Raw genomic sequence first — 55,176 nt, 5'->3', positions numbered from 1 at the left:
CCTTGCCCAGCGTCGCGCGGTTGCGGCGCGTCGCCGGATGCGACCACATTCTCGGGTTCATCGCCGGTGCCATCAGCACCGGCTTGTCGGTGGCGAGAAGCACGGTCGAAGCCAGATCATTGGCATGGCCGTTGGCAAGCTTCGCCATCAGGTCGGCGGTGGCCGGCGCAACGACCAGAAGGTCGGCCTCCCGCGACAGCCTTATATGGCCGACATCGTGCTCGTCATTGCGGTCGAACAGATCGGTGAAGACATGGTCGGCAGAAAGCGCGCCGACCGACAGCGTGGTGACGAACTCCTGCGCGGCTGATGTCATCACCACACGCACCGATGCCCCGCGTTCGCGCAGCCGGCGGATCAGGTCGAGCGCCTTGTAGGCGGCGATACCGCCGCCGATGATGAGCAGGATGCGCTTGCCGGAGAGGGTCATAGAGAACTGCGTGGACCTTCGAGCGGGGCCACGTTCTGGCAGCTCAATATCGAAACCACCGTGTGGCTCGACCGAACGGCGGATTGCTGCGTAGAGAGACTCGCCTTGGGGGCTTTGGCCAGCACTGCCGATCACGCCTCTAGCCAGGAGGATCCTGGCCTCCTCTTCCATCGACACGCCCTTCGCGGCGGCGCGCTCGCGCAACGCTTGCTTCACGCCGTCATCAAGACTGCGGATGGTGAGGATTCCCATGGCGTTGCTCCTTGGCCCTCAACATAAGACAAGACAGGCATGCATGCAACGACAGCGATATCAATGCATTCATTGCAGTCAGAACGGCTTCCACGCAATATAGAGCAACGTCAGCGCGATCACCCACAGCGCCAGCCGGCCGGAACGGGTATAGCGCGCCTCGGCCTTGCCAATGGCGCGCGCTGTCGTTTCGTCGAAGCGCAGGCCGTGCTCGGCCATCAGGTCGATCTCGCGCGACAGCCGCTCGGTGCGGACGGCAAGGTCCGGCGCCTGCCGGGCCAGCGCCAGCATCGCTCTGGCGCCGTCGCGCGCATCGACCAGCAGGCCGCGCGGGCCGAGATTGCCGGCTATCCAGTCGCCGACCACCGGCTCGGCCGTCTTCCACATGTTGAAGGCCGGGTCGAGCGTGCGGGCGACGCCTTCGACCACCACCATGGTCTTCTGCAACAGGATCAGTTCCGGCCGCGTCGCCATGTCGAAGAGTTCAGTCACTTCGAACAAAAGCGTCAGCAGCTTGGCCATAGAGATGGTTTCGGCCGGCTGGCCATGGATCGGCTCGCCGATGGCACGGATCGCTTGCGCGAAGGCCGCGACATTGTGCTGGCGCGGCACATAGCCGGCCTCGAAATGCACTTCGGCCACGCGCAGATAGTCGCGGGTGATGAAGCCGTAGAGGATTTCGGCCAGGAATCGGCGCTCCTTCTTGCCGAGCCGGCCGGCAATGCCGAGATCGACGGCGACGATGGTGCCGTCGGCCTCGACGAACAGGTTTCCCGGATGCATGTCGGCATGGAAGAAGCCGTCGCGCAGCGTATGGCGCAGGAACGACTGGATCAGGTTGGCGGCAATCGCCTTGAGATTGTGACCCGCCTCGGCGAGACCGGCAATGTCGTTCATCTTGACGCCGTCGACCCATTCCATGGTCAGCACGTCGCGGCCGGTGCGCTCCCAGTCGACCGACGGCACGCGGAAGCCCGGATCATCCTTGGTGTTCTCACCGAGCTCCGAAAGCGCTGCCGCTTCGAGCCTCAGATCCATCTCGATCTTGGTGGTCTGCGCCAGCGTCTCGGTCACTTCGACCGGCCGCAGCCGGCGCGACGATGGGATGTACTTTTCCTGCAGCCGGGCGGCGAGGAAATAGCTCTCGAGGTCGTGGAAGAAGCGACGGCGCACGCCCGGCCGGATCACCTTCACCGCCACCGTGGACGAAACGCCCTCATGGATGGTCTCGGCGCTGTGCACCTGGGCGATCGATGCGGCGGCGACGGCACCGTCGAAGCTGGCGTAGAGCTCGCCGATCTTGCGTCCCAGCGAGGCCTCGATGGCGGCGATCGCCTCGGCCTGCGGGAACGTATGCATCTTGTCCTGCAACAGAGCGAGGTCGAGCGCCATGTCGTTGCCGACGACATCGGGCCGCGTCGCCAGGAACTGGCCGAGCTTGACGTAGGACGGCCCCAGCCGCACCACCGCCTTGGCCAGCCGGTCGCCGCGCTTGTAGGCAAGCGCGCGGCGGCGGGTGAACAGCCTGGCCATGCGCCAGCCGAATTTCGGCAGGCCGGAAAGCTCCTCGCCCGGCAAGGCGGCAATGACGCCCTCGCGGACCAGCACCCAACCGGCCCGTGCGAGCCGAAAGGCGGCGCCGACTGTGCTCATCGCTGCACTCGCCTCAAAGCTTCCAGCCCGAATGCAGCGCGGCAATGCCGCCGGAATAGTTGCGGAACGAGACGCGATCGAAGCCCGCGCGGGTGATCATGGAAGCAAAATTCACCTGGTTGGGGAATTTGCGGATCGACTCGACCAGATAGGAATAGGGCTCGCCGTCGCCGGTGACCGCCTGGCCGATCTTCGGGATGGCATTGAACGACCAGGCCTCATAGACCTTGTCGAGCAGCGGCATCTCGACCTCGGAAAATTCCAGGCAAAGCAAGCGCCCGCCGGGCTTCAGCACGCGAAAAGCCTCGGTGAGCGCCACATCGATGCGCGGCACGTTGCGGATGCCGAAGGCGATCGTATAGGCATCGAATGTGGCATCGGGGAACGGCAGTTCCTCGGCATTGGCCTCGACGAAATCAGTATTGTCCGACAGGCCTTTTTTCTCGGCCCGCTCGCGGCCGACGGTGAGCATCGAGCCGTTGATGTCGAGCACCGTGGCGTGCGCGTTGCCGTGACTCGCCTCGACGATGCGGAAGGCGACGTCGCCGGTGCCACCGGCAACATCGAGCACCTTCCAGCCAGGCCGTTTCGGCGGATTGAGCCATGTCACCATGGCGTCCTTCCACAGCCGGTGCAGCCCGGCCGACATCAGGTCGTTCATCAGGTCGTAGCGGTTCGCCACCTTGTGGAAAACGTCGTTGACCAGCGACTGCTTGTCGTCTGCCCCTACGCGCTTGAAACCATAGGAGGTTTCCATGCCGCCCGCGGCCGTGGTTCGCTCAACTGACATTATTTTGATCCGTCATAAAACCGGCGGGACCATAGCCGATCGATTGTGCGGGCGCTATTGTTTAAGGCGCGGTGTTCGGCCGCGCTTCCAGGTGGTGGGCTTATAAGGCCTGGACCGACGTGACGGGATGATTGAATGCCTTTGAAAGCGGAACTGCACTGCCACATAGAAGGGGCAGCGGCGCCCGAACTCGTCATCAGCCAGGCCCGCAAATACGGCAAGGACACGTCGCCCTATATCCAGAACGGCTCCTTCGTCTGGAACGATTTCACCGCTTTCCTGGCCGCCTACGATTTTTCGTCCGACCTGTTCCGCACCGAAGAAGACTATGCGCGGCTGGCCGACCACTATCTGACCAGCCTTGCCCGCGACGGCGCCATCTATTCCGAGGTCTTCACTTCACCCGACCACGCTAAAAAGGCCGGCCTGTCGGCCAAGGCCTACACGGACGCGCTCGGCGAAGGCATGGCCCGCGCCAAGGCCAAGACCGGCATCGAAGGCCGCATGATCGTCACCGGCGTGCGCCATGTCGGCGTCGAATCAATCGAGCAGGCAGCGCGCTTCGCCGCGCGTTGCGGACACCCGCTGGTGACCGGCTTCGGCGTCGCCGGCGACGAGCGCATGGGCGATTTCGAGGACTATGTCCGCGCCTTCGAGATCGCCCGCGAGGCAGGGCTCGGCATCACCATCCATGCCGGCGAGCTGATGGGCTGGGAGAGCGTCAAGGCAGCACTCGACCATATCCGCCCGTCGCGTATCGGCCACGGCGTGCGCGCCATCGAAAATCCCGACCTTGTCCGCCGCATCGCCGACGAGGGCGTGGTGCTCGAATGCTGCCCGGGCTCGAACATTGCGCTCAAGGTGTTCGACAGCTTTGCCGACCATCCGTTTCCGGCGCTCAAGGCGGCGGGCTGCAAGGTGACGCTCAACTCCGACGACCCGCCCTATTTCTGGACCTCGCTGAAGCGCGAATACGATATCGCCGCCGAGCATTTCGCCATGAACGACAAGGCGCTCACGGCTGTCACCAGGACGGCGATCGAGGCGGCCTTCGTCGACAGGAAGACGAAGACGGCGCTTCTCGCCCGCCTCAACGGCGCCGCGCGCTGATCTCTTCACCGGCAAATTTCCGGCAAAAACTGTGGTCGGTGGCGGCCAAGCGGTTCCTTGCCCGCCGCATTGCCGCTAGGGTCTTTCGAATTGCCGGAATTCCAGGAGAGCACCATGCAGGGCGTCACCGTCGTCGACCACCCGCTTGTCCAGCACAAGCTGACCATCATGCGCAAGAAGGAGACCTCGACAGCCGGCTTCCGGCGGCTGTTGCGCGAGATCTCGCTGCTTCTGGGCTACGAGGTCACGCGCAATCTCGAATTGACGACGACCGAGATCGAAACGCCGATCGAGACCATGGAAGCACCGACGCTCGAGGGCAAGAAGCTGGTCTTCGCCTCGGTGCTGCGTGCCGGCAACGGCCTTCTCGAAGGCCTGCTCGATCTGGTGCCGGCGGCGCGTGTCGCTCATATCGGCCTCTACCGCGATCATGAAACGCTGGAGGCGGTGGAGTATTTCTTCAAGGCGCCGAGCGATCTCGCCGACCGGCTGGTGATCGTCGTCGACCCGATGCTGGCAACCGCCAATTCGGCCATCGCGGCAATCGACAAGCTGAAGGGCCGTGGTGCCACCAACATCCGCTTCCTGTGCCTGCTTGCAGCACCCGAAGGCATCGAGCGCTTCACCAAGGCGCATCCGGATGTCCCAGTCTTCACCGCCTCGATCGACCGCCAGCTCAACGACAAGGGCTACATCATGCCCGGTCTCGGCGACGCCGGCGACCGCATGTACGGAACGAAGTGACCGCATCGACGATTGTTTACCAATCGTTTACGCAAAGGGGCGGTTTCAACGCGCGTTAAAGCTGAAAACACCATGTCGGCATAGGCTTGGGTCTTCACGAAGGTCCATCCATGCTGCGCAAGCTTCTCTTCCTTGGCGTCTTTGCCGGAGCCTCGGCCTCGATCCCGATCCTCTATCAATCGAACCCTGAGATGCTGGACGGCCTGCTGAAGCCGGCGGTCGCCTCCAAGCCGGCGGAAGAGGCGCAGCCGGAAGTGAACCTGGCGTCGGTGCCGGACAAGCCGGTCGCACCCCTGCCGCTCGGTCGCAAGGTGGTGGTCAACGCCGACGCGCGCGGCCACTTCACCTCGGCCTTCAAGCTCAACGGCCGTCAGGTCGACGGCCTGATCGACACCGGCGCCACATTGGTCGCCATCAACACCTCCACGGCGCGCCGAATCGGCATCTCGCTCAATCCGTCGGATTTCATCCATCAGGTCAACACCGCCAATGGCGCCATCAAGGCGGCGGTGGTCACCCTTGACCGTCTGCAGATCGGCAAGATCTCGGTCGACAACATCCAGGCCGTCGTGCTCGACGACAAGGCACTGCGCACCAATCTGATCGGCATGAGCTTTCTGCAGAAGCTGCAGAAATATGAGGTCGAGAACGGCGCGTTGCTGCTTGTCCAGTAGGGCAACGACACCCTATCCTCGCGGCAGGATCCGCCGCATGACGGTCTTTTCCGCCGCCGGCTTCGAAGCGCCGATCGTATAGGCCGCAAGCACGGCGGCCGCTGCCGCTTCCGCGTCCGACTCTGAACGGGCATGAACCACCGCCAGCGCCTCGCCGGCCGGCACCTCAGCCCCAACCGGCAACAGCCTTGTGATGCCGACCGCATGATCGATCCTGTCGTCGGGCCGGGTACGCCCGCCACCGAGGCCGACGACGGCAAGCCCGATGTCGCGCGTCGCAATGCCGGTGACAAAACCGTCTTCTGGCGCCCTCACGGCCAGTTCCACCGGTGCCTTGGGCAAGTATTTTTCCGGCCTGTCGACGAAATCGACGGGACCGCCGAGCGCGGCCACCATGCGCTGGAAGACGGCCGCCGCGCGGCCGCCGGCGAGCGTCTCGGCCGCGCGCCTGATGCCGTCCTGGTTGGATGCAGCCAGCCCGGCCGACTGCAGCATCTCGGCGGCCAGCGCCAGCGTCACATTCTCCAGCCGCTTGTCGCGCACTCGCCCTGTGAGGAAATCGACGGCGTTGCGCACCTCGACCGCGTTGCCGGCGGCGGACGCAAGCGGCTCGTTCATGCCCGTGACCAAAGCCGAGGCCCTGAGCCCGGCGCCACTGGCCACCTCGACCAGGCTGTTAGCCAGCGCGGTCGCGTCGCGCGACTTCTCCATGAAGGCACCATTGCCGACCTTGACGTCGAGCACCAGCGAGCCCAGCCCGGCGGCGAGCTTCTTCGACAGGATCGAGGCGGTGATCAGCGGTACTGATTCCACCGTCCCGGTCACGTCGCGGATCGCATAGAGCCGGCGGTCGGCGGGCGCCAGATCGGCGGTCTGGCCGATAATGGCGCAGCCGGTTTCAAGCACGGTCTTGCGGAAGAGCGCCAGATCCGGCTGGCTTATGTAGCCGGGGATGGCATCCATCTTGTCCAGCGTGCCGCCGGTGTGGCCAAGGCCACGGCCGGAGATCATCGGCACATAGGCGCCGCAGGCGGCGACGATCGGCGCCAGCATCAGCGAGACATTGTCGCCGACGCCACCGGTCGAATGCTTGTCGGTGACCGGCCCCGGCAGGTCCGACCAGTCGAGCACGTCGCCGGAATCGCGCATGGCAATCGTCAGCGCCACCGCCTCCTCGCGGCTCATGCCGTTGAAGAACACCGCCATGGCGAAGGCGCCGACCTGCCCTTCAGTGACGCTGCCGATGGTCAGGCCGTCGACGAAGTTGGCGATCTCGGGCGCGGACAGTCTATGGCCGTCGCGCTTGCGGCGAATGATTTCCTGGGGAAGCATCCGGCCTAGACCTTATTCTCCGGCAGCCCGTCCTGGAACACGCGCTTGAGGATCGTCGCCAGCCGGGCGCCGCCCAGCGGCGCCATGTCCTTGGTTTCCTGGTGCGAAAGCTCAGCCCCGGTCATCCCGGCGGCCAGGTTGGTGATGACCGAGCAGGCGGCGACGCGCAAGCCAAGGAAGCGGGCGAGAATGACTTCCGGCACCGTCGACATGCCGACGGCATTGGCGCCCATGATGCGCGCCATGCGGATTTCGGCCGGCGTTTCGAAACATGGGCCGGAAAACCACATATAGACGCCCTTGTGCAGGTCTGTGCCGGTCGCCTTGGCCGCCTTCTCGATCGCCTTGCGCAGGCCCGCATCATAGGCCTCGGTGAGGCCGACGAAGCGGCGGTCGCTGGGTTCGCCGATCAGCGGGTTGGAACCGGAGAAATTGATGTGGTCGGTGAGCAGCATCACCGAGCCCGGCCCCATCTCCGGATCGACCGAGCCGGCGGCGTTGGTGAGGATCAATTGCGTGATGCCGATGCCGGCCAGCACCTCCAGCGCCGGACGCATCGCAGCCGCATTGCCGTGCTCGTAATAATGGGCGCGACCGGACAGCATCAGCACCGGCGTGCCGGCAAAATGCCCGGCCACCACCTCGCCGGCATGGCCGCTGACGCCGCTTCTCGGAAAGCCCGGCAACTCGGCATAGGAGATGCGCCGGGCGTCCTCGACCTGGTCGACGAGGCCACCAAGGCCGGAACCCAGCACCAGCGCGACTGTCGGCGCCATCCCGTCCAGCCTTTCGACGAGATGATCCAGAGCTTTTTCAATCATATCAGCCAGCTCTTCATTTCAGAATATCGCCCTTGAAGCCGTAGGGCAGCATCTCGCCCATGGTCACGGTCTCGACCACACCGCCATTGTCGCAAAGATAGAGTTTCGTCTCGGGCCGGCAGAATTCCGCCAGCCTCTGCCGGCAGCCGCCGCAGGGCGAGCATTTCGCCATCCGCTCGGCGATGACCGCGATTTCGGTAATCTTGCCGCCGCCGCCCATGATGTAGTGGCCGAGCGCCGTGGTCTCGGCACACCAGCCCTCGGGATAGGACGCCACCTCGATGTTGGCGCCGGCAAAGACGCGGCCGTCCTCGGTGCGCAGCGCCGCGCCAACCGGAAACTTCGAATAGGGTGCATAGGCCTTGGCCATCGCCGCTTTGGCCGCCTCGAACAGATCATGCGACATTCAGTTGTTCTCTCCCACGATCTTGTTCAAAAGCCGGTATTCGTTGGCGGATGCCGATTTCCGCTTGCGATCGCTCAGCGTTCCTTGACATAGGGCACGCCGCCGGCGCGCGGCGGGATCGCCTTGCCGATGAAGCCGGCAAGCAGGATCACGGTCAGCACATAGGGCAGCGCCTGCATGAACTGCACCGGCACCTTGCCGATCAAAGGCAGCGGCGTGCCTTGCAGCCGGATCGACAGCGCGTCGAGGAAGCCGAACAAAAGGCAGGCGAACATGGCGTTGACCGGCTTCCATTTGGCGAAGATCAGCGCCGCCAGCGCGATATAGCCCTTGCCGGCGGTCATGTCCTTCACGAAGCCGCCATTTTGCACCATCGACAGATAGGCGCCGGCGACGCCGGTCAGAATGCCGGTGCAGATCAGCGCCCGGTAGCGCAGCCAGGCGACCGAGATGCCGGCCGTGTCGACCGCCGCCGGGTTCTCGCCGACGGCGCGCAGCCTGAGCCCAAAGCGGGTGCGGAACAGCACCCACCAGGTGAACGGCACCATCAGAAAGGCGATGTAGACGAGTATGGAGTGGCCAGAGATCAGCTCCGAATAGATCGGCCCGATGATCGGCACGTCCCGCACCGCGTCGACGCCAGGCCAGGTGATCGCCTCGAAGCGTTCGCCCGGCGCCAGCGCTGGCGTGCGCCCGCCCTGCTGGAACCAATGCTGGCCGAGCATGATGGTCGAACCGGCGGCGATGAAATTGATCGCCACGCCGGAAACGATCTGGTTGCCGCGGTGGGTGATCGAGGCGAAGCCGTGGATCAGGGCGAAAACGACCGAGATCAGGATGGCCATGCCGAGGCCGAGAAAGGCGGAATGGAAGACCGAGGCGGCCGCGGCGCCGGCGAAGGCGCCGACCAGCATCTTGCCCTCGAGCCCGATATCGAAGACGCCAGCGCGCTCCGAATAGAGGCCGGCAAGGCAGGCGAGCAGCAGCGGCACCGACAGGCGGATGGTCGAGTCGAGGATCTGCACGATGGCGGTGAAGATATCCATCTCAGGCGCCCTTCCCCTTGACCGCTTCGATGCCGACCGCTTTCGGGCTGATCGAAGCGAACAGCGCCTGGATGTAGGGCCGGAACATGTGTTCGAGCGCGCCGGCAAACAGGATGACCAGGCCCTGGATGATAACGATCATGTCGCGGGAAATCGCCGGCATCTCGAAGGCGAGTTCGGCGCCGCCCTGGTAGAGCATGCCGAACAGGATCGCCGCCAGCACGATGCCGACCGGGTGCAGGCGTCCCATCAGCGCCACCGCGATGCCGACGAAACCGGCACCGGAGACGAAATCGAGCGCGACATTGTGCTGGTCGCCCATCGTCGGGTTGAGCGCCATCATGCCGGCCAGCGCACCCGAGATCATCATGGCGATGATGACGATACGGATCTCCGAAATGCCGGCATAGCGCGCCGCCTTCGAGCTGTGGCCGTAGGTGCGCATCTCGTAGCCGAGCCTGGTGCGCCAGATCAGCAGCCAGACCAGATAGGCCATCACCAGCGCCAGCAGGAAGCTGATGTTGAGCGGCGCCGAGCGTATCTTGGCGCCGAACAGTTCGATGACCCAGTTGAGCTTCGGCAGTTGCGCGCCGTCGAGGAAGGTGCGCGTCTGCGGTGCCATCGAACTGGCCGGCTTCAGGAAGCCGACCAGGGCATAGACCATGACGCTGGCGGCGATGAAGTTGAACATGATAGTGGTGATGACGATGTGGGAGCCGCGCTTGGCCTGCAGATAAGCAGGGATCAGCGCCCACAGCGCCCCCATCGCCGCAGATGCAATGATCGCCAGCGGGAAGGTCAGCCACCACGGCAGCACGCTGTCGAAGGCCAGGCACACGACACCAATGCCGAGCCCTGCAATGTAGCCTTGGCCCTCGCCACCGATGTTGAACAGGCCGCAATGCGCTGCTACCGCCACCGAAAGCCCGCTGAAGATGAAGGTGGTGGCGTAGAAAAGCGTGAACGCAATGCCCGTGCCCCTGCCGAAGGCGCCTTCGACCAGGATGACCGCGGCGCGGAACGGATTTTCTCCGACCAGAAGCACCACGAAGCCGGCGACGACGAAGGCGACGAACAGATTGATCACCGGGATCAGGCCGTAATCGGCCCAGGCCGGCAGCTTGGCGTAGGGCGTGCTCATTCCGCGGCCTCCCGCTGCTCGACACCGGCCATCAGCAGGCCGAGTTCGCCCTCGGTCGCCTCCGGACCGCGCTCGCCGACGATGCGGCCGGCAAACATCACCAGGATGCGGTCGGAGAGCGAGCGGATCTCGTCCAGCTCGACCGACACCACCAGCACCGCCTTGCCCTGATCGCGCATGGCGATCAGCCGCTTGTGGATGAACTCGATGGCGCCGACGTCGACGCCGCGCGTCGGCTGGCCGACGATCAGCACGCCCGGATCCTGCTCCATCTCGCGTGCCAGCACGATCTTCTGCTGGTTGCCGCCGGAGAAATTGGCGGTCTTGAGCCGGCAGTCCGCCGGGCGGATGTCGTATTTGGTGATCTTGTCCTTGGCGTCGTTGCGGATCGCTTCGATGTTGAGCAGCGGCCCCTTCAGGTAGCGAGGGTCGTCGTGGTAGCCGAGGATCGAGTTCTCGTTCTCCTCGAAGGCCAGTACTAGGCCGACATGATGGCGGTCCTCCGGCACATGGGCGAGGCCGCGGTCGCGCAGCTCACCCGGGTCTGCCTTGCCGGTAAGGTCGATCGGCCTGCCGTCGAGCATGACCGAGCCTGAGACGGCGTGCCTGATGCCGGATATCGCCTCCAATAGTTCGGACTGGCCGTTGCCGGCGACACCCGCGATGCCGACGATCTCGCCGGCGCGCAGGTCGAAGGAAACGTCGTCGACCATGGTGACGCCGCGCGAATCCTTCACCGTCAGGTTCTTGACCGCGAGCTTGACGCCGCCGGCCTCGGCCTCGCCCTTCTCGACCCTCAGCAGCACCCGCCGCCCGACCATCAGCTCGGCCAGTTCCTCGACCGTCGTCTTCTTGGTTTCCCTGGTTGCCACCATCGTGCCCTGGCGCATCACCGAAACGGTGTCGGTGATGGCCATGATCTCGCGCAATTTGTGGGTGATCAGCACCACCGTTTTTCCCTGCTCCTTCAATTGCTTGAGGATGCGGAACAGGTGGTCGGCCTCGGCCGGCGTCAAAACGCCCGTCGGCTCGTCGAGGATCAGGATCTCGGCGCCGCGATACAGCGCCTTGAGGATCTCGACGCGCTGTTGCAGGCCGACCGGCAATTCCTCGATGATCGCATCGGGATCGACCTCGAGCCCGTATTCGCGCTCGAGCCGCTCCAGCTCGGACCGCGCCTTGGCGATGCTCTTCTTCAATAGCGCGTCGCTTTCGGCGCCGAGAATGACATTTTCCAGCACCGAGAAATTGTCGACCAGCATGAAGTGCTGGTGCACCATGCCGATGCCCAGCGCGATCGCGTCATTGGGCGTCTTGATCGATGCCGGCTGGCCGCCGACGCGGATTTCGCCGCTGTCGGCCTGATAGAAGCCGTAGAGGATCGACATCAGCGTCGACTTGCCGGCACCATTCTCGCCGACGATGCCGTGGATGGTGCCACGGACGATTTCCAGATTGATGTCGCGATTGGCGCGCACGGCGCCAAAACTCTTGTTGATGCCGATCAGCTCGATTGCGGCTTGCGCCATGTCCCACTCTTATTTTTATCGCTTGGTCAAAACGCCTAGCATGACACCCCGCCCGTGCCAATTGGCCGGAGTGCTGTCCACTCTCGACAAATCCCCGCGCGCTTGTCAATTTCGAACGTGCCGGGGACCTTCACATTCGCTAATGTGAAGAACTTGCAGGGCGCATCGTCTTGGAGCTGCGCAACATACCGGGGTTTTGAATGACCATGCCTGCCGACCGGCTGACGACGCTGGAAATCCGCGCCGCCGAGCAGGAAAAGACGATCGAGGAACTGTCCGGCCAGATCGCCGAGCAGTGGAAGGTGATCGAGCGCATGCAGCGCAAGCTCGACGCGCTGACCGACCGGTTCCTGGCGCTGGAGGAACAGTCCGCGCCCGACGTGCCGGTGACCAAGCCGCCGCACTGGTGAGGGAGGGAGAAGTGTCATGGCCAGTGAAAGCGACCGCGTCGCCCGTGCCGGCGACTATGTGCTTGGCCTGATGAACGACAGGGACCGCCAGCGCGCCGAGCGCGACCTGGAGATCGACCCTGCTTTCCGTGACACGGTGCTGCGGCTTGCCGAACGCATGCGCGTCTTCGACGACGCCGCACCAGTGGAGGGAGCGTCCGACAATCGCTGGAAACTGGTCTCGCAGCGCATCGCCGACCTGCCGCAGATGCGGCTGGCCGGCCTTGGCGAGGCAGAAGCCAAGCCGCCCGTCGTGATCCACAGGCTGGAGCGCCCACCCTATGGCGTCGGACTGCATTCCTCCGGCGGGCGGCGCGGAACCGTCATCGCCATTGCCTTGGCCACAGCCTTCGCGCTCGGCTATCTGGCCGGACAGCTATAGGCGGAGCTTGCGCGACATCAACAGCATCGGCCCGCTGTCCTGTTCGAACGTCTCGACCCTGGTCCAGCCAAGCCTGGCGTAGAAATCGCGCGCTTCCCAGGTGTAGAGATAGAGCACGTCAACGCCGAGCAACATTGCACGCGCTTCGACCGCTCTGACCAGCGCCGTGCCGATCCCCCGGCCACGATACCCGGCATCGACGACAAGCCCGGCCAGCCAGGGCGTCAATTCATGCGCCGGTTCCAGTTCGTTGCGGACCAGCAGGCAGGTTCCGATCGCGGCATCACCGTCACGAGCCACGAAAGCGGCTTCGAAGCTGTCGCCTGCCGAAAGCCTGTTGAGGTCGGCGATGTCTTCCTCGAGTGTCCTTCCCGTTCCGTCGAAGAAGGCGGCAAGGCGCATCCGTGCAAGGGCCTCGACATCGCGAGCTTCCATGAGTTCGATTGTCGGCGGCATCGTTTCTCCCGTGGCTGACGCTGCCCAGTCGACCAGTTCCAGTCAAAACAAAACCGCCGGGACGATGCCCGGCGGTTTGCAAGTGATTTCGGTCGATCAATACGGGCAGGCATTGTCCGACATGTAGTCGTGCACCTTGACGGTGCCGGCGATGATGTCGGCCTTGGCCTTTTCGACGGCCGTCTTCATGGCGTCGTCGACAAGCGCCTTGTTGTTGTCGTCCATGGCGTAGTCGACGCCGCCTTCCTTGAGGCCAAGGTCGTTGATGCCGCCGGTGAACTTGTCGTTCTTGGCGTCCATGAAGGTGTTGTAGACGGCAACGTCGACGCGCTTGACCATAGAGGTCAGCACCTTGCCGGGCTGCAGGCCGTTCTGGTTGGAATCGACGCCGATGCCGAGCTTGCCGGAATCGGCGGCTGCCTGCAGCACGCCGACGCCGGTGCCGCCGGCCGCCGCGTAGATCACGTCCGCGCCCTGATCGATCTGCGTCTTGGCGATTTCGCCGCCCTTGGCCGGGTCGTTCCAGGCGGCGGGCGTGTCGCCCGTCATGTTCTGGATGACGTCGGTCGCCCCTGCCGACTTGGCGCCGCCGACATAGCCGCAGCCGAACTTGCGGATCAGCGGAATGTCCATGCCGCCGATGAAGCCGACCTTCTTGGACTTCGACGCCATCGCCGCCATCACGCCGACCAGGTAGGAGCCTTCCTGCTCCTTGTAGACGACGGAGCGGACATTGGGCTTGTCGACGACCATGTCGATAATGGCGAACTTGGTATCGGGGAACTCCGCGGCGATCTTGTCCAAAGCATCCGCCCAGGAGAAGCCAGCCATGACGATCGGATTGCGGCCGTCCTCGGCGAAGCGGCGCAGCGCCTGCTCACGCTGGGTGGCGTTGGAGACTTCGAATTCGACATAGGCAATGCCGGTCTCGGTCTTGAATTTTTCAGCGCCGTTGTAGGACGCTTCGTTGAAGGATTTGTCGAACTTGCCGCCAAGATCATAGAGAATGGCTGGCTGGATATCGGCGGCGAAGGCCGGAAGAACCATTGCGGTTGCGGCCAGGAGGCCGAGAACGATACGTTTCATGTGATCCACACCCTGTCGGTTATTTTTCCGTTGTACACCGCGTCCTGCCCGGTTCTCCGGCAGGCACGCGACGTCAGGCAGGAGTGTACTCCCCTCCCGCTCCGGGCCAATCTGGCACGGCCCGAAACAAAATTCACGCGGAATTTTGACCTTTTGGAAAAGCATGGCGCGGGTGGGCTGCGCGGCGCATCATTCCGTTCGCCAAGGCGCTGAAAGGTTCTTCGTTCTGGTAGTCCGCAAACGTCAGGTCGCGGCGAATTCATTGCGCCGCTGCCGCCGGTAGCCGACGGCGTAGAGCAGGAAGGCCAGCACCGCGAACACCGCAAAGCCAGGCTGGCCGAGCACAAAGGCGATGACGCCGTCCCACAGCAGCGGGCTGGCCTTTTCGCGCACGTAGCTTTCGAAGGCCGCGCGGGTGTCGGGGGAGACCGCCAACCAGCTTGCGTTGAGCGGCGTCATGACCAGCGCCGAGGCCGCCACCGATCGCGTCGCGTCGACCACCGCCATGATGACGGAAATCGAAAGCGCGACCATCGCCGCGAGACGAAAGATGAAACGGAACATGCAGACTTCCTCCCCAGGATTTCCCTGGCCCCTCCGTCGGACCCGGGTATCGTCCCTTCCCAACCGAGAGATAGAACGCGCCTGCCCTGACGGCAATCGTGACACGCGAATTTGAAAGTCGCGACGCGCTTCAAGTCGCCGGCTTGCGCCTTCGCCGGTTCACGCGCCAGACGGCGAACAGCCCGCCGGCGATGGCGCCGACAACCAGCCCGGCCAGGCCGATGAACACGGCGAAGTAGCCGCAGGCACCCTCGAAGCAGCTCATGTCGGTAATTTCGGCGATCAGCGAGCCGACGGCAAACCCGGCGCATGCACCGAGTGCGGCGCCGAGGATGATGCCGAGCAGTGCGGCGATGACCGATACCAGAACCGGCGGGCTCTCGGTTTCCGGACTGGCATAGACCGCTTCGGCGCCCGAGCCGCGCCGCAGAAGATAGATGCAGAGTACGCCGATGGCGATTTCGCCCAGGCTGAAGGCAAGCCCTTGCGCTGAAAAGCCGAAATCCGGCGCGAGCAACACATAGGCCAGCCTCGCCGCCAGCCAAACGATGGTGACGACCTGCCAGATGATGAAGTGGCGCGGAAAGCGCGCCGAGCGGTTGAAGGCAAGGCCGAGCAGGTAAAGGCCCCATAGAATGGTGACGATACCGCCGGCAAGACCGCTGTAGACGAAGTAGGCGACGCTGTCCGGCAGACCGTAGCCGCCGATCACCCGCCATGACGAGATCAGGCCATAGACCGAAAGCGCCATGGTGATGCAAAGCCACGCCACCGGCACGTAGGAGAGGCCGCTGTCCGGCCGCCTGGCCGGCTCCTGGTTGATCGATGTCATCTGCCGACAATGCCCCCGCAAAGCCTCGCATCCACTCGACAGGGGACCGCTGGCGAAGTCAAGCAACGACAGGCTGTGCCGCACGCCTGTGCACATCATTCGCCCGCAGCCATGCCGAAAAGCACCGCGCCGGCGACATCGCCGACAATCCGTGCGCGGCAAAGCCGACGAAGCGCCATTATGGCTTGGCATTCGCCGCGGGATCGACTAGATGAGCCCCGCGCCTGTTTGCTTCGACGGCTTCAGGTGCGGGGAAGGGCTACCCGCTGGTTGACGGCGCCCAGAAGCGGAGGTTCCGCCCCCAAGGGATTGCATGTCCCCAACCCGCGCGGCAAGACCGGCCGGCGCGCCATGCAAGGACGGAGAGGTGGCCGAGTGGTTGAAGGCGCACGCCTGGAAAGTGTGTTTACGGGAGACCGTAACGCGGGTTCGAATCCCGCTCTCTCCGCCAACTGACTTCCCTAAAAGTCATTTGTTTTCAAAAACTTCGTTGCAGCCCTTGACCGCCGCAGCTCGAAACATATCTCATTCTGTGTAACAAACTGTGTAACATTAGAGCTGACTAATGCGAAGATCCGCGCCCGCAAGGCCGCATAAGCGCGACGGCATCTGGTATCTCGTGCGCAGGGTGCCGAAGGAGTTTGCGGCGTTTGACCGCCGGGGCCTCGTGCGAATTTCCACTGGGGTCGCCGTTGCTGATGATCCGCGCGGTGTACGGGCCCGCGACGCAGTGCGGAGCCTCGGCGCCGGGCTCGAGGCATATTGGCGCAAACTTGGCGACGGCCAGTCCGCTGAGGCGGCGCTACGCTTCGAGGCTGCCCGGAAGCGAGCGCGATCGTTCGGGCTAGCCTATCGCACCAATGATGAACTGGCGGCGGGGCCTCTCGACGAGCTCATGGCCCGTATCAAGTTGCTCCTCGACAGAAGTGCGGTCGAGGACGCAAAGGACGTCTCCGCGGTGATGGGCGGTGAGCAACGGCCAGCGCTTCGGCTGAGCGGTCTCCTAAAGGAGTTCGAGGCGATCGAGCAGCAGAATCTGCTCGCCATGTCGCCCAACCAGGTCAAGAAATGGCGTAACCCCAAGAAGCGCGCAATCGCCAATTTGATTGGCGTCATCGGTGATAAGGAGATCGCCCGCCTGATGCGGGAAGATGCGGTTACCTTCCGCGGGTGGTGGCAGAAGCGGATCGTCGGGGGCGGCCTCGATATCGGGACGGCCAACAAGGACATCGGCCACATCTCCAAGATGCTGCGTGTCGTCGACCTCACTCACCAGCTCAAGCTGGAGCCGGTTTTCCACAATCTGCGCCTTTCCGGTGCTGTCGCAGCGCAACGCGCTGCGTTCACGGCGGAATTCGTGCAGGGAGAGGTTCTCGCCGAAGGCGCGCTCGACGGGCTCAACGAGGAAGCGCGCCATCTTGTCTATTTGATCGCCGACACGGGACTCCGGCTCTCTGAAGCGGCGAATCTCATTCCAGAAACGATCCACCTCGATCACGAAATCCCACATGTGCAGGTGCGCCCTCATGGCCGTCGCCTGAAGACCGATCATTCAGCCCGTGACATTCCCCTGGTTGGCTGCGCACTTGAGGCGATGAAGCTCCATCCGGACGGCTTCCCGCGCTATCGCGACAAGGCAGCCTCGCTTTCGGCGCTCGTCAATAAGGTGCTCACCAACAAGAAACTTCTGCCGACGTCGGAACACAGCCTCTATAGCCTGCGGCACACCTTCGAGGACCGGCTAACGGCTGTCGAGGCGCCGGAGAAGGTGATCGCCTCCCTAATGGGCCATAAATGGATCCGGCCAAAATACGGCGCCGGACCGTCCTTGGCGCAGAAGCGCGAGTGGCTTCAAAGGATCGCTTTTATCCCACCCGCAAATATATGACCGATGTGAACTTAAGGTTCGTCATCTTCCTGTTCGTCATCTTCCTGCTTGCTCCGAGGACCATTTTACCCGTTCCGCCAGGAATTGAGCGAAGAGCTTCACATCCATACCAACGCTGGCCTGTTCAAGCCCAGCGAGATATGCCTTCCGGTCCTCCACTCTCAACACCGTCCACGGATAGCCGCCTGATGCCAACATGGCATTCATGAGAAAGCGGGCCATGCGTCCGTTTCCGTCGGGATAAGGGTCACATAACCAAGAAGCCAATGTCCCAGCACGGCGCGAACCGCCGGGTCTGCTTCGGCTTCTAGTAGATCAAACAACGCATCCATGCCATCGAGTACCGCCTCCACACGTGGCGGCACGTGAGATGAGCCCTTTAGGTACACAGGATGGTTTCGATAACCCGCGAGCGAGCTCGCCTTCAATATGCCCGCACTCACTGAAGGCGCGAACAGCTCCCTGTACCAGTCCCGATGCGTATCCGTTGTCAGTTTGCCAGCGGATCGCGGTAGCCTCTGCGTGGAGGAGCAACGATTGCTCGGGGGTACCGCTCCTTCCCCGAAACGCTCATTGCAATTCATCGCGCAAAACTCCCAGAAGCTGGCATACCAAGGCGTGGTGCCTGCTCCTGCGCTTGCGGTCCGGTGGACATCAACCACCTTTGATCACCTCACGCAGAAAGCCGTTTTGGAGTAGGCGCTCACGAGGACCCGGGTGATCTCTTCAGACTTGAAAATGCGGCGCCCTCCCGTCTGCAGGTCTTTAAGGACAGCGAGGGATTCCGCGAGTTTTTCGTGGGGCTTAGCCATGGCCGTGCCTTGGCAAGTTTTTACCGCTGTGCGGATACAAGTACATCATGCCGCGCCATTTCAAGTTAATTGTGTCGTGCATATACAAGTTTTCTATGCTGCTCCATTACAAGTTTTTAATGCATCGATGCCGGGAAGGCCTTATATTATATATCAGTTTGATATAAGCGACTTGAACGTTATGCATTGTTCGCTTGAGAGCTAGGTAACGGTATCTGCGCCGGACCATCCCGGGCTGTGACGGCTGCCCGAGTAGCGTCTTGTCCCCATGGCAAATTCCAACTTTCGCGCACCTGAAGTACGGAAAAGTTAGAATGCCCCTTCATATCATTGGCAAACGATTGAAAAAGCGAGCAGCCTACCGGGTTGACGCAAACAGCGCACCCGGCTCCGTTCGAAAGTCAGCGACGCGCCCTATTCTGCGAGTTCGTTTCCACGGCCTTAAGCGGTCCTCTGCTCAAGCCAAACCAAGTCCGCGCTTTTCCGTAGACCCGTTGCGACAACCGACACCCGGAACTTTCCTGCCAGCGCCTGGTCGAAGATGGCCCCGACGATAATGTCGGCATCGGCGTCGACCTCCTCGCGTATGCGAGTGGCGGCCTCATCGACCTCGAACAGCGTCATGTCGTTGCCGCCCGATATCGAGACGAGGACACCCTTAGCACCAATCATGGAAGCTTCGTCGAGAAGCGGATTGGCGATTGCAGCCTCGGCTGCCGTCCTTGCACGGCCCTCTCCGGAGGCCTCGCCGGTTCCCATCATCGCTCGGCCCATGTCCCGCATCACCGACTTCACGTCGGCGAAGTCGAGATTGATCAAGCCTTCCTTGACGATCAGGTCCGTGATGCATCCGACACCCGCGTAGAGAACACGGTCCGCCATGGCAAAGGCGTCGGCAAACGTTGTCCTGGCGTCGGCGACCCTGAAGAGGTTCTGGTTCGGGATGACGATGACCGTATCAGCGCTCTCGCGAAGGCGTTCTATGCCTTCCTCAGCGGCCTGCGTCCTGCGCTTGCCTTCGAATACGAACGGTTTGGTAACGACGGCCACCGTCAAAATGCCGGCATCGCGTGCGGCATGCGCAATCACGGACGCGGCGCCAGTCCCCGTGCCACCCCCCATGCCTGCGGTGATGAAACACATATGCGTTCCCGCGAGATGGCCCATGATCTCTTCGATGGATTCCTCTGCAGCCGCGCGGCCGATGGCGGGCAAAGAACCCGCGCCTAGGCCCTCGGTCACATGCGCACCCAGCTGGATCAGTTGCGACGACTTCGACATGGTGAGCGCCTGGGCGTCAGTGTTGGCGACGACGAACTCGACGCCCTGCAAGCCTTCGGCGATCATGTTGTTGACGGCGTTTCCGCCAGCGCCTCCAACCCCGACAACAGTGATCTTAGCCCGCATTTCCAGGATTTCCGGCTTGGCGGTCATTGTAATCTCTCCAAGGAAAGCACCCGCTACACCCTCACGCAACCATGCGAAAGCGGAGCAACGAACACACGAATCAGGCGATCGCCACCAAGATTAGGGAATCAGAGCCGACGCCTCGCTGCAAGATCAGGCTGAGAACTGTCATGGGCCTCTGCCCCTACGTGGCCGACGCCATTCTGCATCAGTGCAGCAAGCACTCGCCGAGCCCGTTCGCGGTTTCCGAGCCGCCGCCGTATTTGCTCGACCTCTTGCTCTAGCCGCTCGAAGGTCGGCGTATAGGCTTCTCCATGACGAACAACCAGGTAAGCCGCGATGGCCAGACATCGTTCGAGCTCCGCGAGCGATGGATCGGTCAGTCGAGAACCAGGCAATCGGTCGGCGCACGTCATGGTCAGGCTTGACGAACTCTCTGCCTCGGCTACTCGGAACCTGAACCGGGCAGGCGCCGCGACTTCTCCGACGTGCCCCCGGCCGGCAACCCTTCCTTTCTGGCCTTGGCAAACGCTCGGTCGCCGTCCAGAAACCCGGTCAGCATGAATGGGATGAGCTCAGCCACGGTTTCAGACTCGCCATAGGTCTGACGGTAAAGTGCCGCATAGTCCTTGAGCGCTTGGCTCAGGTCGGCGCTAACGGTGATGGTGATCTTCGAAGGCGTCCGGTCCGGAAGCTTTCCCAGTCTCAGGTTCGACATGATTACTCCTGTTCAACTCGGGTACGGCCGCAACACGAGATCTTTGTGAACGACGATACGCAGTGGCCAACCGGGGCGGACCGTCATGGTGGGCTGGATGTCCAGGTTCTTTTCGGTGATGCGCTGGCCGGCTCGGCTGACGTTCTGCTGGGCGGATTCTCGAATTGCCTTGACCAGATCGCTATCGGTGTCTCCGAGGCTCAACTCGGTGCCGACGCCCAGCAACGTGGCGAGCGCTACGCCCTTGATCAGCTGCCAAGTGTGGAAATCCACCTTGTCCTCAAGCCCCGCATAGCCGGCAGTGTCTGTGGCGGGCAGATTGTCGATTTCAATCGACGAGCCGTCAGGCAGCAGAATGCGTCGCCAGACCAGCAGAGCGCGTCTCTGCCCAAAAGCCACGACGCTGTCGTAGGTGCCGATCAGGCGAGAGCCCTGAGGTATCAGCAAGATGCTGCCGGTGACCGTGTCGTGCACATTCTCGGTGACCTGCGCGACGACGAGGCCGGGCAAGTCGGAATTGATGCCGGTGATGAGGCTTGCGGCGATCACGCTGCCGGCCATCAGCTGATATGGCGAAGCCGGCGTCTGCAGCGCATGCGGATTGTAAATCCCACTTGTGTTGCGCTGGCTGATAAAGTCGAGCTTGCGTTGTTGGTTGCTCTGGTCACCCTCGGCCGGTGCAACGGAAGCTCGCGCGCCTCCCGTATCGGGCTGCGCAAACGGCACATCAAACGACGGCTGCGCTCCGTGCGTACTGTCGGCGACATTCGTCTCCCCAGCCCGATTTTCGATGCGGAACAAGACTTGCGACTCGCGCGCCTCGATCGCCTGCTGGGCAAGCCGCTGCTCCTCGGCGGAAGCCTCCTGCCCCGGTGCGATGCCAAGCTGGCGCTGGCGTTCGAGGATGGGACGACCGAGATCCCCAGGCAGCGGCGGTCCGAGCACTGGGGCAGGAGGCTTCATTCCGGAATAATCCTTAGGCAGCGCCTGGAGTCCCTCGGCGGTTGGCTTGCGGTCGGTGTTGTAAAGCTCTTCGGCCCGCTGCTTCAGACGCAGTGCTGGCCCCTGCAGCGCCATCATGGTGACGCCGAGGATGGCACCGGAACCAACAGCCGCAATCGCGACGATTATGCCGCGCTTAAAGCGCACAGCGCGTCGGGGTGAGGCCCGCAGCTGCAGCCGTTCGGGATCGAGTTTCGGCGGAGGATCGGAGCGGGAAGTATCGGTCATGAGTGCTCCCCTCACCTGCCAAGACGCGGAAAGAGTGCCATCCGCTGCGGCGGTTGCCGGCCGTCGGACCTCGTGATGCGCACCACCTGCTGCTGCTTGGCGCCGAGGCGCAGTTCGGCCGCGGCAAAGAGGCGATCGACGATGTAATAGTTGCCGCGCATGCGATAATTGACGAGCTGGTTGTTGCCGTCAGCACCGACGATGAAGAGTGGCGGTGCCTCGCCTTGGTCGATGCGGCGAGGAAATTCGATATAAACCTTGCTGCCATCGTCGAAGGCGCGTGTGGGCCGCCAGGCCGGAGTGTCGCCAGAAATGGAATAGCGGAAGCGAATGTTCTCCAGTGCCACATTCGACGCAACCGGCGTGGTAGCCTCGGCTTGAGCGTTGCTTCGGCGCAGCGCGATGATCTGGTCCTCGCTGTAGGTCCAGGAGATTGCCGCCATTGCGGTCTTCTCGGTGCTTTGAAGTTGCAGATGGTAGGTCCGCCGGTCCGTTGTGATGACCAGATTGGTGCTGAGCCCCGGCGCGAAGGGTTTTACCAACACATGGGTGCGCTGGTTGTTACCGGTGCCGCTGACGGTATCGCCGATGACCCAACGCACCGTGTCGCCGGCCGACACGGATGTCAGTTTCTCGCCTGACTGCAGGGCGATGTCGACGACTCGCTCCGGCGCGGCATAGAGCTGATAAAGCGCGCCATCCGCAAAGGGATAGACTTGCACCGCGTTAACATAGCCATACCTGGTGGGTTGCTGCGTCGCCGCCTTGTTGGCATCTGCGACGCGTTCTTCCGGAGAGCGCTTGTCTTCGGCGACCTTGCCCGGTTCGGGCTGCAACTGGCCAGGTAGCGGCAAGGGTTTTGGCACCTCGACTATCTTGACCGGCTTCTCCGGCGCCTTCTCAATTGCTGCTGGCTTGAAGTCGGCAGCGTCGTAGGAAATCTGGGGCGGCGGCACCGGTTTCGATGCACAGGCTGATAGGACTGCTGTTGAGACCGACAGGATCAGCACAGCACGGAACGATGGGGCTCTATTTGTCATCGGAGGGCTCCTTCGGGGAAACGGATGTCGGCGCCGCACTGTCGAGCTCACGCGACCAGTCGATGGCGTTGATGAAGACACCGAGCGGGTTGCTGCGTAGCTGGTCCGTGTTGCTTGGCGGTCGGATCATGATCGTAAGGATCGCGGTCCAGCGCGTCGTGCTGGCAAGGCTGCCGCGCTCAAACACCTGCTCGGTCCATTTGACCTGGAAAGAGCTTTCGGAGGCCCTGACCACACTGGTCACCTGCACCGACACGCTGCGCGTTCCGATCTGACCGAAGGGGTCGTTTGCCTTGGCGTACTCATTGAGGAAGAGAGCGGCGCGGTCGGTGGCAAAGTCGTAAGCCGCCAGCCAATTCTGCCGCACCAGCACAGGATCGGTTGAGACGGAGCGAACATTCTGGATGAAGCGGCCGAGGTGCCAGGCGATCTGGGCATCGTCGGGCTGGTAGTTTTGGATTGCCGGCGCGCCGGCGCGCGCCTCACCAAAACGGTCAACCTCGACGACGTACGGCACGACGCGGCTTTGCATCGACTGCCATACAAGTCCGCAGGAAAGTCCAGTCGCCAAGACCAGACAGCCCAGGGCCATGAGCCGCCAATTGCGGGCCTGCACCCGAGATGAGCCGATACGCTCGTCCCAGAGCTGGGCGGCTTTCTGATACGGCGTGACCGGTTCGGGTGTCTTGCCGTAACGTTGAACGGGTCGCTTGAAGAGCATCTAGTCGTCCTTGTCGTTGAGAGAGGGATTGGCGCTGCCGCCCGGCCTGTCGCCATCACGGACCGCCTGCACTGCGGCGTGTCGATGGGCACGGGCGGTCTGTTCGGAACGCAATTGCCTTGCCCAATTGGGAGCGGCATCAGTGGCTGTACCGGCTGGGCTTCCGGCCATTGACGCGGTCGGCGTACCGCCAGTCGCGGTCCAGGCGGCTTCGCGGCCGGCGTCGGCGCTGCGCCCGAACCTTCCCGCGGCAGATGGTGCAGCTCGCATCGCGGCGCCACCGGCGGCACTGGTCACCCCCTGCAGTCCAGCAGCTACACCGGACAGGCCAGAGTCGAGCGAGGTTGCGCGCCCCAGCTGCCAAGCCGTGGAAGCAGCCGATCCCATCGAGGTGCCCGCACGGACTGCGGCGAGACTGCCGCCGGTTGCCATGCGCGCGCCGGCAAATGCCGCGCCTCCGGCAACGAGTGATGCGCCGGCGGCGGCCGCAGTGGTTCCGAGTGCGGCGCCAGCGCCAAGCTGCGGCGCGCCAGAGACAAGACCCGAAGCGATGCCTGGCCCGAAGATGCCGAGCCCAAGCAGCGACAGCGCACCAAGCACTTGTGACATGGCGGCGGCCAGGTCCGGCTCCTTGCCTTGCAGCGCGGAAGCGAACTCGCCGAAGAGCGTGGAGCCGATGCCCACGATGACGGCGAGCACCATCACCTTAATGCCCGACGAGATCACATTGCCGAGCACGCGCTCGGCCAGAAACGCCGAACGGTTCCAGAGTGCGAATGGAACCAGAACGAAGCCCGCCAAAGTGGTGAGCTTGAACTCGAGGATGGTGATGAACAGCTGGATGGAAAGAATAAAGAAGGCGATGATGACCAGGAACCAGGCCACAAGCAGCACGAAGACGGTGAGCGCATTGCCGAAGATTTCTGGGAAGCCCAGGAGCTGGCTTGCCTGATCGAGCAGCGGCCAGGCACCCTCGAAACCGGTCGCGGCAATGCGGCCTGGATGCAAAAGATTGTCGGCGGAGAGATTGCCAGAGGACGCGTTGATGCCGAGACCGGCAAAGGACCGATAGATGATGTCGGCAAGGTTCTTGAAATTGTTCAGGATGAAGGCGAACACGCCGACATAGAGTACCTTGCGGATGAGCCGGCCGGGAATGTTGGGTTCGCCGCCGAGTGCCCAAGCTAGGCCGGCAAGTGTGATGTCGATCCCGATCAGGGTGGTGGTGAGGAAGGCGACATCGCCCGAGAGCAGACCGAACCCGCTGTCGATATAGCGGACAAAGGTCTCCATGAAGCGATCGATGACCCCAAGGTCGTTCATGCCGCCTTCCTCGTCGTGAAGAAATGGTGATCAGTTGCCGGGATAGGCTGTACCGGTGCCCAGGAAGCGCTTGGTTGTCTCGCGGGCGGCCTCCTCGGATTGTGCCTTGCGGGCGGCCTCCTCGGCTTCAGCTCGAAACTGCGTCGCGAGCAGCGTCTGAATCTGCATCTGCTGCTTGGTCGAAAGCGCGATCAACTGGTTGGTTGCCTGGCTTGCCTCAAGCGCACCGGCCGCGCCCTGGCTGCGGTTGATGAGATCGGTAAGCAGGTCACCGTCGCCGCGGACGTTCTCGACGATCTGCGACTGGACACCCATGGTCTGGCGAAACGCCTGCATGGCGCTCTGCCAGCGCTCGCGTGCAGCGCCCGCCAAATCGCTGACCTTGATCGTGGCGTCGTAGCTTTCCGGATATTGATCGCGCCACTGGTCTTGGAGCTGGTCGAGATCAAAGCTCAGGCCACTCGCCTGATCCATCAGCCCGTCGATGCGATGGAGCGCACCTGTGAGTTGGCCAACGGAAGAAAAATCCAGATGCTGAAGGTTGCGCGCCATGTTCTGCAGCATGGTCGCCTGGTTCTGAAGCGATTGGACCTGGTTGTTGATCTGCTCCAGCGAGCGTGCCGCCGTTAGCACGTTCTGGGTATAGTTCGACGGATCGAACACGATGAGGGCGTAGGCTGGCTGGACGTAGTCGGCCATCGGTTTGGCGATCAGGGAAACGGTGATCAGGCTGGTGAAAAGGCGGCGTCCCATCATGACGATTGCTCCGTGTCTGGTTGAGGGAATTGCTGGAGAAGCTCGGCAGCCCAATCGAGGCCGCGCGCATTCAGGAAATGAGAGGCAAAGCTGTCCTGTCCGTGCTCGGACAGGACCCTTTCGATAAGGGTCTGCGTGGCCGGATCGGAAGCACCGCACAGCGCGAGTGTGATCGGGCCGAGCCCGAGCTCGAAAAGACGGTTGCCGCGGCGCGACTGCAGGTAATAGTGCCGCTTCGGCGTGGCGCGAGCGATCAGTTCGATCTGCCGCTCGTTCAAACCGAAGCGTTCGTAGGCTGCCCGCGCTTGCGGCTCCACCGCACGATCATTGGGAAGAAAAATACGCTGTGGGCAGCTCTCGATGATTGCGGGCGCTATTGCAGAGCCCGCGATGTCGGCAAGCGATTGCGTGGCGAAGACAACCGACACGTTCTTCTTTCGCAGCACCTTCAGCCATTCGCGGATGCGGGCGGCAAAAAGCGGGTTGTCTAGATAGACCCACGCCTCGTCGAGCATGAGCAGCGTCGGCCGCCCTTCAAACCGCTCCTCGAGGCGGTTGAACAGATAGGTGAGCACCGGCAGGACAGCGCCTTGGCTGTGCATCAGCTCCTCGGTCTCGAAGCATTGCACATCCGATAAGGCCAGCCGATCGACATCGGCATCGAGCAGCCGGCCGAAGGGACCGTCGAGCGTGTAGGGGAGGAGTGCCGCCTTGAGCGCATTAGACTGAAGCAGAACCGACAGGCCGGTCAGCGTGCGTTCTTGCGCCGGCGCGGTGGCAAGGCTGTTAAGTGCCGACCAGATTGCCTCTTTCACCTCCGGTGTGACGATGACGTTCTCATGGGCAATCAGGCTGGTGATCCATTCGGCCGCCCAGCTGCGGCTAGCCTGGTCGCTGATGTTTCGCAGTGGCTGGAAGGCAAGCGCACCGTCCGCGCCGAGCGCGTGGTGCTCCCCGCCCGTGGCAAGGGTTGCCGCACGAGCCGAATGGCCCTTGTCGAAGACATAGACCTGGGCGTCGGCATAGCGGCGGAACTGCAAAGCGAACAGCGCGAGCAGGACCGACTTGCCGCCGCCGGTTGGCCCAACGACCAGCATGTGGCCGACGTCGTCGACATGATTGGAGAGCCGGAAGGGTGTTGATCCGCTGGTCTCGGCAATGAGAAGCGGCGGAGCTTCGGTTTGGGTGACCTTGGCCAGATGCTCGTTCGCCGCCGGACCGGCCCATACCGACGACAGCGGCATCAAGTGGGCAAGGTTCAGTGTGTGAACGAGCGGCTGGCGAACATTGGCGTAGACATGGCCGGGCAACGAGCCGAGCCAAGCTTCCACGGCATTGACGCTTTCACGGATCGTAGTGAAGCCAAGTCCGTTGACGATGCGCTCGACCGCGCGAAGTTTCTCCGCCGCGGCTTGGTGGTCCTCGTCCCACACCGTCACGGTAGTGGTCAGATAGCCGAAGCCGACATGATCGCCGCCCAGTGCTTGAAGTGCTTCGTCGGCATCGAGTGCCTTGTTGTCGGCATCGCTGTCCACGAGAGGAACGGGTTCGTTGGTCACGACCTCGCGCAGGATGGCCACGATCGATTTGCGCTTGGCAAACCACTGCCGGCGCAATCGCGTCAGCGTCTTGGTGGCTTCGGTCTTGTCGAGCGGAATGAAGCGCGTCACCCAGCGATAGGCGAAATCCTGATGGTTGAGTGCGTCTAGGATTCCGGGCCGGGTGAGGTTCGGGAAGCCGAGAATGGTGAGTGTGCGAAGGTGCTGCTCACCCAGCATTGGCTCCAAGCCGCCGGTAAGCGGCGCATCAACCAGAACGCCGTCGAGATAGATCGGCGTTTCCGGCACAGCGACCGGGTGGCGGCGGGTCGAGATGGTGCCGTGCAGATAAGTCAGCGTCTCGGCATCATCGAGGGCGCGCACTTCCGGCATGAAGCCCGATAGTAGACCCAGAACCCGGTCGGTCTCGTCACGGAACCGCGCGAGTTCCTGGCGCCAGTCTCTTTCGCCTTCGGAATGATGAGAGTCGACCAGCGCGCTTTCCGCCCGCGCCTGGCCGTCCGGCGGCGGCATGAACAGCAAGGTCAGGTGATAGCGGCTCTCGAAATGCGCGACCTTGCCCTCGAAGGCCCCGCGCCGTTCTTCGTCGACCAGCCACGACGCCGCATCGGGGAACCGCGAATGCGGATAGCCCAGCGCTTCTATGCGCTCCGCCTCGAAGAACAATGCCCAGCCGGAGCTAAGGCGTCTGAGCGCATTGTTCGCCCGTGCGCAGATCCCGATGAGTTCGGCTTCGGTCGCGCTTTCGAGATCGGGACCCCGGAACCGCAACGTCCGCTGAAAGCTGCCATCCTTGTTGAGCACAATGCCGGGCGCGACCAGTGCGGCCCAAGGCAAATGGTCGGCAAGCCGGTCGGCTTTGCCGCGATACTCCGAGAGGTTCAGCATGCAAACCATCCCTTCATGCGAAGATGACGGACAAGCACGCTCGCGAAGTCCGGATCCCGGCGCGCGGCAAAGACCGCGAGCGTGTGGCCGGCAATCCAGAGCACCAGCCCGGCGATCCACTGCTGCAGGCCAAGACCGATGGCCGCAGCCACCGTGCCGTTGAGGATCGCAACCGCTCGAGGCGCACCGCCCAGCAGGATCGCCTCAGTCAATGCCCGGTGAACAGGAACCTCGAAGCCCTCAATATGCTTCTCTCCGCTGGCCATCAGACGAGTGCCCCACCGCCGAAGGAGAAGAAGGAGAGAAAGAAGCTCGATGCCGCGAAGGCGATCGACAGACCGAAGACGATCTGGATCAGCCGGCGGAAGCCGCCCGCCGTATCACCGAAGGCAAGCGTCAGGCCGGTGGTGATGATTATGATCACCGCGACGATCTTGGCGACTGGTCCCTGTACCGACTCCAGAATCTGCTGCAGCGGCTGTTCCCAAGGCATGCCGGAGCCCGCGGCGAAAGCCGGTGCCGTGAGAAAAAACGCGAACGCGGCGGACGAAAGAAAGCGAAGCTTCTTGAGCATGAGGGGACCTTTCAAAGCTGCTGGAGTTGCGGAAGCGTGAGCGGGGTGACGGCGTAATCGCCGCTGCCGTCAAGACCGGTGACGTCGGCGATCGCGTCGATGCGGCGCGACGAGCCGCGCCCGGCGATGAAGACGATCAGATCGATGGCATCGGCGATGAGGCGGCGGGGAACGGTGACGACGGCTTCCTGGGCGAGCTGCTCGATGCGATAGAGCGCGGAGCGCGCCGAATTGGCGTGAACCGTGGCGATGCCGCCGGGGTGTCCTGTGTTCCATGCCTTCAGCATGTCGAGGGCTTCCGGACCCCGGACTTCGCCGACGATGATCCGGTCGGGCCTAAGCCGCAGCGTCGAGCGCACGAGATCGGCAAGCGTTACCGAACCCCGCCTCGTTCGTAAGGCAACGCAATCCTTCGCCGCGCATTGCAGTTCGCGCGTGTCCTCGATGAGGATCACCCGCTCGTCGCATTCGGCGACTTCCGCCAGCAGAGCATTGGCAAGCGTTGTTTTGCCCGAGGACGTGCCGCCGGCGACCAGAATATTGCGCCGCTCGCGAACCGCCTTTTTCAGCGCATCGGCCTGCAGCGGCAACATGATGCGGTCGGCCACGTAGTTGGCCAGAATGTAGAGCTTTGCGGCCGGTTTACGGATAGCAAAGCATGGTGCCAGCACGACCGGCGGCAGCAGACCCTCGAAGCGCTCGCCCGAAGGCAGTTCGGCGCTGACAATCGGATTGTCCTCATGCGCTTCGGCGCGCACGTGGGAGGCGACCAGGCGGATGATGCGCTCCGCCTCGGAAGGGTGCATGTGCACGCCGGTGTCGACCCGCCCCTCGCCCAGCCGGTCGAGCCTCAGCGCACCGTCGGGATTGACCATCACCTCGATGACCACTGGATCGGCTAGGGCTTCGGTGATCGCTGGGCCCATGGCGGTACGCAGCATGGCGCGGCGGCGATGGTCGGCCTCGGGATGAGAACTCATCCTTCCCTTCCCCCGCCATTGGCCTCGCCAAGCGATTTTTTCCCGGAGGCGATCTGGCGACCGACCTGCTCGACGAACTTGTCGAAACGCTCTTGGGCAATCGCTTGCGTCGCCCTATCCGGAGCCGGCGTGTGGGCATGAAGTGTGATTGAAAAACGGATGAAAAGCGCCAGGCTCTCCAGGATCATCTCGGCATCGCGTCTGACATGGCCGACGTCGCGCGAGAGCCGGTCGAGTCTTACGCCGTAGCGCCGGTCGAGCTCGTTCTCGCCACGCCGCTCGATAAAGGCCTCTACCGCTTTCGCCACGACCGCCGATTTCGTGGTCGATGGATCGCGGCTGAGGTTGTCGAGCTTCTCACTCAGCCCGGGTTCAAGCAGAAACTGATGACGGATGCGGTGGGGCTTCATGCGGCTCGTTCCGACTGGCCGGCGCTGATGCGCCGGCGACGGGAACAAGCATCGTCGAGGTGCCCGAAATCGCTTATGGCCGTTATCTACGCTGAGGTGCGCCCAACTCGAAGCGGGGTTCAGAAGCCGGGCACGATGTCCTTGTCGTCGCCCCTTCCCTCGTTGATGCCGTAGGCACGCGCGGCGGTGGAAATCCGGTCCATAACGCGCTTGTCGGCGAGCGCCTCGCTGTCATCGTCGGTGGGCTTGAAGAGATCGTCCTGATCCGGCTGCTGAGAGACGACGGGGTGTTCATCGGGCAGACCTGGATGACGCTGCTGCTGAACACCGTCGTTTTCGGTTGCCACGCCGCTTTCGTCGCCGGGAACAAGACGGCGATCAACGTTGCACACCTGTCCGCTCCAATCATCCAGACGCGACGCAGGGCAATCAGCGTAAGGACCGTCCCGAAGCAGTGGCGAAGGCAGCAACCGTTCGGTGAAATTCTGATCCTGGTAGTAGCGCAACTTCTTGGCCCGGATCGGCGGCAGCCCTGAAACCAACACCAGTTCGTCAGACGGCGGCAGCTGCATTACCTCCCCAGGCGTCAGCAGAGGTCGTGCCGTTTCCTGGCGGCTGACCATGACGTGGGAAAGCCAGGGCGCCAGCCTATGGCCGGCATAGTTGCGCATGGATCTGAGCTCCGTCGCCGTGCCGAGCGCATCGGAGATGCGTTTTGCCGTGCGCTCGTCATTGGACGAAAAGGCGATCCGCACATGGCAGTTGTCGAGAATGGCGTTGTTCTCGCCGTAGGCTTTTGAAATCTGGTTCAAGGATTGCGCGATCAGATAGGCGCGAATGCCGTAGCCGGCCATGAAGGCGAGCGCAGTCTCGAAAAAATCGAGCCGTCCGAGCGCCGGAAATTCGTCGAGCATCATGAGCAGTTGATGTTTGCGGCTCTTTTTTGGATCGCCCTCCAGCCGCTCGGTGAGCCGCCGGCCGATCTGATTGAGCACCAGTCGCACCAGCGGCTTGGTACGTGAGATGTCCGATGGCGGCACGACCAGATAAAGCGACATTGGTCGCTCTGCATCCATGAGGTCAGCAATGCGCCAGTCGCAAGCCGATGTTGCCGCAGCTACGGTCGGATCGCGATAGAGCCCGAGAAATGACATGGCGGTCGAGAGAACGCCTGAACGCTCATTCTCTGACTTGTTCAGCACCTCACGGGCCGCCGAGGCCACGACAGGATGGACCTGAGGCTTTTCACTAGCTCCGAGATGGTTGGTGGTCATCATCCGTTGCAGCGTTGCAGCAAACGAGCGCTGTGGGTCCGAGAGGAAGGTAGCGACACGGGCTAGTGTCTTTTCCTCTTCGGCGTAGAGCACGTGCAAGATGGCGCCGACCAGCAGTGAGTGGCTGGTCTTTTCCCAATGGTTTCGCCGCTCCAGCGCGCCTTCCGGATCGACGAGGATGTCGGCGATGTTCTGGACGTCGCGGACCTCGTCTAGGCCCTGGCGTACCTCCAGCAGCGGGTTGTAGCGCGCCGACCTTGAATCGGTAGGATTGAACAAAAGGCAATGCGAAAACTTCGAGCGCCAGCCGGAGGTCAGCTGCCAGTTTTCACCTTTGATGTCGTGAATGACGGCCGAGCCGGTCCAGGAAAGGAGGGTTGGCAGAACCAGCCCAACACCCTTGCCGGAACGTGTTGGCGCAAACGCCATGACATGCTCTGGGCCGTCATGGCGCAGATACTGGTCCTTCAATTTGCCAAGGAAAACGCCGGCCGGCCTGAATAGCCCCGCCTTCTCAATCTCCCACTTTTCGGCCCATCGTGAAGAGCCGTAGGTAGTGACCACTCCACGCTGCCGCGCACGCCAAAGTGAACCGGCCATAGCAGCGCCACAGCTTAGGAAGCCACTGGCGCCGGCAAGTGCGCCCGCCTTGTCGAAGACCTCTGGCGCGTAAGCGTCGAAATGGAACCACCATTCGAAAAGTTTCCACGGCTTATAGATTGCCCAGCCGGCCGCGACAAACCATGGGGCGCCGAGTGGCGGCTGATGGCCCAGCATGTGGGCGCACCATTGTGTTGCCGTCCATACGCCGAGGACTGCGATGGCAAACACAACCACGATCTGGCCAATCAGCAGCTTCGTCGGTGTCATTGGCTTTTGCTCCGCTGTTCTGGACAGGCGGATCAAGCATCTGGCCAAAGCATAGGGAGTAAAACCCACCGTACGCACGACGAGGTGCGATGGGGCAATCATTGGAACGCGCCGCTGCTCAATCGATAAGACATAGGGTCGGCGCTATGCTCTCGGATTCGACGCGTCCGGAGCTATCCCGGACGAACTGAAACAGCACCTTCTGCCAGATTTTCTGCAGACCCTGGCCAACTACAAGGGCTGCGCTCTCTGTACGGCGCAAGACAATTTCCCGAAGGCGCCAAGGTGCGGCCAACCCGGTCGAATGATCCGGGTTGATTCACGCGTGCAGAGGCGACAGCAAAAAAGGGGCCACGAGGCGCCGGGAGCCTGCCCGGGAGCCCCTTCGAGGGACGGTCATGCCCGACGTAGCACCCCGACAAATCTGGGATCAGAGGATCGGACCGTGATCCGGAATTGCCGAAAGACCGTCAATCAAGACGGGCTGCTTTCAAAAACCACAGAATGCTAGCCGCCTTGATGCACGGCTATGAGCTTTTGGCGGCCTGAGGCGGTGATCAGGTCGCCGTTGCGGTGCGTTTTGACAACCCTCGTCAGGCGCCGGCGATGATCCGTCGTGATGGAGGGCTGGGTTTGCAGGTTGCGGTCGGCGGGTTTGTTTCGGGGCGTCTGCGCCCCGTCGGCTATGTCACGAGCCGCGCAATGCGATCGAGGACGATGCGCAGGATGCGCTGGTCCGGGCAGGAGGTCGGCAGGTACAGGCGGATCTGGGTTTTCATCTCGATCACCCGCGCGGCGATCTTGATGAGGCGCAAACGCAGCGTGTCGAATTGGGCGACTGCAAAGGAGGACCGTTTCGGCATCGCGGCCCGCAAGCCCCACATCAACCAGTAAGCACCGGCATGCAGGAATAGCCGGAACTGGTTGGCCGTCGCTCTTGTGCAGGAGGTGCGGTCGGCGGCGAGATGCGTCTTCCACGACTTGATGTGGTTCTCGGCCGCTCCGCGCCGGCAGTAGAGATGAGCGCCTTGGCCTTGCCACCGGATAGGTTGGTGACGATGAAGCGGGTGTCGGCACCTTGGGCGCCGACCTCGACGCCGGCGATAATGCGCTCGACGCGGCTCCAACTGGCTGCGCCTTCCAAAAACTCCTTGAAGCGGCGGACCTTGTTCGCCTTCGATAACACTTCAAAACGCGCCATCGTGCTGCTCTCCAGGTCCGCGACATGCTTTGCGCAATGTGGTGGTGGGTGTCGGCAGCGTACGATCATTCATGGCGGGTGTGGTCTCCGGAAATGATTCGGATCGGCTTCGACAACCACATCCGCCGACCCGCCGTCGCCGTGCACGGCGGCCAGCAGCTGTCGCTCTTCAACGCCCATACGTGGAACGGCCCTTTAGGCAAGTGCATTTTTCAGACGGCTGATCACGCGGGAACGGTGCGGTCATATGTTCGGCCTTTCAGCGCGGTCATTTAACCGCTGGCCTCGATGAAGTCCGCCATGCGAGTGGCTGATCATCACGGCGCGCTGTGTGCGCGTCGGGCGTTTCGGCCTCTCTCGCCTCGGGATTTCGTCCCATGGAATCATCGTCTGTTTCGTGCACCTCGCCTCTGCCGGCTAGCGCGCCGGTCAGCTCGTCCGGGTCGTTTTTCGGCTCAAGTGCTTGCTACGCTGCTCGCCTCCGTCAGACCCCGATATGTCCCGCCCTTGTTCAGCAGCGCCCAGATAATCCGCGCCATCTTGTTGGCGAGCGCGACAGCGACGACCTTGAACGGCCGTCGCGCCAGAAGCGCGGCAAGCCATTTCGGCGCCTTGTCGTTGCCCCGCGCGTATCGCAGGACCGTCGTCGCGCCGAGCACCAGCAGGGAACGAAGCTCCGGGTTGCCCATCTTCGATATACCTCCCAGCCGCTCCTTGCCCCCGCTCGAATGAGATTTCGGCGTTAGTCCGAGCCAGGCCGCAAAGTGCCGCCCGGACTTGAACCCGCCGGGATCCGAAACAAGCGCCTTGATGGTTGCAGCCGTGATGGCGCCAACACCCGGTATCGTAGCCAGTCGTCGCATATCCTCGTCTCGTTTCGCCTCGGCAATGATTTCCCGCTCGATCTTGTCGACCTGCTCCTTCAGCGCCTCGATCTGATCGGCGAGTGCCGACAGGGCCAAGCGAGCCGCCTTCGGCAGGCGGGCGTCGGTCTCGTCGCGCACGATCTCGATCAGGCCAGCAATCTTCGCCGTGCCTATACCCGCGACGATGCCCAATTCCGACAAATGCGCACGAAGAGCATTGATTGCCTGTGTTTGCTGGCGGACCAGAAGCCCACGCGTCTTCAACACCATCGCGGCAGCCCGCTGTTGGGCCGATTTGATCTGAACGAAGCGCATGGTCTTGCGGGTCACCGCCTCGCTGATCGCCTCAGCGTCGGCCGCATCTGTCTTGCCGCGTTTCACAAACGGTTTGACATAGGCCGGCGGGATCAACCGCACTTCATGACCAAGTGCCGCGATCTCGCGCGCCCAGTAATGCGCACCCCCGCAGGCCTCGATGCCGACTAGACACGTTGGCTGCTTCTCGAAGAACCGCAACACCTCGGCACGGCGGAGCTTCCGGCTGACGATTGGAGGCCCCTCGACGTCAGCGCCGTGGATCTGAAAAACTTGCTTGGCCAAATCCAGCCCGATAGTGGGAATATGCTTCACGGAACGGCTCCTATTTTGTGGCGTTGAATAAACGATCACGTTTTAGCACTCTGATGCTGCGGTAGCGGGCCGTTCCACCTCATCATTAGGACGAATACGGCTTCCAGCCGATCGTGGTGTTCGATGGCGCGCTATCTGTCCGGAGCGCGGCAAGGGGGCCGCGCTGGCCCTGCCGCAAGCCGATGCCGAAGCCATGCAGATGCACATTGACGAGATCAGCCGCCATGTCGCCAAGGGCGCGCATGCCGTTCTACTCCTCGGTCGCGCCGGATGGCGCACCATCGCAAACCTCGACGTGCCCGATAACATCACGTTGCTCTTTCTGCCCTCGCGAGCGCCCGAGCTGAACCCGGTCGAAAATATATGGCAATATATGCGCGCTAACTGGCTCTCAAACCGCGCCTTCGAAACCTATGACGCGATCACCGACGCCGCTTGCGCCTGACAGAGGCTCCTCACGCAACCACAAACAATCGCCTCCATCGGAATGAGGCGCTGGGCACATGTCGGTCAATCATTATGACCAATGGTTCTCTACATTTCGCTGCTGCGTTCTCTACATTTGGCTGCTGTTGCGCAGGAGCCCACGGACCTGCCCGTAAAGCTGGCGCTTGACATTGACCAGTTGCTCACGCGCGCCAAGCAACGCCTTCAGCCGGTGGCTTTCCATGGTCTTACATGCACCGCAGAATACCAGCCGCTTGCCAGCATCTCGGCAAGCGCCTGCGCATCCGCCTTGTCCGTCTTCTCAGGCCGCGCCTTCAGGGCATCTGCAGCACGCCGCGCATCCATGCAGATGACCGGAAAACCCAGATCCTTCAGCTCGTGGTAGAGCCAAGGCGTCATCGAGCCCGTCTCAAGGCCGACTTTCGCAAGATGACCGTTCCATCTTTTCAGCCGCTCCGCTATCATTGACGGCTGCGTGTCCGCGCTCCCGCGCCACACCACCTGTCGATCCTGACCATAATGCAGATGTGCGTGCTCTTGAGACTGGCGTCCACTCCAACGTAATATTCCATCGCTGCTCTCCTTAGGTCTTCGACAAACCAGGGCAGATGGCCTCATCCGCCGATGGGAGCAGCAACCTTGTATGGGATGTAATAGTGGGTTCGCGGGCGACGCGGCGGCCGGAGATCGAGCTATCCGGGATCGTGGCCAGTCTCCCACCGTGCTGAAACAACCTCTATACGCGTTCAGATCGCTCGCACTACATGGCTTTTTATTTCCGGGCAGTGCCCGACCGACGGCTCATGTTCGCAGCAGGAGAGTGCCTATTGCGAAGACGGACGCGGAGCCGGGAAATCCAGCACGCGGCTGGTATAGCTTTCGATCAATGCACTGAATGGCACGCCATCCGGTAGTTTGAGCACGGCGTGATGTTCGAGAAGGAATGGGGGGAGGACAAGAGATCCAGTTCCGGAAGCCGGCAGGCTGGTTTGCATTTCCCATCCTTTCGAGAGAGGGGACCAAAGCAGCTTCGCCGATAGGTTCGTGCGACTGAAATTTAGAGCCTGAACGGCTCGACCGAACGCTATATCGCTCGTATCGAGCGCCTTGTTCATCTCGGCCGTCAGCCTTGCCGGCACGTACCAGTTGTCCGCCTCGGACAGGACGTGCTCGCCGCAGGCCAGACGAACGCGCCGATAGGCTATGGGTTCGTCGGGGCCCACGGCAAGTAGCTTACGGATATGGACATCGGCCGGCTTGTCTTGACCATGTACACGCTGAGCCACGATCTTCGAGCCTTCCGGCGCCAGCTTGTGTGTTGCGCACCAGCGATCAAGTGTCAGCGTAGCACTGGCATTGCTGAGGAGATCGGCATTCAGGGCTTGAAGGACTGCAAGAGCTTCCAGTCGTGATGTCGGCGTGTCCGGCCATGGCGACGGAGTGGACAGGTTCTGCGCCATGGTAGTTTGCGTGCCCAGCAAGATGGCTGCTGAGCTGCCAAAGGCGAGGAGGCGGACGAGTAACAAGGACCGGAAGAGCATGGCTATGAAATCCTCTGTAAAAACAGACTGTACAGGTCGGGGCTAGTCTAAAATCACGCTCGACTGTCAGCTGGCCGATCTGAGCATGCAACTTCTCAAGCTCGCATTCGCGCGTGTCCTTCGCTGGCTGGTGTCGGCGAGAGTCGCCTCAGCCAGCTCTATCAGCAGAAGCCGACATCAACTCCTGAGTCGGTTTTGCAATGCCTGCCGATCGGCGACGAGCTGGTCCAGGTGGATAGAATGCCCTCCTTGCGCCAATCGCCTAACCAGCTCACGCATACCGTCCAGGACAAAGACGCCGCAATCATAGCTGTTCTGCTGCTGGGCCATGAGGGGTGACTCCAGGCGGGCGCCCAGCCGTCCTGCGAGCTGTTCTGCAGGCCGGGCGTTGTATCCTTGCGCGGAGTCGTAGTGATAGGCGACCGGCTTTTGCCGGTCGCTGCGATCAACGAACAGCAGCGACCAATGGCTGCCGCGTTGATTAGGATCCGAAACATGGGCATTATTCACTGGCAGGAACAGGAAGTCGGCTGTATCGTTACCCTGCCGATTATGAACAATACTGTGGAATGTACTTAGCGTGTCGCCCCAGTTCAGCTGAAAGGCTACGAGGGGATCCACGAACCGCGTCCGGGCGGCGAGATTCGGATTGGTCCCCTGCAACTCCTGCGCCAGGAGCTGGTAATCCGTGAGGATATGCCCGTCGCCCAGCCATTGCGTGTCCCCGAGCACCAGCCCGCGGTCGTGGGACGAGGCTTTCGGATCCAAAGCCCCGATCTGAGCATCGGAGGAGGTGGTCGAGAATGCCCGCACAGAATTAACCTCGTCGCGTAATCCGGATGGCGTGGGCCTTGTCAGATCAACCAATGGAAGACCGTCGTAGGTGTCTGAGCGGGCCTTGGCAGAGTGCGCTGGCGCAAAGTGAGCATCGTCGCGCAATTCGGACGGCGTGGGCGCATTCAGATCAACGATTGACTCAAGACCGCCGTAGGTGTCTGAGCGAGCCTTGGCAGAGTGCGCTGGCGCAAAGTGAGCATCGTCGCGCAATTCGGACGGCGTGGGCGCATTCAGATCAACGATTGATTCAAGACCGCCGTAGGTGTCTGAGCGAGCCTTGGCAGAGTGCGCTGGCGCAAAGTGAGCATCGTCGCGCAATTCGGACGGCGTGGGCGCATTCAGATCAATGATTGATTCAAGACCGCCGTAGGTGTCTGAGCGAGCCCTGGCAGAGTGCGCTGGCGCGAAGTGAGCATCGTCGCGCAATTCGGACGGCGTGGGCGCATTCAGATCAACGATTGACTCAAGACCGCCGTAGGTGTCTGAGCGAGCCTTGGCAGAGTGCGCTGGCGCGAAGTGAGCATCGTCGCGCAATTCGGATGGCGTGGGCGCATTCAGATCAACGATTGACTCGAGACCGCCGTAGGTGTCTGAACGGGCCCTGGCAGAGTGCGCTGGCGCAAAGTGAGCATCGTCGCGCCCCGCGACCTCACCGAAGACGTCTGAGGGAGCCCTGGCAGTTGATGATGACGCGGGTTCTTGCATCGCCTGGCTCCAGAAGGCCCGAGCTCCCTCGCTCGGGGTAGCGGGCAGCGAGGCGAGCTCCTTCAGCGCGCCGGTCTGCCGAGCTGTCTGCGCGGCTGGCAAAGCCGACTGCTCATGTGATTGCAGCCCCAACCCTTGGTTCGCCTCGACGAGTTTTAAGTAGCTCCGAAGATGCGACAAATCGGGAGCGTGTACTCTGCTTCCAGTCAGTTTGAACGCTTCCACATCGTTCCGCAGCGTTAACTGCTCATTGTTAGAGCCGTTAAGTCGACCAGCTATGCTCCCCCCCCTGCCCGTTTTTTGAAGCCACTCACTCAGCGCACGAAGACGTGTAGCCCGCTTCTGGGCAAACTGCCTCTGCGCCGCAGTCGGGGTCCTAAGATCGCTCAAGGCTTGGCCGAGCGCATCATCAATGAGGGGGCCGTCTTCGGGATAAGGAGCCAGGTGACGGGGCCGCCCAATGCCACGGGGTTCGGATCCGGGTGCTTCGGCTTCTTCACCCCCAGGCAAGAGCCGCGGGAGATTAGCCAGAGCCGATTTAAGGCGATTCTGAGGGTCTCCCCCCAGGCTTCTGTACTCCGAAATTTCATTGTCTAGCGAACCGCCTCGCAACAGAGAAGCTAGAGGGTCCCTATCGTTTGCTTGGAGCCACCGAGCAAACACCCTAAATCTGGAAAGACTGTTTTTGATGTCCCCTTTGGCGGCATTGCGCTGCTCGGCGCCTACCCGGAACCTTGCCAAGAGATCGGCGTCTTCGGCAGGGAGCTCCCCAATTAGCTGGTCTCGTGAAGGAAGGCTCCCGGGGGCAACCTTGTTCAGCTGCGCAACGACAGCAAAGCGGCCACCATCCTTCAGATAGTCCCGCACATCGGCGACAAAAGAAGCGTGGCCAGGCGAATCGCGGTCAAACCGGCCGGTTATAGGGCCCCGATTTTCCTGGAGCAGCCAGCCGCTTAAATGGTGCAGATCATGTCCCAATCTCTTGACAGTCCTCTCGTGCGTCTGCGCTTCGCGGGCTGCTTTCTTGAAGGTGGAAACAAGCTCCTTGTCCTCGGCAAAGGGCCCAAAGCGTTCGCGCTTTGCGCCCACGCGGACCTCTTTATTCACCGCAAACTCCGGTTGCTGTCTCCCGCTATTGCGCCATGGACCCGGTCCTTGCGCCGCCTCCGTGCCACTGAACGGGTTATCCCGCAAGCCCGCGCTCTGGATCCCTCCACCGCCCTCCTCAGACGAAGGGGGTTGTAACTGGCTCAGCTGCTGCTCAAAGCGCGCTTGCCGGCTCGAGTCGTCCGCCTGTTGCCCTACCGGCATCTCGGTATTCTGCTGCGCGAAGCCTGGTGCAAACGGATTCGACTGCCGAGGATTGAACTGCGAACCATCCATACCGCTCTCCATTTGAAAATAAAATATGGGCTGCTCGCAAGTCTGCGCAGAGAGCCACCAATTCGACCATACATAACGATTCTCACTCCTGAGAGGCTCATTGAGTGCGGGCCCTGCAGCAACGATACGCAGCCTAGCTGACTTTGACCTGACGGAGGCGTTCTGTGAATTCGAAGAGAACCCTTGAGGCTTGGGCGCCGGCCGCGACCGGTGCCTCTTTGCCGTCGCCGGCCTCGGAAAGCCTGGCGCTGAAGTTTGTGGCGCACCACCTCTGGGACCCGGCCAGACACGAAACCGATCCCCAGCACGGCATGCCGGTTGAGGTCGCGGCCGCGCTGCGCGAAAGCGAGATGCAGCGGAGTACCGGACCGCATGCGCCGTCTATTGTGAAACGACGTCTCGCAAGCCGGGGGACCTTGCACCGGGAGAACGGGCAGGAGGGTCCGTTCGCCTCGCCGAGCCTGCGGTCGGTGCTGCGGCTGGGGTCGCCGATGAGCGCGTGCCACTGGTCGACCGGGAGTTGGCTGGTGACGAGGGTGGAGCGGCGGCCGGAGCTATGGCGGAAACTGGGTGATGAGGGTTTGAGAGCGGCGTATCGAGGCGGGTGATGAAGCCTGCCAGAACCTCTCAAAGAGAGCGATACGCCATGAACGAGACTATCAACATTGTTCGCTTTCGTCAGCCCGACGAAATCGATGAAGCGCTCGAACGCTTCCTGAACGATGGCCGTCTCGACATCGACTCCAACGCTGTCGCGCGGGCCATCCGGCCCCAGACAATTACAAGAAAGAATGCATTGTTCGCGGGCAGCGACGGTGGCGGGAAGACATGGGCCGCGATCGCCACACTCTTGCAGACCGCGAAAATGAATGGCGTCGATCCGTTCGCTTGGCTCGCCCAAACCCTTCAGCGCATCGCCGTCGGCTGGCCCAACCGCGATCTCGATCAGCTTCTGCCATTCAACCACCATGCCGGCTGAACGGCCACGGCTGGACGCTCTGATGTCCGCTGTCAAGGTTTGGAACACAGGAGGTCGCCCGATCCGAGGACCGGCTGCTCATTCTGATGATCGCGCATGGGTGGAGGCGGAACTGAAGGACGTCGGTGATCAAGCTCTGATGCGCGGGTTGGCTACCGCATTCCCGATTGTGCGTCCGGGGCTGTTCCTATCTTACTGCGGGCGTCGGCTATGTTGCCGGCCACAAAGCGTCTGACGGGCATTTCCCCTGCCGGGTCCCGCCTCCGCCTATGCGCGAGATGAAAGCCGTCCCAGGTCTATGACCTGATCGCCTGGGCCTCCTTTGCAACGGCCCACATGAAGCCGGCCAGTTCACGGGCGATCGCTGTGCACACCACCGTTGTCCTCTTGCCTCGTCCGCTCAACATTCGATAGCAGGCGGCCAGCCGTGTTTGGGGCCTTCATGCGATCTCACGCACCTTCCGTGGAGCTTGCTCCAGCCGGTACAGATTCATCTTGCCTACCTTGGGAGGATGCCTGTACGTCCATGCGCTCTTGACCAGCATATGGCGAACCCGGCCGTTCCCCACCTTGGTGATGCCGCCACGTCTGACTGTCTCGCCGGTCGATCGTTCGCCGGGAACGAGGCCAAGATAACCCATGAGCTGGCGCGGGCTCTCGTTTTGAGAATTTCCTGGCCATCATGGCCGACCGGGAAGATCCCGAGCATCGCGACATTAGGCGGTGGTGCTGTGGCCATTTCGATCCTCAATGGTTCGATCTGACGGTCGCCCCGCTACCGGTCGTCGATCTGGAAGCGAGGCTGGTCGGCGCCGGGCGGGCTCAGGGAGCTGGCACGAGCGGCGGACGCTGTAATAAGCGTGACGTCGCCGGCGGCGACCGCTTCGGCAAGCGCACCCGCGATGAGCCTGCTGCCGGTGCTCACCGACGGTCGCAGCCACGCCGCCATCATCGTCGATGACGACAGGCGCATCCTCGGCCTGATCACGCAGACCGACCTGCTGGCTGCAACCGCGCCCGCGCGGGCTGCAGACCAGCCGCAAGGTGCAGACAAGCCATTGGCGGCAGCGCTACAATAGTCGCCACCCCGAAAAAAATGTTCGGGAAGCTTTCCCGGCAAGCCTGTCCAATGTTCGACCGGGTTTCGACCCGGAGCCTATATTTGTTTAGGTGACATTGCCCGCCGCCCGCTTCCGGCGACATACAGCTTGTCCGCGGAGGCCGAGGACATTGTGCAGGAGGGTCTATGACAGGGCCCTTTCGTCCATATCGATCCCGTTCGCGGCGAGCCTCGCTCGTGCCCATTGTCGAGTCGCGACCGGATGTTGTAATCAAGCAGCAAATACCGCGCCTGGTCACATCGCGCGACATGATGTCCTCGCACAGCAAGGTCCGGTGTGAGCGCACCGTCGCCTGCAACTCGACCTGCCGCAGCAGCCGCTCGAGATCGTCGCGCCGGCAAGGATGGGGACAAAAAGGTGGAAGGCCATAGGATGCCTGAAAACCTCAGACTTGATGTGGAACGCGTCAGTCAGGCGCGATTGCCTGCAATCCCGCCATACCGTTGAATTGGGAATCCAACCGGATCCAAGAACCCGCAGCTTCGGGAAAATAATATTTCGCGATGCCGCCGAACGGATCGGTGCGGTTCGGCTCGGCCGAACAGGTTACGCGGGTTTTCGGATCGGTTTGGCAAGCAACCCGCTTCATGCGGCGGCGGCCGCGGCGAGGCCGCACGCCAAATCGGCCTGGCTAGCGCCCTGGGGGCAGATGGAACCATCGGGCTTGTTGCCAGGCAAGCTTGTCGTCACCTTCGCATTTGCGATACGAAATTGTGCATTGCAATATCGGCGGCCCGTCGGTATCATCTTGCTGTCGGCCATCTACTCTCCTCCCAGATGGATGCCGATACTGAATGCGGTGCACCTCCTCCCGCGCCGTATTCGAAAATCGAGCCCGCTGCCACCTCCTCCCGGCAGCGGGCTTTTCTTTTGTATGAAGGTAGTTTCGGCCAAGGCCGATCTATCGCCGCCTGGACCAGGCGAATGCTCCGAACCTCCAGGCCGTTCTTGCCCTGCCCGTATTGGAAAGACACTTTCTGCCCCTCCATCAGCACGCTGAGCCCTGAGCGGATCAGCGCAGTAGCGGTCAAATCGCCGCGGGCTCAAGCACCGCGGATGTTGGCCGAGAAGCGCATCCCATCAGGCTGACCATGACGGCAAGAATGACAAGGCTGTACCGTGATCTGCACGGGTAGATCGAGAGGAGGGAGTGCCCCGACGTGCCTTAGGGTAAATCTGGAGAAAGAAGGGCGCTCGCAAGCGCCCTTTCGCTAATCAAGCATGTGCAGCTTCGGGGCATCCGGATCTTCTCGTGGTATCCGGAACCAGGCCACGTATAGGGCCGGGAGAAAGAGAAGCGTCAACACCGTGCCGACCACAATCCCGCCCATCATGGCATAGGCCATGGGCCCCCAGAAAATTTCCCGGGAGATGGGGATGAGGGCGAGCGTCGCGGCCGCGGCGGTCAGCAAGATCGGCCGCATGCGGTGTTCCGTGGCCTCGACAACCGCACGCCACGGCGGCACGCCCTCGCTTTGCAGATTCTCGATCTGGACGACGAGGATGACCGAGTTGCGGATCAGGATACCGATCAGTGCGAGCACGCCGAGGATCGCTACGAAGCCCATCGGCGCATTGCTGAGCAGGAGTGCCGCCACGACGCCGATCAGCGCGAGCGGAGCGACTGCGAAAACCAGGAACAGGCGGCTGAAGCTCTGGAGCTGGATCATCAGGATCGTCGCCATGGCGAACAGCATGAGCGGGGCGACCGCGGCGATCGGTCCCTGCGCGTCGGCGCTCGATTCTACCGAGCCGCCGATCTCGACCTTGTATCCCGCAGGAAGAGCTTTCGTGAACTTTTCGACCTGGGGCTTGAGCTGTTCCACGATCGTCGCGGGCTGTGTCGGCCCGGTGACCGCGGCCTTCACCGTGACCGTAGGAATGCGATCCCTTCGCGCGATCATAGGCTGTTCGAGCTCATAGCGGAACTTGGCGACTGCGGAGAGCGGTACGGATTTGCCGTTTGATCCCGGAAGCTGGAGGTCTCTTAGCGTCTCGATCGAGCCACGCTCAGCGTCTTGGGCCCTGCCGATCACGTCGATGAGGTAGATGCTGTCGCGGATCTGCGTCGCCGAGGACCCTTCGACGATGCTGTTGAGTGCGTTAGCGATATCCTCTGAAGAGACGCCGAGCTGGCGAGCCTTGTCCTGGAGCACGTCCACCTTCACGACGCGCGAGGGCTCGTTCCAGTCATAGGTCATGTTGGCGATGAGAGGATGCCGGTTGACGATGGCTCCAAAGCGATGCGACAGCTCACGCACCGTCTGGATGTCCGGGCCGCTGATGCGGTACTGGACGGGCTTGCCCACCGGTGGGCCGATATCCAGGAGTTTGACAAAAGCGTCGGTACCGGGAAAGGTCTTCGCAACATAAGCCTGCAGGTCTGTGCGCAACCTGTCCCTTGCCTCCAGGTCCTTGGCCACGATGACGACCTGCCCGAACCAGACAGCCGGGGTCTGCACGTCATAAGACAGGATGAAACGCGGCGCGCCCTCCCCGACATGTGTGGTCCAATGGTCGATATCGGGATTGCCGACGAGTTTCTCTTGTTCGAAATCCGTCATCTGGCGGTTCGTTTCCGTAATCGTGCTGTTTTGGGGCATACTCCAGTCGACGACTAACTCGACGCGGTCGGACGCCGGGAAGAACTGCTGCTGCACAAGGCCAAGACCGCCCAGCGAGAGGCCGAAAACAGCGATGGTGGCGATGATCGTAACCCAGCGCCAGCGCATGGCAGCTCCCAGCAGCCAGGCAAATCCCCGTGCGCCGCGTCCCTTGCGCTCATGGTGCGACTTCATCGTCTTGGGCAGGATCGCCACGCCCAGCAACGGCGTGAACAGGACGGCCACGACCCAGGATACCACGAGCGAAACGGCAATGACGACGAACAGGGTGAAGGTGAATTCGCCCGCTGCGCTACTGTTGAGGCCGATCGGGATAAAACCGGCGACGGTGACAAGCGTGCCTGTCAGCATCGGAAAGGCAGTCGACGTATAGACATAGGTGGCGGCTTTGCGCAGCTCGTCGCCTGACTCCAGGCGCGCCACCATCATCTCGACGGCGATCATGGCGTCGTCAACGAGGAGCCCCAACGCGATGATCAAAGCGCCGAGCGAAATGCGCTGGAGAGAGATGCCCGTATATTCCATGACGACGAAGGTGATCGCCAGTACGAGCGGGATTGAGATCGCGACCACCAGCCCAGCGCGCAGCCCAAGGCTAATGAAGCTGATCGCCAAAACGATAGCGATTGCCTCAAACAGCGCCTTGGTAAAGCCGGACACTGCTTCTTCCACCACGGCCGGCTGGTCGGAAACCCGTTCAACACTCACGCCGATCGGAAGATCGGCCACGACGCGCTTCATCTCCTCGTCCAGCGCCTTGCCGAAGTTCGTCAGATTGGCACCCGCCGTCATGCCAATTGCCAGGCCGATTGCGGGTTGTCCGTTGAAGCGGAAGAGCGAGGCCGGCGGGTCGACATAACCTCGCTTGATCGTCGCGATGTCGGTCAGCGGGAAAAATCGATCGTTGACCCTGAGGTTGATGGCTTTCAGGCTTTCTTCGCTCGTAAATTGGCCACTGACGCGCAACGCGATCCGCTCTGGTCCTGCATCAACGAAGCCGGACTGCGCCACAGCGTTCTGGGCTTCAAGCGTTTCGATGACGGACTGGCGGTCGATGCCGAGCGCTGCGATCTTGCGCGTCGAGAATTCAAGATAGACGGCTTCATCCTGAGCCCCGATGATGTCGATCTTGCCCGCATTCGGAACCGTTAGAAGCTTCGCCCTGGAGTCTTCCACCAGATCGCGAAGCTGGCGCTGCGTCAGGCCGTCGGATGTGAAGGCATAGATGTTGCCATAAACGTCGCCGAAGGTGTCATTGAAGAACGGACCGACGACGCCGCTGGGAAATTCGCCCTTGATGTCGTTGATCATGTTGCGGACGCGAAGCCAGTTCCCCGTCACGTCCCTTGCTTTGGTGGTCGGAAGCAATTCGACGTAGACCGTGGTCTGGCCGGCGATCGTCTCGCTTCGCGTGTAGTCCAGCGCGTCAAGCTCCTCCAGCTTCTTCTCGATCCTGTCCGTTAACTGACGGGTCATTTCTTCCGCAGACGCGCCCGGCCACTGCGCTTTGATAATCATCGTCTTGATGGTAAAGGCAGGGTCTTCTTCGCGACCGAGGTTGAAGTAGGAAAACGTGCCTGCAAGGATGAAGACGATCATGAAATACCAGACGAGTGAACGGTGATCGAGTGCCCAGTCTGAGAGGTTGAACGGTTTCAATTGATGGTCTCCTGGTCGACGCGAACGGCCTGGCCGTTTTCGAGCGTGTTGACGCCAGCGGTGACGATTCTGTCACCAGGGTTAATCCCGTCGATCACGGTGACGAGGCCACCTGGAACAGTTTGTTCGGCAAGCCTGACCGGGCCGGAAGTGACTTTGCCGGTCGTGTTGTTGACGATCCAAACGAATGCCTTCGATCCCTCGGTCCGAATCGCGGACAAGGGCAGCCGGATCAAAGTCTTGGCCTCCCCCATGGATCTGGCCACTATGACCGAGCCGAGCCTGAGTGCTTCAGGCGGATCGATCAGCGTCAACCGGGTGCGTCGCGTACGCGTCGCGTCGTCCGCTTCGGGTGTGATCTCGCGGACCACGCCCCTGGCGTGAATGCGGGGATCAAGTTGCAAGGCGACGTCGAAGGATGCGCCGGGCGTCAACTGGTCACCGGCGGCTTCGGGCACATCGACGACCGCGTCGCGCTCTTCCGGTCGCGCGACCGTCGCGACACTCTGCCCCGGCGAGACGACTTGCCCCACCTCGGCTGTCGTCGCGGTGACGACGCCGTCGAACTCGGCGAGCAGGCGCGAATAGCTCAGCTGTTCGTTCGCCTTGTCGAGATTTGCCCGGCCCTTGGCGACCGCGGCTTCTGCGGTCTTGCGCTCCTGCTCGGCAGTTTCGAAGGTGGCCTTCGCCCCGGTCTGTCTCTCGAGCAGAGTTCTCTGCCGGTCTTCGGTGATTCGGGCGTTGGCCAGGTGCGCCTGGCTATTGGCGAGATCGGACTGCGCGCTTTTGACAGAGAGCTCGAGCGCCACCGGATCGATGGCAGCCAGGGCGTCGCCCTTCTTGACAAGGTCGCCTACCTGGACGTTGCGGGCGATGACGCGGCCCAAAATGCGGAAGCTAAACTCGGTCTCGATGCGGGCTTGGACAGTGCCGGGCAGAGTGAATGCCGCCTGCGGGAATGGTTCGGCTATCTGAAAGATGACGGGGCGAGCGGGCACCGATGCTGCGTCCTCTTCCTTCTGGCAAGCGGACAGCAACGCGGCCGCCGCCAAAAGCGCGGTCAGGCGAGGATCGATTTTCATCGGGCGGTTCTTTCGTAAGACACGACGTCGCCGTCGCTGAGGAATTTCGTACCGTTGGAAACAACAATGTCCCCGATAGACAAGCCAGATTGGACGGAGAAGCGCCCACTGGTATAGGCCGCGACCTCCACGGGATGGAGGGAGACGACGCTCGTCTTCGTATCGACGAGCCAGACGGCCGTCCGCCCGGCATAGGAGGCCATGGCCGACCACGGCAACTCGATGACGGCCTCGGGCTTGTACCGCGCGGTGGCAATCACGGCGCTCCCCAGGGGAGCGTCAGGCGCATCTTCGAGAGCGAGCTTCACCCGGATCGTCCCCGTCGTGGTATCGATGGTTGGCGACACCTCTCGGACCTTGGCCCGAAACTCGTCTTTGCCCGACAGGAGCCTGACCTTGGCAACGTCTTCGAGCTCGCGCCCGATAAGAGCGGACTCGTCGGCATTGATCACGGCATCTCGGGGACCGTCATGGGCGAGCGTGAAAACAAGTTGGGCAGCCTGCGCCACCTGACCTACTTCGGCATTGCGGGCGGTAATGATTCCGTTGGCATCCGCCTTGAGGTCCGTCTGGCCAAGTGTATCGCGGGCCGTATCCAGCTGGGCCTGCGCCGACTGAACCGTGGCCCTTGTCGTCAAAAGGGCTTCGCGTGCGTCATCTAGAGCAGCCCGCTTGGTCACGCCTGCGGCAAAAAGGCTCTGCTGTCTGTCAAATGCCTGCCGGGCCTGCGTTTGCTGCGCTTCCGCAGATTGGAGGTTAGCAAGTGCAACCTGGAGGTCAGCCTTCTGCTCTTGCGCATCGAGGCGCGCGAGAATCTGCCCGGCCTTGACGCGATCACCAACATCCACCAAGCGCGCGATGATGCGGCCACTGACGCGGAATGAAAGATCGGACTGGATTCGGGCACGGATCTCGCCGGTCGTCGAAATGGTTTCTGACACCGGTACGGCTTGAACAGCTACCGTCTCCACGTGTCGCGTATCTTTCTGTCGAGTTTCTTCCTTAGGAGCGCAAGCCGCGAGCCATGCCATTGAAAACCCTAAAATAAATCCCGTTGTCAATTGTCCCATAATTCGCCTCTCAAGTCGCTTTTTCCAGCTGATTACGGTTGACTTACCAGAAAGTCAATGAAATATTTACGACGTGTTAGGCCCTATAGGATCTCTTGGTTAGGTAATGTGAACATGAACAAGCTGACGCGCGCTGAACAGAAGGCCCTCCGGCCTGCCCAGATCCTCGATGCTGCATTTGAGGAATTTATCGAGCAAGGCTACACGGCGGCGCGCGTGGAAGATATCGCCGCACGGGTAGGCGTGACAAAGGGGACGGTCTACGTCTACTTCCCCACTAAGGAAATTCTGTTTTCTGCCATGGCACGGCATATCGCGGTACCGTTCGAGGACGTTCTAGCCGACGCCAAGGATCTGACGGGAAGTTACGCCGAGCGGCTCAGGTCATTGATCCTGCTTTTCTACGAACACGTTATGGGGGATCGCAGAACCCGGGAATTGCTCCGCTTCGCCATTTCTGAGGGCGTACGTTTTCCCCAGCTCATTGATGCGCATCACGTCGAACTCATTGAGCCGATCCTCGCCATGACGCAGGCGCTCATCGACGAAGGTGTCCGTCAGGGTGAGTTTCGGGACGGGTCTGCGGCGGTTGCACGCGTCATACTTGCGCCTGCGTTGTCCTTGATCGTCGAAACATTGATGCACGACGGTCGTCTTGATCTCGAAACGCCGAGGTATATCGAAGCCCATCTCGATCTCGTTATGCACGGTCTCGCTGCCGCTAACAGCTGATGAGCTCTGCTGGCTTTCTCGGATCATTCAAACGCACGACCCTAAAACCTCTCTCGACGGGGTTGAACCGACGACCCCGACGATGTTAATTAGAAGAAAGAAATCCGGCGGCCCGCCGCTGCAGGCGCTCAAGTTGTTCGAAGTGCTATACGAGGTCGAGAGACGCCAGACGCCGGGCGAAGGTGAAACGCCGATTACACCTTACGACTGCGACAGGAGCACAGCGTCGAGCGTCAGCGGCGGATCGCACGTTCGGCGTTCGGCGGCACTGTTGGTCATCTCACACGGCCAGAGACCGGCAACTTCTCTGGGGTTATGCGGCTCGAAGTAGAGGCGGTCTGGGCTTGAACAGTGAAGGCACCTGCGGCTCTGACTGTGGAAATCTCGCGCGAAGTCGGTCGCGAAGCTCCCCATTCTTTTTGGCGGTTCGCACCTGCATGAGCATGTGGGCTCCATGATCAGACCATCGCATTTGTTGCTTTTTCACCATACGTTTGGCGACCAGCAAGTTGACCGCCGACTCGGCAAGAATGGTAGCGACGAAGGCCGGCTCGGTAGCGTTTGCCGTAGTTGACGATCGCACCGCGGACCGAAGTCGTTCTTCCCTCGATCGAGATCGTCCATTCCATCGCCTTCGCAAGCGACGAGGCATACAACCGTGGTGCTGCACGCTCACAGACTCTGGCAAGCGCATCACTGGGCTTTGCGACCCTAGAGCAGCAGCGACACATAATTCGATTCGAAAATCCGTTGCTCGCTCTCGATGGCCAGACGCAAATGGCAGTAAAGCGCCCAATATTTGCGCCAGACCACGTCGGTTGCTGGCATGTATTCGATCGTCAACCCGATCTCGGTCGCGGCTTCCCAGCCGATCATCTGAGCATGCGACTGATATTTGGCGACGTCCATCAATTCGGTGGTGATTTTCGAGAAATTCTTGCCCCGCCGTTTGAGCAGATTTTCGGCGAAGGACCGCGCCCGGTCCCTGACCGACTGGAACTTGCGCACGATCGTGGGGTCGAATTTTTCGAAGGTGATCCGATCCGTAAGACGCCAGGTGCTTCGCGAAGTGCCTTTTTTGCCGCGTCATAGGCGTTCAGATAGGTCAAAACGGAATAGACTACGTCGGAGCCGTTGCCGTCCTTGGATGAGACCTGAGGATCGATCGGTCCGAGTTCGGACGAGTCGCTCATCACGATCGTGTTGGCGCCGAGCGCCATTAATGTTCCGGCACTCTTGGCATAATCAGGCACGATGACCCTTAGTTGCCCATCCTCGCCGGCCGCGCTCCTGACCAGCGTGATTAGCTTTTCGGCTGCATCAATGTCGCCGCCGGGCGTATGCAGCAGGAGATCGATGGGGTCGCCAGGATTGATGTTGTGAAGCATGTCGACGAAGCCAAGCGTATCGATGCGGTCGACAGCCGCCTTGTTGCCGGCGACGTAGCAGATCAATTTGGGCTGATCCCTTTCGATGTCGCGGATGAGCGTTTGCCGTTGATAGCGCGCCGCATTCATCGCCGTGTACATTGGTGTCTTTTCGATCGCACGCGGCGGCTGCGGCGTAGTTGGTTGCGGCTCTTCGGCTGCCTCTCCGCTATCGTTCATCGGTCGCTATCCTTAGCCCAGGCAATCCTGCCGTTACGAATGAAGTAATGACACCGTCGTTGACTTCCTTTGAAGTCCACACTTGGAGAAATGGTCAGTCGAACGACTTGGTTCAACGTCCAGTAGGGCCGCCGACTTGGATCGGCGTTGAGCATGATCCGATGTCCAGTCCGACAAGGGCAATCGAAGACGATCCACTTGGTTCGATTGACGTTGCCAATGAGCGCGACACCGTTGCGCGGCAACCTGTCCGGCACCTCGTCGGCGGACTCGGTCGCACCGACCACGCGCCAGCGCCAGATCGGAAGCCATTGCCACCAGGAAATCTTCATGCCGTGCCCCACAACTGGCCTAGGAACGGCTCCTCATCTCCCGCCCCCCACTTGCCCTGGGCCACATGGCAATAGTGGCCCTGGCGCGATAGGGCCTCATTGGTCGAGATCTCGCGCTCGTGAAGCCTCAGCAACGTCTCGGTCGGTCGCTCAGGCGGACCGTAGCCGATCAGGCGATCGAGCAGTTCGTTGACTGCGGCGGCGGCAACTGCGGTCGTGAAGGCAACGACCGCCGGTTCGACCTGGCCCAAGGCCGGTGCGTAGCCCTCGTCTGCCAATCGCTGCCGCTCCTCGGGCGTGCGCATCTCGGCGGCCGCACGTGCCATATCGACCCGACCGCGGCAGACGAGGCAAGCCGCGCCGGCCGTTAGCGTCGTTATCCGGCCGTCAATGCCGGTCAACACCCCTCTACGATCGCTGCTGAGCAAAACGCCCACGTCAATCACCGGGGTCAACAGGAAGGTCGACAGTCGCGACAAGACGAGCCGGCCTGCGTTGTCATCGGTACAGCCGAAGACGAGATCGCTTGCCCGAAGGGCCTGGGCAACATGCTTGACCGTCACCATGCCCTGGATCGTTGAACAGCGAAGTTCGGGAGCGATCCGCGTCAGATGCGCCGCCAGCACATCCACCTTCGGCTGGCCGACTTCCCGCGGTGTAGAGCCATACACGCGAGTGACGTTGCTCGCCGACAGGGTATCGTTGTCGATCAGTAGGAGATGTCTCACGCCGAGCCGAACAAGCTGTTCAGCGACGGCCGACCCGGTGCCGCCGGCGCCGACAATGGCAACCCGAATATCGCCGAGCACACATTGAATATCGGGGCCAAAAGCGCGCACATTGCGATCGAAGATTGCGTTTGGCGTCGCGACTTGGCTCGCGAAACTCGGCAGAAGGCGCCAGCGATCGCCGACCATCCACACGCGACCAATCGGCGCCGTCTCGCCGTCTTCAGGCGTGACCTCGCCGCTGAAGACAAAGCTCTCGCCACGTGGTGACGCTATCAGCGTCGCGTATACGCCAGAGCCGCTGCGCAGTTGAAAGAGATCACCGATTTCACGGTCGACCTGTCGGTCGTGGGGGCTCGGCAGCGGGACGCCCTCTTCGCCGGGATGGGTGTGAAACCAGATCGGGACCGCACCGTCTTTTTCGGCAGCGCCGAGCGCGCCGACATAGCCTTCTGAGCGGATCAGCATGTGGTGCGAACTCTGCTCGCAATAGGCCGCCTGCGGCACCCAGTGCAGAGATCGCCCAAGAAGACGAACCTCTGCGCCAGTGTCGATACGCCGCGCAAGAAGGACCGCTGCGCATTCAAGCGGGTTGCGCGAGGCGGTCGTGATCTCGTCGGCGAGCGAGCCCGGAAGAACCAAGGTGGTGATCATGCGGCGCGCGCCCTCCCGGCAACGTCAAGTTCCTTCCTAACGAGCGTCAGGTAGCTTTCGAGCGAGTCGATGCCGGACCGCCACTGTCCAGCCTGAAAGTGGCGCGACCAACGCTGCCATGTACGGCCGAGATAGGCCTCCTGCGACTGGGTCGCCTCGATCACCTGCCCATCCGTACGGCGCACCGCAGGCTCAAACCACCACATGTCTGGTGCAACATCCGGGTACCCGGGCGACAGCCGCAGCAGGAGATCAGCTGCGACCGCCGTGAATCCGGACGGCAGCGGAAAGGATGGGATAATGATAGCGATCATGCCGCCATCGAGCGAAACGCTATGGCCCGGCGCCCGCGCCTGCAGATAGTCCTGGTCGACCGCTGGCAGCATCGTCGCCTTCCCTCACCCACGGCCAGGATTGATCTGCGCCGGCGCCGTGAAAAAGCGCAGACCATTGCGCATCTCGACCTTCGCGCCAGCCTCGATCTTTACGTCGGATCCGCCCGGCACGACCTCGAAGAGATCGCGATCCGGCCCAATGTCGGGCTCCGGCAACTGCCGCAACTGCGCTCCCGTCAGAACCGCCTCGGGGACCTTGTAGTTCATGCGATCTATCTTGATCTCGAACATCTTGGGACGGTCGGGACGCCCGTGCTCGTCATTCAGTATTTCGCTCATCGTCACCTCCATGAATTGATACCGTGATACCATGATACCATGATGGTTGACAATAGGCTTGTTTTGGTGCAAAACAGCGCCATGAAACAAGCTAAAGCGATGACTGTCCGCCTATCCGAAGAGCAGGCTCAGGCCCTGGAGATGGTCGCCAGCGTTGAAAATCGGCCCGTGTCCGATATTATTCGGGCAGCGATAACCACCCATATTGAGACCCGCAGACGTGACCCAAGCTTCCAGGCCGGGCTCAAGGACCGCATTTCACAGGCGCGTAAGCTGCTCGACCGCTAGTTGGTCGTGTCGCCGTCGATGACAGGGGAAGCATGAAGAAAACCACCAAGGGTCTGACGCCTAACGCGCCCAGCCATATCCTCGGACAGCGCACATTCGCGGCGATCACAGCCGTCGAAGGCATCAACTTGAGCGCGGCTAGCCGCAAGCGTCTCGCGGATCTGAAGAAGCGCAAGCTTTCGCCTGACGATCAGCGGGCTGAGATTATCCGCGCTTATCAGGACGCCAAGTCACGCGGGTGATGTCGGTCGGTTACGACGCCTTCGACGATCCCTACGCCTACAAAGGCACCACGACCTTAAAGAACAAGCTTGGCTTGCGCGATCCCACATTGCTCGAGGCGTTCGAGCTTGAAATGACAACGCTGCGGGCTGGCGAGCCGCTACCGCGCGGTCGTTATGACCCGAGCCACTATCGCCGCGTCCATTACCACCTGTTCCAGGATGTCTACAGTTGGGCTGGCAAGTACCGCACGGTGCGAACTGCGAAGGCTGGCAATCCGTTCTGCTTTCCGGAGTATATCGACGGCGAGATGAAGCGGCTTTTTCACTGCGCTTCCGTCTGTGATCGGAGCGGGGACCGCTGAGGCTTTCGTGACCGAGGCGACCCATTTCCTGGGCGAACTGAATGCAATCCATCCCTTCCGAGAAGGCAATGGCCGTTCGCAATTGTCATTCATGGCGATGCTCGGCGAGCGCGCGGGATATCCCATGGATTTTAGTCGCGTCAGAAGAGAAACATTTTTGCCGGCGATGGTCGCAAGCTACGCGGGCGATCTCACCCGATTGGTCAGGGAGCTTCGTCATCTGCTTCGTTGAGATCTTGGGTGTGCGCCGTTCGAGTCCTTTTTCAAGCCCAAACGTCGCGCGCGCGTATAAACCGACCGGGAGAGGCCGGCCTAGTAGTGCACGTACGGGGCGTGGGCCTCGGACATCGAGCCGGCAGCTGTCATGAGCCCAAGGACAATAGTGCGACAAGATGTGCACAAATTCGCCGTCCGGCTACGCCCGGCGAAGGCTTATGTCTACTTCAGTCCCGGTGGATAGGGGTCGGAACAAGAGCAGTTCGAAATCGTACGCTAAGGTCGAACGGAGCAGGAACGTTATGCGGTACGTCGGAGCCCTGCCGGGAGGAGCGACCTGGATCCTTCCGGCAGATGCTGCTCACTGTCCTAGGTGAAGATGCCGGTTGATATGCTCCCAACTTAGCGGCGAGATGTGCTTCAACAGCGATTCTGGAATGTTCCGTCACGCTCGTTTGAGCCGCGTGACCGCGCGGTCGAGATAGACCGTGTTCCAATGGACGATCGCGCTGACGACAAGATTGAGGCCCGATGCCCGGAACGCCTGACTTTCGAATGACCGGTCGCGGATTTCGCCACGCTCGTGGAAGAAGACGGCGCGTTTGAGTTTGTGCGCTGCCTCGCCCTTGTTGAGGCCGGCTTGGCAGCGCCGACGCAATGTCGAGCTCGAGTACCATTCGATCATGAAGAGCGAGCGCTCGATCGCCCCTTCGCAGTGAGCGCCACGCCACGCTGCTCGATCTCGCCGAACCCAGCCGTGTGCCTGCCCTCAACTGGTCCGCCGTCTGCGGCTTTGAACTCGATCCGCTCCTCGAGCGCCTTGAAGCTGGTCTGGCGAAGCAGGATCGGGCATTTGCGGCGCGGCGGGCCTTCAATGACGGCCTTGGGCGTGATCCCGCGTTTGGGCATGCCGACCTGAACGGCGTCGATGTCAAGCGTGCGCGGCGTCAGGTGATTGATGTGCGGTCCGCGGAAACTCACCACGTCGGCAATCAGCCGGTGCGTGCCGTGTAGCTTATTGTAGGTGGCTAGCGTCACTGTGGCGTCGCTATGCCAGCGGAAGGTTT

The 55,176-nt window shown here is 61.9% G+C and carries 54 protein-coding genes, 1 tRNA gene and 8 pseudogenes (1 of these 63 only partly in view); 16 read left to right on the top strand and 47 right to left on the bottom strand.

The features are described from left to right. From coaBC to ubiE, 3 genes are all read right to left on the bottom strand, one after another. Positions 1 to 682, bottom strand: the 5' end (the start) of a protein-coding gene (gene coaBC, locus D3227_RS29350) for a bifunctional phosphopantothenoylcysteine decarboxylase/phosphopantothenate--cysteine ligase CoaBC (RefSeq protein ID WP_208646471.1). The gene continues 803 nt to the left of window position 1, outside the view; only the first 682 of its 1,485 coding nucleotides appear in the window; it begins with the start codon at positions 680 to 682; its stop codon lies off the left edge, out of view. Between the two features lie 78 nt (positions 683 to 760). Then, entirely contained in the window at positions 761 to 2,335 is a 1,575-nt protein-coding gene (gene ubiB, locus D3227_RS29345) for a 2-polyprenylphenol 6-hydroxylase (protein WP_120017720.1), read from the bottom strand. A gap of 13 nt (positions 2,336 to 2,348) precedes the next feature. Further along, a complete protein-coding gene (gene ubiE / locus D3227_RS29340; protein WP_120017719.1) occupies positions 2,349 to 3,125 on the bottom strand; it encodes a bifunctional demethylmenaquinone methyltransferase/2-methoxy-6-polyprenyl-1,4-benzoquinol methylase UbiE in 777 nt (258 codons plus the stop codon). A 135-nt stretch (positions 3,126 to 3,260) separates the two neighbouring features. Between ubiE and D3227_RS29335 the strand changes: the two genes are divergently transcribed. The 3 genes from D3227_RS29335 to D3227_RS29325 all read left to right on the top strand — a co-directional run bounded on the left by D3227_RS29335 (position 3,261) and on the right by D3227_RS29325 (position 5,653). Beyond that, entirely contained in the window at positions 3,261 to 4,235 is a 975-nt protein-coding gene (locus D3227_RS29335; protein WP_120017718.1) for an adenosine deaminase, read from the top strand. 114 nt (positions 4,236 to 4,349) lie between these two features. Then, on the top strand, positions 4,350 to 4,979 hold the full coding sequence (gene upp / locus D3227_RS29330; protein ID WP_120017734.1) for a uracil phosphoribosyltransferase: 630 nt from the start codon (positions 4,350 to 4,352) through the stop codon (positions 4,977 to 4,979). A gap of 110 nt (positions 4,980 to 5,089) precedes the next feature. Continuing rightward, entirely contained in the window at positions 5,090 to 5,653 is a 564-nt protein-coding gene (locus D3227_RS29325) for a TIGR02281 family clan AA aspartic protease (protein ID WP_120017717.1), read from the top strand. 12 nt (positions 5,654 to 5,665) lie between these two features. Here D3227_RS29325 and deoA read toward each other — a convergent pair whose 3' ends face one another. The 6 genes from deoA to D3227_RS29295 all read right to left on the bottom strand — a co-directional run bounded on the left by deoA (position 5,666) and on the right by D3227_RS29295 (position 11,928). Continuing rightward, positions 5,666 to 6,985: a thymidine phosphorylase gene (deoA, locus tag D3227_RS29320; protein WP_120017716.1), complete on the bottom strand. Its 1,320-nt coding sequence runs from the start codon at positions 6,983 to 6,985 to the stop codon at positions 5,666 to 5,668. 5 nt (positions 6,986 to 6,990) lie between these two features. Further along, a complete protein-coding gene (locus tag D3227_RS29315) occupies positions 6,991 to 7,806 on the bottom strand; it encodes a purine-nucleoside phosphorylase (RefSeq protein WP_120017715.1) in 816 nt (271 codons plus the stop codon). 13 nt (positions 7,807 to 7,819) lie between these two features. Then, the gene (gene cdd / locus D3227_RS29310) at positions 7,820 to 8,212 is read right to left on the bottom strand and encodes a cytidine deaminase (RefSeq protein ID WP_006203166.1); all 393 of its coding nucleotides are present in this window, start codon (positions 8,210 to 8,212) and stop codon (positions 7,820 to 7,822) included. Positions 8,213 to 8,286: 74 nt separating this feature from the next. Further along, positions 8,287 to 9,258, bottom strand: coding sequence for an ABC transporter permease (locus D3227_RS29305; protein ID WP_120017714.1), 972 nt, complete (start codon positions 9,256 to 9,258; stop codon positions 8,287 to 8,289). A gap of 1 nt (position 9,259) precedes the next feature. Further along, a complete protein-coding gene (locus D3227_RS29300) occupies positions 9,260 to 10,399 on the bottom strand; it encodes an ABC transporter permease (protein WP_120017713.1) in 1,140 nt (379 codons plus the stop codon). Then, positions 10,396 to 11,928, bottom strand: coding sequence for an ABC transporter ATP-binding protein (locus D3227_RS29295; RefSeq protein ID WP_120017712.1), 1,533 nt, complete (start codon positions 11,926 to 11,928; stop codon positions 10,396 to 10,398). The genes D3227_RS29300 and D3227_RS29295 overlap by 4 nt, the downstream gene beginning before the upstream one ends. A gap of 200 nt (positions 11,929 to 12,128) precedes the next feature. On the opposite strand from D3227_RS29295, the gene D3227_RS29290 reads away from it, so the two are divergent. After that, on the top strand, positions 12,129 to 12,338 hold the full coding sequence (locus D3227_RS29290) for a SlyX family protein (protein ID WP_013893045.1): 210 nt from the start codon (positions 12,129 to 12,131) through the stop codon (positions 12,336 to 12,338). Positions 12,339 to 12,354: 16 nt separating this feature from the next. Continuing rightward, positions 12,355 to 12,759, top strand: a complete 405-nt coding sequence (locus tag D3227_RS29285; RefSeq protein WP_120017711.1) for a hypothetical protein — start codon at positions 12,355 to 12,357, stop codon at positions 12,757 to 12,759. Here the strand turns inward: D3227_RS29285 and D3227_RS29280 are convergent. From D3227_RS29280 to D3227_RS29265, 4 genes are all read right to left on the bottom strand, one after another. Continuing rightward, a complete protein-coding gene (locus D3227_RS29280) occupies positions 12,754 to 13,215 on the bottom strand; it encodes a GNAT family N-acetyltransferase (protein WP_120017710.1) in 462 nt (153 codons plus the stop codon). The two genes, D3227_RS29285 and D3227_RS29280, sit on opposite strands and share 6 nt — an antisense overlap. A gap of 96 nt (positions 13,216 to 13,311) precedes the next feature. Continuing rightward, positions 13,312 to 14,301 (bottom strand): BMP family lipoprotein, encoded by a 990-nt coding sequence (locus tag D3227_RS29275; protein WP_006203175.1) that lies wholly within the window; start codon positions 14,299 to 14,301, stop codon positions 13,312 to 13,314. Positions 14,302 to 14,544: 243 nt separating this feature from the next. Beyond that, entirely contained in the window at positions 14,545 to 14,865 is a 321-nt protein-coding gene (locus D3227_RS29270; protein WP_120017709.1) for a hypothetical protein, read from the bottom strand. 130 nt (positions 14,866 to 14,995) lie between these two features. After that, positions 14,996 to 15,697 (bottom strand): DUF2569 family protein, encoded by a 702-nt coding sequence (locus D3227_RS29265; protein WP_120017708.1) that lies wholly within the window; start codon positions 15,695 to 15,697, stop codon positions 14,996 to 14,998. Positions 15,698 to 16,058: 361 nt separating this feature from the next. Between D3227_RS29265 and D3227_RS29260 the strand changes: the two genes are divergently transcribed. Further along, a tRNA-Ser gene (locus tag D3227_RS29260) sits at positions 16,059 to 16,148 on the top strand. A 114-nt stretch (positions 16,149 to 16,262) separates the two neighbouring features. Further along, positions 16,263 to 17,585 carry a site-specific integrase gene (locus D3227_RS29255; protein WP_120017707.1) on the top strand — a complete coding sequence of 441 codons (1,323 nt, stop codon included), beginning with the start codon at positions 16,263 to 16,265 and terminating at the stop codon, positions 17,583 to 17,585. 36 nt (positions 17,586 to 17,621) lie between these two features. Here D3227_RS29255 and D3227_RS43025 read toward each other — a convergent pair whose 3' ends face one another. The 16 genes and pseudogenes from D3227_RS43025 to D3227_RS29160 all read right to left on the bottom strand — a co-directional run bounded on the left by D3227_RS43025 (position 17,622) and on the right by D3227_RS29160 (position 34,844). Further along, the gene (locus tag D3227_RS43025; RefSeq protein ID WP_245451918.1) at positions 17,622 to 17,807 is read right to left on the bottom strand and encodes a hypothetical protein; all 186 of its coding nucleotides are present in this window, start codon (positions 17,805 to 17,807) and stop codon (positions 17,622 to 17,624) included. Positions 17,808 to 18,838: 1,031 nt separating this feature from the next. After that, the gene (ftsZ, locus tag D3227_RS29245; RefSeq protein ID WP_120017706.1) at positions 18,839 to 19,831 is read right to left on the bottom strand and encodes a cell division protein FtsZ; all 993 of its coding nucleotides are present in this window, start codon (positions 19,829 to 19,831) and stop codon (positions 18,839 to 18,841) included. 418 nt (positions 19,832 to 20,249) lie between these two features. Next, the gene (locus D3227_RS29235; RefSeq protein WP_120017704.1) at positions 20,250 to 20,522 is read right to left on the bottom strand and encodes a DUF2274 domain-containing protein; all 273 of its coding nucleotides are present in this window, start codon (positions 20,520 to 20,522) and stop codon (positions 20,250 to 20,252) included. A 12-nt stretch (positions 20,523 to 20,534) separates the two neighbouring features. Next, positions 20,535 to 21,752, bottom strand: coding sequence for a TraB/TrbI/VirB10 family type IV secretion system protein (locus D3227_RS29230; RefSeq protein ID WP_120017703.1), 1,218 nt, complete (start codon positions 21,750 to 21,752; stop codon positions 20,535 to 20,537). Between the two features lie 11 nt (positions 21,753 to 21,763). Further along, on the bottom strand, positions 21,764 to 22,792 hold the full coding sequence (trbG, locus tag D3227_RS29225) for a P-type conjugative transfer protein TrbG (protein WP_120017702.1): 1,029 nt from the start codon (positions 22,790 to 22,792) through the stop codon (positions 21,764 to 21,766). Next, positions 22,782 to 23,513 (bottom strand): conjugal transfer protein TrbF, encoded by a 732-nt coding sequence (trbF, locus tag D3227_RS29220; protein ID WP_120017701.1) that lies wholly within the window; start codon positions 23,511 to 23,513, stop codon positions 22,782 to 22,784. The genes trbG and trbF overlap by 11 nt, the downstream gene beginning before the upstream one ends. Beyond that, positions 23,514 to 24,836, bottom strand: coding sequence for a P-type conjugative transfer protein TrbL (trbL, locus tag D3227_RS29215; RefSeq protein ID WP_120017700.1), 1,323 nt, complete (start codon positions 24,834 to 24,836; stop codon positions 23,514 to 23,516). A gap of 30 nt (positions 24,837 to 24,866) precedes the next feature. Then, the gene (gene trbJ / locus D3227_RS29210; RefSeq protein ID WP_120017699.1) at positions 24,867 to 25,592 is read right to left on the bottom strand and encodes a P-type conjugative transfer protein TrbJ; all 726 of its coding nucleotides are present in this window, start codon (positions 25,590 to 25,592) and stop codon (positions 24,867 to 24,869) included. After that, positions 25,589 to 28,039: a conjugal transfer protein TrbE gene (gene trbE, locus D3227_RS29205; protein ID WP_120017698.1), complete on the bottom strand. Its 2,451-nt coding sequence runs from the start codon at positions 28,037 to 28,039 to the stop codon at positions 25,589 to 25,591. The genes trbJ and trbE overlap by 4 nt, the downstream gene beginning before the upstream one ends. Beyond that, positions 28,033 to 28,305, bottom strand: a complete 273-nt coding sequence (locus D3227_RS29200) for a VirB3 family type IV secretion system protein (RefSeq protein ID WP_120017697.1) — start codon at positions 28,303 to 28,305, stop codon at positions 28,033 to 28,035. The genes trbE and D3227_RS29200 overlap by 7 nt, the downstream gene beginning before the upstream one ends. Next, positions 28,305 to 28,613 (bottom strand): TrbC/VirB2 family type IV secretion system protein, encoded by a 309-nt coding sequence (locus D3227_RS29195; protein WP_120017696.1) that lies wholly within the window; start codon positions 28,611 to 28,613, stop codon positions 28,305 to 28,307. Before D3227_RS29195 ends, D3227_RS29200 begins: the two co-directional genes overlap by 1 nt. A gap of 11 nt (positions 28,614 to 28,624) precedes the next feature. Next, positions 28,625 to 29,593, bottom strand: coding sequence for a P-type conjugative transfer ATPase TrbB (gene trbB, locus D3227_RS29190; RefSeq protein ID WP_120017695.1), 969 nt, complete (start codon positions 29,591 to 29,593; stop codon positions 28,625 to 28,627). Then, positions 29,590 to 30,003, bottom strand: a complete 414-nt coding sequence (locus D3227_RS29185) for a CopG family transcriptional regulator (protein ID WP_120017733.1) — start codon at positions 30,001 to 30,003, stop codon at positions 29,590 to 29,592. Before D3227_RS29185 ends, trbB begins: the two co-directional genes overlap by 4 nt. A 119-nt stretch (positions 30,004 to 30,122) precedes the next feature. Then, a complete protein-coding gene (locus D3227_RS29180) occupies positions 30,123 to 32,147 on the bottom strand; it encodes a conjugal transfer protein TraG (protein ID WP_120017694.1) in 2,025 nt (674 codons plus the stop codon). Positions 32,148 to 32,830: 683 nt separating this feature from the next. Beyond that, positions 32,831 to 33,378 (bottom strand): annotated as a pseudogene (locus tag D3227_RS29170) (transposase); the annotation flags it as partial. Positions 33,379 to 33,803: 425 nt separating this feature from the next. Then, positions 33,804 to 34,844, bottom strand: a complete 1,041-nt coding sequence (locus D3227_RS29160; RefSeq protein WP_120017692.1) for an IS110 family RNA-guided transposase — start codon at positions 34,842 to 34,844, stop codon at positions 33,804 to 33,806. 91 nt (positions 34,845 to 34,935) lie between these two features. On the opposite strand from D3227_RS29160, the pseudogene D3227_RS43020 reads away from it, so the two are divergent. Beyond that, a pseudogene (locus D3227_RS43020) lies at positions 34,936 to 35,367 on the top strand (transposase); the annotation flags it as partial. A 128-nt stretch (positions 35,368 to 35,495) separates the two neighbouring features. Here the strand turns inward: D3227_RS43020 and D3227_RS29150 are convergent. From D3227_RS29150 to D3227_RS29140, 3 genes are all read right to left on the bottom strand, one after another. Next, entirely contained in the window at positions 35,496 to 35,690 is a 195-nt protein-coding gene (locus D3227_RS29150; protein ID WP_147377707.1) for a transposase, read from the bottom strand. Positions 35,691 to 36,115: 425 nt separating this feature from the next. After that, a complete protein-coding gene (locus D3227_RS29145) occupies positions 36,116 to 36,832 on the bottom strand; it encodes a hypothetical protein (RefSeq protein WP_120017689.1) in 717 nt (238 codons plus the stop codon). Positions 36,833 to 37,009: 177 nt separating this feature from the next. Next, on the bottom strand, positions 37,010 to 39,757 hold the full coding sequence (locus tag D3227_RS29140) for a Ulp1 family isopeptidase (protein ID WP_245451916.1): 2,748 nt from the start codon (positions 39,755 to 39,757) through the stop codon (positions 37,010 to 37,012). Between the two features lie 182 nt (positions 39,758 to 39,939). On the opposite strand from D3227_RS29140, the pseudogene D3227_RS43015 reads away from it, so the two are divergent. Together D3227_RS43015 and D3227_RS29125 are read left to right on the top strand one after the other, a co-directional pair. Then, a pseudogene (locus tag D3227_RS43015) lies at positions 39,940 to 40,239 on the top strand (integrase); the annotation flags it as partial. A gap of 218 nt (positions 40,240 to 40,457) precedes the next feature. Continuing rightward, positions 40,458 to 40,736 (top strand): annotated as a pseudogene (locus D3227_RS29125) (transposase domain-containing protein); the annotation flags it as partial. Between the two features lie 296 nt (positions 40,737 to 41,032). Here D3227_RS29125 and D3227_RS29120 read toward each other — a convergent pair. Next, positions 41,033 to 41,404, bottom strand: a pseudogene (locus D3227_RS29120) (transposase); the annotation flags it as partial. 98 nt (positions 41,405 to 41,502) lie between these two features. Here D3227_RS29120 and D3227_RS29115 point away from each other — a divergent pair. Further along, positions 41,503 to 41,815: pseudogene (locus D3227_RS29115) on the top strand (CBS domain-containing protein); the annotation flags it as partial. A gap of 448 nt (positions 41,816 to 42,263) precedes the next feature. Here D3227_RS29115 and D3227_RS29105 read toward each other — a convergent pair. The 5 genes from D3227_RS29105 to D3227_RS29085 all read right to left on the bottom strand — a co-directional run bounded on the left by D3227_RS29105 (position 42,264) and on the right by D3227_RS29085 (position 48,292). Continuing rightward, complete coding sequence (locus tag D3227_RS29105; RefSeq protein ID WP_120017686.1) at positions 42,264 to 42,446, bottom strand: hypothetical protein; 183 nt, start codon at positions 42,444 to 42,446, stop codon at positions 42,264 to 42,266. Beyond that, positions 42,443 to 42,619, bottom strand: a complete 177-nt coding sequence (locus D3227_RS41855) for a hypothetical protein (protein WP_167480900.1) — start codon at positions 42,617 to 42,619, stop codon at positions 42,443 to 42,445. The genes D3227_RS29105 and D3227_RS41855 overlap by 4 nt, the downstream gene beginning before the upstream one ends. 449 nt (positions 42,620 to 43,068) lie before the next feature. Then, positions 43,069 to 46,140, bottom strand: coding sequence for an efflux RND transporter permease subunit (locus tag D3227_RS29095; protein ID WP_120017685.1), 3,072 nt, complete (start codon positions 46,138 to 46,140; stop codon positions 43,069 to 43,071). Further along, complete coding sequence (locus D3227_RS29090; protein WP_120017684.1) at positions 46,137 to 47,222, bottom strand: efflux RND transporter periplasmic adaptor subunit; 1,086 nt, start codon at positions 47,220 to 47,222, stop codon at positions 46,137 to 46,139. Before D3227_RS29090 ends, D3227_RS29095 begins: the two co-directional genes overlap by 4 nt. Further along, complete coding sequence (locus tag D3227_RS29085; protein WP_120017683.1) at positions 47,219 to 48,292, bottom strand: efflux RND transporter periplasmic adaptor subunit; 1,074 nt, start codon at positions 48,290 to 48,292, stop codon at positions 47,219 to 47,221. The genes D3227_RS29090 and D3227_RS29085 overlap by 4 nt, the downstream gene beginning before the upstream one ends. 114 nt (positions 48,293 to 48,406) lie before the next feature. On the opposite strand from D3227_RS29085, the gene D3227_RS29080 reads away from it, so the two are divergent. Then, positions 48,407 to 49,024, top strand: coding sequence for a TetR/AcrR family transcriptional regulator (locus D3227_RS29080; protein WP_120017682.1), 618 nt, complete (start codon positions 48,407 to 48,409; stop codon positions 49,022 to 49,024). 313 nt (positions 49,025 to 49,337) lie between these two features. On the opposite strand, the pseudogene D3227_RS43010 reads toward D3227_RS29080, so the two are convergent. The 7 genes and pseudogenes from D3227_RS43010 to D3227_RS29050 all read right to left on the bottom strand — a co-directional run. Continuing rightward, positions 49,338 to 49,611, bottom strand: a pseudogene (locus D3227_RS43010) (hypothetical protein); the annotation flags it as partial. Positions 49,612 to 49,735: 124 nt separating this feature from the next. Then, positions 49,736 to 49,900, bottom strand: coding sequence for a hypothetical protein (locus D3227_RS29070; protein ID WP_208646470.1), 165 nt, complete (start codon positions 49,898 to 49,900; stop codon positions 49,736 to 49,738). Positions 49,901 to 49,932: 32 nt separating this feature from the next. After that, positions 49,933 to 50,631, bottom strand: coding sequence for an SDH family Clp fold serine proteinase (locus D3227_RS29065; RefSeq protein ID WP_120017679.1), 699 nt, complete (start codon positions 50,629 to 50,631; stop codon positions 49,933 to 49,935). After that, positions 50,628 to 50,963, bottom strand: a complete 336-nt coding sequence (locus tag D3227_RS41220; protein WP_147377705.1) for a ubiquitination-like system serine protease family protein — start codon at positions 50,961 to 50,963, stop codon at positions 50,628 to 50,630. The genes D3227_RS29065 and D3227_RS41220 overlap by 4 nt, the downstream gene beginning before the upstream one ends. After that, a complete protein-coding gene (locus D3227_RS29060; protein WP_120017678.1) occupies positions 50,960 to 52,345 on the bottom strand; it encodes a ThiF family adenylyltransferase in 1,386 nt (461 codons plus the stop codon). The genes D3227_RS41220 and D3227_RS29060 overlap by 4 nt, the downstream gene beginning before the upstream one ends. Next, positions 52,342 to 52,731, bottom strand: a complete 390-nt coding sequence (locus D3227_RS29055) for an E2/UBC family protein (protein ID WP_120017677.1) — start codon at positions 52,729 to 52,731, stop codon at positions 52,342 to 52,344. Before D3227_RS29055 ends, D3227_RS29060 begins: the two co-directional genes overlap by 4 nt. A gap of 12 nt (positions 52,732 to 52,743) precedes the next feature. Next, positions 52,744 to 53,019, bottom strand: a complete 276-nt coding sequence (locus D3227_RS29050) for a multiubiquitin domain-containing protein (protein WP_167480899.1) — start codon at positions 53,017 to 53,019, stop codon at positions 52,744 to 52,746. A 42-nt stretch (positions 53,020 to 53,061) separates the two neighbouring features. On the opposite strand from D3227_RS29050, the gene D3227_RS29045 reads away from it, so the two are divergent. The 4 genes from D3227_RS29045 to D3227_RS44105 are packed head-to-tail and all read left to right on the top strand — an operon-like array spanning position 53,062 to position 54,125. After that, complete coding sequence (locus tag D3227_RS29045; protein ID WP_167480898.1) at positions 53,062 to 53,307, top strand: DUF6290 family protein; 246 nt, start codon at positions 53,062 to 53,064, stop codon at positions 53,305 to 53,307. Between the two features lie 32 nt (positions 53,308 to 53,339). Next, complete coding sequence (locus D3227_RS29040; RefSeq protein WP_120017674.1) at positions 53,340 to 53,549, top strand: hypothetical protein; 210 nt, start codon at positions 53,340 to 53,342, stop codon at positions 53,547 to 53,549. Next, the gene (locus D3227_RS44110; protein ID WP_342634020.1) at positions 53,549 to 53,893 is read left to right on the top strand and encodes a Fic/DOC family protein; all 345 of its coding nucleotides are present in this window, start codon (positions 53,549 to 53,551) and stop codon (positions 53,891 to 53,893) included. The genes D3227_RS29040 and D3227_RS44110 overlap by 1 nt, the downstream gene beginning before the upstream one ends. A 7-nt stretch (positions 53,894 to 53,900) precedes the next feature. Then, positions 53,901 to 54,125, top strand: a complete 225-nt coding sequence (locus tag D3227_RS44105) for a Fic family protein (protein ID WP_342634019.1) — start codon at positions 53,901 to 53,903, stop codon at positions 54,123 to 54,125. 284 nt (positions 54,126 to 54,409) lie between these two features. Here the strand turns inward: D3227_RS44105 and D3227_RS29030 are convergent. Both D3227_RS29030 and D3227_RS44445 read right to left on the bottom strand, forming a co-directional pair. Next, positions 54,410 to 54,818: pseudogene (locus tag D3227_RS29030) on the bottom strand (Tn3 family transposase); the annotation flags it as partial. Next, the coding region (locus tag D3227_RS44445) for a 2-oxoadipate dioxygenase/decarboxylase family protein (protein ID WP_120017673.1) at positions 54,791 to 55,176 on the bottom strand (386 nt) is incomplete at its 5' end. The gene D3227_RS44445 and the pseudogene D3227_RS29030, both read right to left, overlap by 28 nt.

Origin of the sequence: Mesorhizobium waimense (assembly GCF_003601975.1) — a bacterium.
Lineage (GTDB): Bacteria > Pseudomonadota > Alphaproteobacteria > Rhizobiales > Rhizobiaceae > Mesorhizobium > Mesorhizobium waimense.
Note: the sequence above shows the minus strand (reverse complement) of the source record. Positions and strands in the feature narration are given on the sequence as shown.

Excerpts from the sequence above, each read along its gene's own strand:
- ubiB (WP_120017720.1), bottom strand. The coding sequence starts at position 2,335 with ATGAGCACAGTCGGCGCCGCCTTTCGGCTCGCACGGGCCGGTTGGGTG.
- ubiE (WP_120017719.1), bottom strand. The coding sequence starts at position 3,125 with ATGTCAGTTGAGCGAACCACGGCCGCGGGCGGCATGGAAACCTCCTAT.
- D3227_RS29335 (WP_120017718.1), top strand. The coding sequence starts at position 3,261 with ATGCCTTTGAAAGCGGAACTGCACTGCCACATAGAAGGGGCAGCGGCG.
- upp (WP_120017734.1), top strand. The coding sequence starts at position 4,350 with ATGCAGGGCGTCACCGTCGTCGACCACCCGCTTGTCCAGCACAAGCTG.
- D3227_RS29325 (WP_120017717.1), top strand. The coding sequence starts at position 5,090 with ATGCTGCGCAAGCTTCTCTTCCTTGGCGTCTTTGCCGGAGCCTCGGCC.
- deoA (WP_120017716.1), bottom strand. The coding sequence starts at position 6,985 with ATGCTTCCCCAGGAAATCATTCGCCGCAAGCGCGACGGCCATAGACTG.
- D3227_RS29315 (WP_120017715.1), bottom strand. The coding sequence starts at position 7,806 with ATGATTGAAAAAGCTCTGGATCATCTCGTCGAAAGGCTGGACGGGATG.
- cdd (WP_006203166.1), bottom strand. The coding sequence starts at position 8,212 with ATGTCGCATGATCTGTTCGAGGCGGCCAAAGCGGCGATGGCCAAGGCC.
- D3227_RS29305 (WP_120017714.1), bottom strand. The coding sequence starts at position 9,258 with ATGGATATCTTCACCGCCATCGTGCAGATCCTCGACTCGACCATCCGC.
- D3227_RS29300 (WP_120017713.1), bottom strand. The coding sequence starts at position 10,399 with ATGAGCACGCCCTACGCCAAGCTGCCGGCCTGGGCCGATTACGGCCTG.
- D3227_RS29295 (WP_120017712.1), bottom strand. The coding sequence starts at position 11,928 with ATGGCGCAAGCCGCAATCGAGCTGATCGGCATCAACAAGAGTTTTGGC.
- D3227_RS29290 (WP_013893045.1), top strand. The coding sequence starts at position 12,129 with ATGACCATGCCTGCCGACCGGCTGACGACGCTGGAAATCCGCGCCGCC.
- D3227_RS29285 (WP_120017711.1), top strand. The coding sequence starts at position 12,355 with ATGGCCAGTGAAAGCGACCGCGTCGCCCGTGCCGGCGACTATGTGCTT.
- D3227_RS29280 (WP_120017710.1), bottom strand. The coding sequence starts at position 13,215 with ATGCCGCCGACAATCGAACTCATGGAAGCTCGCGATGTCGAGGCCCTT.
- D3227_RS29275 (WP_006203175.1), bottom strand. The coding sequence starts at position 14,301 with ATGAAACGTATCGTTCTCGGCCTCCTGGCCGCAACCGCAATGGTTCTT.
- D3227_RS29270 (WP_120017709.1), bottom strand. The coding sequence starts at position 14,865 with ATGTTCCGTTTCATCTTTCGTCTCGCGGCGATGGTCGCGCTTTCGATT.
- D3227_RS29265 (WP_120017708.1), bottom strand. The coding sequence starts at position 15,697 with ATGACATCGATCAACCAGGAGCCGGCCAGGCGGCCGGACAGCGGCCTC.
- D3227_RS29255 (WP_120017707.1), top strand. The coding sequence starts at position 16,263 with ATGCGAAGATCCGCGCCCGCAAGGCCGCATAAGCGCGACGGCATCTGG.
- D3227_RS43025 (WP_245451918.1), bottom strand. The coding sequence starts at position 17,807 with ATGGCCCGCTTTCTCATGAATGCCATGTTGGCATCAGGCGGCTATCCG.
- ftsZ (WP_120017706.1), bottom strand. The coding sequence starts at position 19,831 with ATGACCGCCAAGCCGGAAATCCTGGAAATGCGGGCTAAGATCACTGTT.
- D3227_RS29235 (WP_120017704.1), bottom strand. The coding sequence starts at position 20,522 with ATGTCGAACCTGAGACTGGGAAAGCTTCCGGACCGGACGCCTTCGAAG.
- D3227_RS29230 (WP_120017703.1), bottom strand. The coding sequence starts at position 21,752 with ATGACCGATACTTCCCGCTCCGATCCTCCGCCGAAACTCGATCCCGAA.
- trbG (WP_120017702.1), bottom strand. The coding sequence starts at position 22,792 with ATGACAAATAGAGCCCCATCGTTCCGTGCTGTGCTGATCCTGTCGGTC.
- trbF (WP_120017701.1), bottom strand. The coding sequence starts at position 23,513 with ATGCTCTTCAAGCGACCCGTTCAACGTTACGGCAAGACACCCGAACCG.
- trbL (WP_120017700.1), bottom strand. The coding sequence starts at position 24,836 with ATGAACGACCTTGGGGTCATCGATCGCTTCATGGAGACCTTTGTCCGC.
- trbJ (WP_120017699.1), bottom strand. The coding sequence starts at position 25,592 with ATGATGGGACGCCGCCTTTTCACCAGCCTGATCACCGTTTCCCTGATC.
- trbE (WP_120017698.1), bottom strand. The coding sequence starts at position 28,039 with ATGCTGAACCTCTCGGAGTATCGCGGCAAAGCCGACCGGCTTGCCGAC.
- D3227_RS29200 (WP_120017697.1), bottom strand. The coding sequence starts at position 28,305 with ATGGCCAGCGGAGAGAAGCATATTGAGGGCTTCGAGGTTCCTGTTCAC.
- D3227_RS29195 (WP_120017696.1), bottom strand. The coding sequence starts at position 28,613 with ATGCTCAAGAAGCTTCGCTTTCTTTCGTCCGCCGCGTTCGCGTTTTTT.
- trbB (WP_120017695.1), bottom strand. The coding sequence starts at position 29,593 with ATGAGTTCTCATCCCGAGGCCGACCATCGCCGCCGCGCCATGCTGCGT.
- D3227_RS29185 (WP_120017733.1), bottom strand. The coding sequence starts at position 30,003 with ATGAAGCCCCACCGCATCCGTCATCAGTTTCTGCTTGAACCCGGGCTG.
- D3227_RS29180 (WP_120017694.1), bottom strand. The coding sequence starts at position 32,147 with ATGACACCGACGAAGCTGCTGATTGGCCAGATCGTGGTTGTGTTTGCC.
- D3227_RS29150 (WP_147377707.1), bottom strand. The coding sequence starts at position 35,690 with ATGACGCCTTGGCTCTACCACGAGCTGAAGGATCTGGGTTTTCCGGTC.
- D3227_RS29145 (WP_120017689.1), bottom strand. The coding sequence starts at position 36,832 with ATGCTCTTCCGGTCCTTGTTACTCGTCCGCCTCCTCGCCTTTGGCAGC.
- D3227_RS29140 (WP_245451916.1), bottom strand. The coding sequence starts at position 39,757 with ATGGATGGTTCGCAGTTCAATCCTCGGCAGTCGAATCCGTTTGCACCA.
- D3227_RS29105 (WP_120017686.1), bottom strand. The coding sequence starts at position 42,446 with ATGAAGCGGGTTGCTTGCCAAACCGATCCGAAAACCCGCGTAACCTGT.
- D3227_RS41855 (WP_167480900.1), bottom strand. The coding sequence starts at position 42,619 with ATGGCCGACAGCAAGATGATACCGACGGGCCGCCGATATTGCAATGCA.
- D3227_RS29090 (WP_120017684.1), bottom strand. The coding sequence starts at position 47,222 with ATGAAAATCGATCCTCGCCTGACCGCGCTTTTGGCGGCGGCCGCGTTG.
- D3227_RS29085 (WP_120017683.1), bottom strand. The coding sequence starts at position 48,292 with ATGGGACAATTGACAACGGGATTTATTTTAGGGTTTTCAATGGCATGG.
- D3227_RS29080 (WP_120017682.1), top strand. The coding sequence starts at position 48,407 with ATGAACAAGCTGACGCGCGCTGAACAGAAGGCCCTCCGGCCTGCCCAG.
- D3227_RS29070 (WP_208646470.1), bottom strand. The coding sequence starts at position 49,900 with ATGATCGGCTGGGAAGCCGCGACCGAGATCGGGTTGACGATCGAATAC.
- D3227_RS29065 (WP_120017679.1), bottom strand. The coding sequence starts at position 50,631 with ATGAACGATAGCGGAGAGGCAGCCGAAGAGCCGCAACCAACTACGCCG.
- D3227_RS41220 (WP_147377705.1), bottom strand. The coding sequence starts at position 50,963 with ATGAAGATTTCCTGGTGGCAATGGCTTCCGATCTGGCGCTGGCGCGTG.
- D3227_RS29060 (WP_120017678.1), bottom strand. The coding sequence starts at position 52,345 with ATGATCACCACCTTGGTTCTTCCGGGCTCGCTCGCCGACGAGATCACG.
- D3227_RS29055 (WP_120017677.1), bottom strand. The coding sequence starts at position 52,731 with ATGCTGCCAGCGGTCGACCAGGACTATCTGCAGGCGCGGGCGCCGGGC.
- D3227_RS29050 (WP_167480899.1), bottom strand. The coding sequence starts at position 53,019 with ATGAGCGAAATACTGAATGACGAGCACGGGCGTCCCGACCGTCCCAAG.
- D3227_RS29045 (WP_167480898.1), top strand. The coding sequence starts at position 53,062 with ATGGTTGACAATAGGCTTGTTTTGGTGCAAAACAGCGCCATGAAACAA.
- D3227_RS29040 (WP_120017674.1), top strand. The coding sequence starts at position 53,340 with ATGAAGAAAACCACCAAGGGTCTGACGCCTAACGCGCCCAGCCATATC.
- D3227_RS44110 (WP_342634020.1), top strand. The coding sequence starts at position 53,549 with ATGTCGGTCGGTTACGACGCCTTCGACGATCCCTACGCCTACAAAGGC.